45 protein-coding genes and 1 tRNA gene (2 of these 46 running past the window's edge) are annotated in these 57671 nt (G+C 70.4%); 30 read left to right on the forward strand and 16 right to left on the reverse strand.

What is annotated here, in order from left to right; translation table 11 throughout:
- Nucleotides 1-3496, forward strand: partial view of a hypothetical protein gene (locus tag MKK55_RS16395; protein WP_243936416.1) — the 3' end only. Its footprint begins 3623 nt before the window's first position; 3496 of the gene's 7119 nt are visible here — the last part of the coding sequence; its start codon lies beyond the left edge, outside the window; the stop codon is at nucleotides 3494-3496.
- Between the two features lie 55 nt (nucleotides 3497-3551).
- On the opposite strand, the gene MKK55_RS16400 is transcribed toward MKK55_RS16395, so the two are convergent.
- The 3 genes from MKK55_RS16400 to MKK55_RS16410 all read right to left on the reverse strand — a co-directional run bounded on the left by MKK55_RS16400 (nucleotide 3552) and on the right by MKK55_RS16410 (nucleotide 6059).
- Entirely contained in the window at nucleotides 3552-3992 is a 441-nt protein-coding gene (locus tag MKK55_RS16400) for a DUF1489 family protein (protein WP_243936418.1), read from the reverse strand.
- A gap of 115 nt (nucleotides 3993-4107) precedes the next feature.
- Entirely contained in the window at nucleotides 4108-4836 is a 729-nt protein-coding gene (locus MKK55_RS16405) for an AAA family ATPase (protein ID WP_243936419.1), read from the reverse strand.
- Nucleotides 4837-5033: 197 nt separating this feature from the next.
- The gene (locus tag MKK55_RS16410) at nucleotides 5034-6059 is read right to left on the reverse strand and encodes a hypothetical protein (RefSeq protein WP_147728887.1); all 1026 of its coding nucleotides are present in this window, start codon (nucleotides 6057-6059) and stop codon (nucleotides 5034-5036) included.
- Between the two features lie 151 nt (nucleotides 6060-6210).
- Between MKK55_RS16410 and MKK55_RS16415 the strand changes: the two genes are divergently transcribed.
- The 5 genes from MKK55_RS16415 to MKK55_RS16435 all read left to right on the forward strand — a co-directional run bounded on the left by MKK55_RS16415 (nucleotide 6211) and on the right by MKK55_RS16435 (nucleotide 11362).
- The gene (locus MKK55_RS16415) at nucleotides 6211-7434 is read left to right on the forward strand and encodes an MFS transporter (protein WP_243936421.1); all 1224 of its coding nucleotides are present in this window, start codon (nucleotides 6211-6213) and stop codon (nucleotides 7432-7434) included.
- A 111-nt stretch (nucleotides 7435-7545) separates the two neighbouring features.
- Nucleotides 7546-8646 carry an ABC transporter permease gene (locus MKK55_RS16420; protein WP_243936588.1) on the forward strand — a complete coding sequence of 367 codons (1101 nt, stop codon included), beginning with the start codon at nucleotides 7546-7548 and terminating at the stop codon, nucleotides 8644-8646.
- Between the two features lie 25 nt (nucleotides 8647-8671).
- Entirely contained in the window at nucleotides 8672-9481 is an 810-nt protein-coding gene (locus MKK55_RS16425; RefSeq protein WP_243936423.1) for an ABC transporter ATP-binding protein, read from the forward strand.
- Nucleotides 9482-9570: 89 nt separating this feature from the next.
- Nucleotides 9571-10653 carry an MlaD family protein gene (locus MKK55_RS16430; protein WP_147729241.1) on the forward strand — a complete coding sequence of 361 codons (1083 nt, stop codon included), beginning with the start codon at nucleotides 9571-9573 and terminating at the stop codon, nucleotides 10651-10653.
- A gap of 121 nt (nucleotides 10654-10774) precedes the next feature.
- Nucleotides 10775-11362 carry an ABC-type transport auxiliary lipoprotein family protein gene (locus tag MKK55_RS16435; protein WP_243935546.1) on the forward strand — a complete coding sequence of 196 codons (588 nt, stop codon included), beginning with the start codon at nucleotides 10775-10777 and terminating at the stop codon, nucleotides 11360-11362.
- 13 nt (nucleotides 11363-11375) lie between these two features.
- Here MKK55_RS16435 and MKK55_RS16440 read toward each other — a convergent pair whose 3' ends face one another.
- The 3 genes from MKK55_RS16440 to thiE form a co-directional block, all read right to left on the reverse strand.
- Nucleotides 11376-11999, reverse strand: a complete 624-nt coding sequence (locus MKK55_RS16440) for a helix-turn-helix domain-containing protein (protein ID WP_147729642.1) — start codon at nucleotides 11997-11999, stop codon at nucleotides 11376-11378.
- 126 nt (nucleotides 12000-12125) lie between these two features.
- Nucleotides 12126-12938 carry a bifunctional hydroxymethylpyrimidine kinase/phosphomethylpyrimidine kinase gene (gene thiD / locus MKK55_RS16445; protein ID WP_243936427.1) on the reverse strand — a complete coding sequence of 271 codons (813 nt, stop codon included), beginning with the start codon at nucleotides 12936-12938 and terminating at the stop codon, nucleotides 12126-12128.
- Nucleotides 12935-13660, reverse strand: coding sequence for a thiamine phosphate synthase (thiE, locus tag MKK55_RS16450; RefSeq protein WP_243936431.1), 726 nt, complete (start codon nucleotides 13658-13660; stop codon nucleotides 12935-12937). Before thiE ends, thiD begins: the two co-directional genes overlap by 4 nt.
- 250 nt (nucleotides 13661-13910) lie before the next feature.
- Here thiE and MKK55_RS16455 point away from each other — a divergent pair, with 250 nt between their 5' ends.
- Together MKK55_RS16455 and MKK55_RS29060 are read left to right on the forward strand one after the other, a co-directional pair.
- On the forward strand, nucleotides 13911-14891 hold the full coding sequence (locus tag MKK55_RS16455; RefSeq protein ID WP_147729042.1) for an NUDIX hydrolase: 981 nt from the start codon (nucleotides 13911-13913) through the stop codon (nucleotides 14889-14891).
- A gap of 194 nt (nucleotides 14892-15085) precedes the next feature.
- The gene (locus tag MKK55_RS29060; RefSeq protein ID WP_279596235.1) at nucleotides 15086-18352 is read left to right on the forward strand and encodes an autotransporter domain-containing protein; all 3267 of its coding nucleotides are present in this window, start codon (nucleotides 15086-15088) and stop codon (nucleotides 18350-18352) included.
- A 338-nt stretch (nucleotides 18353-18690) separates the two neighbouring features.
- Here MKK55_RS29060 and MKK55_RS16470 read toward each other — a convergent pair whose 3' ends face one another.
- Both MKK55_RS16470 and MKK55_RS16475 read right to left on the reverse strand, forming a co-directional pair.
- Nucleotides 18691-20949: a sensor histidine kinase gene (locus MKK55_RS16470; protein WP_243936433.1), complete on the reverse strand. Its 2259-nt coding sequence runs from the start codon at nucleotides 20947-20949 to the stop codon at nucleotides 18691-18693.
- A gap of 7 nt (nucleotides 20950-20956) precedes the next feature.
- A complete protein-coding gene (locus MKK55_RS16475; protein WP_147844652.1) occupies nucleotides 20957-21286 on the reverse strand; it encodes a SelT/SelW/SelH family protein in 330 nt (109 codons plus the stop codon).
- A 179-nt stretch (nucleotides 21287-21465) separates the two neighbouring features.
- Here MKK55_RS16475 and MKK55_RS16480 point away from each other — a divergent pair, with 179 nt between their 5' ends.
- From MKK55_RS16480 to MKK55_RS16490, 3 genes are read left to right on the forward strand one after another with little or no spacing between them, the layout of a single operon-like run.
- Nucleotides 21466-22101, forward strand: a complete 636-nt coding sequence (locus MKK55_RS16480) for a LemA family protein (protein WP_147859166.1) — start codon at nucleotides 21466-21468, stop codon at nucleotides 22099-22101.
- Between the two features lie 13 nt (nucleotides 22102-22114).
- A complete protein-coding gene (locus MKK55_RS16485) occupies nucleotides 22115-22897 on the forward strand; it encodes a TPM domain-containing protein (protein ID WP_147859167.1) in 783 nt (260 codons plus the stop codon).
- Nucleotides 22887-23513: a TPM domain-containing protein gene (locus MKK55_RS16490; protein WP_243936442.1), complete on the forward strand. Its 627-nt coding sequence runs from the start codon at nucleotides 22887-22889 to the stop codon at nucleotides 23511-23513. Before MKK55_RS16485 ends, MKK55_RS16490 begins: the two co-directional genes overlap by 11 nt.
- Nucleotides 23514-23656: 143 nt before the next feature.
- Here the strand turns inward: MKK55_RS16490 and moaA are convergent, their stop codons facing one another.
- On the reverse strand, nucleotides 23657-24676 hold the full coding sequence (gene moaA, locus MKK55_RS16495) for a GTP 3',8-cyclase MoaA (RefSeq protein WP_147843840.1): 1020 nt from the start codon (nucleotides 24674-24676) through the stop codon (nucleotides 23657-23659).
- A gap of 153 nt (nucleotides 24677-24829) precedes the next feature.
- Here moaA and MKK55_RS16500 point away from each other — a divergent pair, with 153 nt between their 5' ends.
- The gene (locus tag MKK55_RS16500; protein ID WP_147728341.1) at nucleotides 24830-25276 is read left to right on the forward strand and encodes a gamma-butyrobetaine hydroxylase-like domain-containing protein; all 447 of its coding nucleotides are present in this window, start codon (nucleotides 24830-24832) and stop codon (nucleotides 25274-25276) included.
- 87 nt (nucleotides 25277-25363) lie between these two features.
- Here MKK55_RS16500 and MKK55_RS16505 read toward each other — a convergent pair whose 3' ends face one another.
- The 5 genes from MKK55_RS16505 to nadA all read right to left on the reverse strand — a co-directional run bounded on the left by MKK55_RS16505 (nucleotide 25364) and on the right by nadA (nucleotide 31470).
- Nucleotides 25364-26023, reverse strand: a complete 660-nt coding sequence (locus tag MKK55_RS16505; RefSeq protein WP_147843841.1) for a L,D-transpeptidase — start codon at nucleotides 26021-26023, stop codon at nucleotides 25364-25366.
- A 516-nt stretch (nucleotides 26024-26539) separates the two neighbouring features.
- Nucleotides 26540-27937: a cytochrome P450 gene (locus MKK55_RS16510; RefSeq protein ID WP_243936444.1), complete on the reverse strand. Its 1398-nt coding sequence runs from the start codon at nucleotides 27935-27937 to the stop codon at nucleotides 26540-26542.
- A 136-nt stretch (nucleotides 27938-28073) separates the two neighbouring features.
- Complete coding sequence (nadC, locus tag MKK55_RS16515; protein ID WP_243936446.1) at nucleotides 28074-28928, reverse strand: carboxylating nicotinate-nucleotide diphosphorylase; 855 nt, start codon at nucleotides 28926-28928, stop codon at nucleotides 28074-28076.
- Entirely contained in the window at nucleotides 28925-30451 is a 1527-nt protein-coding gene (locus MKK55_RS16520; RefSeq protein ID WP_243936448.1) for an L-aspartate oxidase, read from the reverse strand. Before MKK55_RS16520 ends, nadC begins: the two co-directional genes overlap by 4 nt.
- Nucleotides 30448-31470, reverse strand: a complete 1023-nt coding sequence (gene nadA / locus MKK55_RS16525; protein ID WP_243936450.1) for a quinolinate synthase NadA — start codon at nucleotides 31468-31470, stop codon at nucleotides 30448-30450. Before nadA ends, MKK55_RS16520 begins: the two co-directional genes overlap by 4 nt.
- Before the next feature lie 396 nt (nucleotides 31471-31866).
- On the opposite strand from nadA, the gene MKK55_RS16530 reads away from it, so the two are divergent.
- The 13 genes from MKK55_RS16530 (at nucleotide 31867) to MKK55_RS16585 (ending at nucleotide 49942) form a co-directional block, all read left to right on the forward strand.
- Complete coding sequence (locus tag MKK55_RS16530) at nucleotides 31867-32619, forward strand: sigma-70 family RNA polymerase sigma factor (protein ID WP_243936452.1); 753 nt, start codon at nucleotides 31867-31869, stop codon at nucleotides 32617-32619.
- A 309-nt stretch (nucleotides 32620-32928) separates the two neighbouring features.
- The gene (paoA, locus tag MKK55_RS16535; protein ID WP_243936459.1) at nucleotides 32929-33582 is read left to right on the forward strand and encodes an aldehyde dehydrogenase iron-sulfur subunit PaoA; all 654 of its coding nucleotides are present in this window, start codon (nucleotides 32929-32931) and stop codon (nucleotides 33580-33582) included.
- A gap of 11 nt (nucleotides 33583-33593) precedes the next feature.
- Nucleotides 33594-34565 (forward strand): FAD binding domain-containing protein, encoded by a 972-nt coding sequence (locus MKK55_RS16540; RefSeq protein ID WP_243936466.1) that lies wholly within the window; start codon nucleotides 33594-33596, stop codon nucleotides 34563-34565.
- Between the two features lie 26 nt (nucleotides 34566-34591).
- Complete coding sequence (locus MKK55_RS16545) at nucleotides 34592-36817, forward strand: xanthine dehydrogenase family protein molybdopterin-binding subunit (RefSeq protein WP_243936468.1); 2226 nt, start codon at nucleotides 34592-34594, stop codon at nucleotides 36815-36817.
- Between the two features lie 71 nt (nucleotides 36818-36888).
- Nucleotides 36889-38424, forward strand: a complete 1536-nt coding sequence (locus MKK55_RS16550; RefSeq protein WP_243936470.1) for an acyl-CoA synthetase — start codon at nucleotides 36889-36891, stop codon at nucleotides 38422-38424.
- The gene (locus MKK55_RS16555; protein WP_243936472.1) at nucleotides 38421-39269 is read left to right on the forward strand and encodes a glycosyltransferase family 2 protein; all 849 of its coding nucleotides are present in this window, start codon (nucleotides 38421-38423) and stop codon (nucleotides 39267-39269) included. The genes MKK55_RS16550 and MKK55_RS16555 overlap by 4 nt, the downstream gene beginning before the upstream one ends.
- A 13-nt stretch (nucleotides 39270-39282) precedes the next feature.
- A tRNA-Ser gene (locus tag MKK55_RS16560) sits at nucleotides 39283-39374 on the forward strand.
- A gap of 1769 nt (nucleotides 39375-41143) precedes the next feature.
- Nucleotides 41144-42298, forward strand: coding sequence for a glutathione-independent formaldehyde dehydrogenase (locus MKK55_RS16565; protein ID WP_243936474.1), 1155 nt, complete (start codon nucleotides 41144-41146; stop codon nucleotides 42296-42298).
- Between the two features lie 76 nt (nucleotides 42299-42374).
- Nucleotides 42375-42701 (forward strand): FmdB family zinc ribbon protein, encoded by a 327-nt coding sequence (locus tag MKK55_RS29355; RefSeq protein WP_409566077.1) that lies wholly within the window; start codon nucleotides 42375-42377, stop codon nucleotides 42699-42701.
- 59 nt (nucleotides 42702-42760) lie between these two features.
- Entirely contained in the window at nucleotides 42761-43327 is a 567-nt protein-coding gene (locus MKK55_RS16570) for a type 1 glutamine amidotransferase domain-containing protein (protein ID WP_243936475.1), read from the forward strand.
- A 480-nt stretch (nucleotides 43328-43807) separates the two neighbouring features.
- Nucleotides 43808-44020, forward strand: a complete 213-nt coding sequence (locus tag MKK55_RS16575) for a hypothetical protein (RefSeq protein ID WP_243936477.1) — start codon at nucleotides 43808-43810, stop codon at nucleotides 44018-44020.
- A gap of 327 nt (nucleotides 44021-44347) precedes the next feature.
- On the forward strand, nucleotides 44348-47059 hold the full coding sequence (locus MKK55_RS16580; protein WP_409566078.1) for an excinuclease ABC subunit A: 2712 nt from the start codon (nucleotides 44348-44350) through the stop codon (nucleotides 47057-47059).
- A gap of 642 nt (nucleotides 47060-47701) precedes the next feature.
- Nucleotides 47702-49942: a PAS domain S-box protein gene (locus MKK55_RS16585; RefSeq protein WP_313898970.1), complete on the forward strand. Its 2241-nt coding sequence runs from the start codon at nucleotides 47702-47704 to the stop codon at nucleotides 49940-49942.
- Here the strand turns inward: MKK55_RS16585 and MKK55_RS16590 are convergent.
- A complete protein-coding gene (locus MKK55_RS16590) occupies nucleotides 49933-50802 on the reverse strand; it encodes a Crp/Fnr family transcriptional regulator (RefSeq protein WP_243936481.1) in 870 nt (289 codons plus the stop codon). The two genes, MKK55_RS16585 and MKK55_RS16590, sit on opposite strands and share 10 nt — an antisense overlap.
- Before the next feature lie 260 nt (nucleotides 50803-51062).
- Nucleotides 51063-51968, reverse strand: coding sequence for a two pore domain potassium channel family protein (locus MKK55_RS16595; RefSeq protein WP_243936483.1), 906 nt, complete (start codon nucleotides 51966-51968; stop codon nucleotides 51063-51065).
- 514 nt (nucleotides 51969-52482) lie between these two features.
- Here MKK55_RS16595 and MKK55_RS16600 point away from each other — a divergent pair.
- The 5 genes from MKK55_RS16600 to MKK55_RS16620 form a co-directional block, all read left to right on the forward strand.
- Complete coding sequence (locus tag MKK55_RS16600; RefSeq protein WP_243936484.1) at nucleotides 52483-53679, forward strand: peptidoglycan-binding protein; 1197 nt, start codon at nucleotides 52483-52485, stop codon at nucleotides 53677-53679.
- A gap of 778 nt (nucleotides 53680-54457) precedes the next feature.
- Nucleotides 54458-54841, forward strand: a complete 384-nt coding sequence (locus tag MKK55_RS16605) for a hypothetical protein (RefSeq protein WP_243936486.1) — start codon at nucleotides 54458-54460, stop codon at nucleotides 54839-54841.
- A gap of 14 nt (nucleotides 54842-54855) precedes the next feature.
- Nucleotides 54856-56025, forward strand: coding sequence for a zinc-dependent alcohol dehydrogenase (locus MKK55_RS16610; RefSeq protein WP_243936488.1), 1170 nt, complete (start codon nucleotides 54856-54858; stop codon nucleotides 56023-56025).
- 8 nt (nucleotides 56026-56033) lie between these two features.
- Complete coding sequence (locus MKK55_RS16615) at nucleotides 56034-57287, forward strand: FliI/YscN family ATPase (protein ID WP_409566079.1); 1254 nt, start codon at nucleotides 56034-56036, stop codon at nucleotides 57285-57287.
- Nucleotides 57288-57582: 295 nt separating this feature from the next.
- Nucleotides 57583-57671, forward strand: partial view of a DMT family transporter gene (locus tag MKK55_RS16620; RefSeq protein WP_243936490.1) — the beginning only. It continues 355 nt past the right edge of the window; the window shows 89 of its 444 coding nt (coding positions 1-89); its start codon is at nucleotides 57583-57585; the stop codon falls past the right edge of the window.

Here is a 57671-nt window from a genome sequence, read left to right on the forward strand (position 1 = left end):
GAACGAGCTCGACGAGAAGGGCCGCATGGTGTTCGGCGCCATCGGCGGCCGCATCACCGAGCTGGCCCGCCTGTTCGACCGCGGCGGCACCTCGCTCGGCGAGGTCATCGACCAGCGCGGCGAGAGCGTGCTGGCCAAGCTGCAGCAGACCATCGCCGACGCGGAGCGCATGCTGGGCGACGGCGAGGGGCGCCTCGGGCGCACCCTCTCGTCCCGCACCTCGGACATCAGCGGCCTGCTCGACGAGGGCGTGCGCACGGTCCACGACCTGCTCGACGCCCGCACAAACCAGATCCGCCTCCTGCTCGACGAGCACGCCACGACCCTGTCGTCGAGCCTCGACGGCCGCATGGGCCCGCTCCACGACGCCCTCGACAGCCGCGGCCGCGAGCTGGTCGAGACCATCGCGACCACGCTCGGCCACGCCACGAGCACCCTCGACGACCGGACACAGGCGATGGGAACCCTGTTCGACGAGCGCCTGCATGCGCTGGCGGACCTCGTCGACGGCCGCGGGACGCAGTTCGCCAAGACCGTGGACGCCCGGGCGCAGATGCTGCGCGCCCTGTTCGAGCAGGCGCATGCCGCCCTCGATGCGGTGGTCGAAGGCCGCGGCGATCATCTCGCCACGAACGTGGACGCCCGCGTCGCGACGCTGCGCGCGGTGTTCGACGAGGCGCCGGCCGCGCTGGCGCAGCTCGTCGACGCTCGCGAGCGCCAGCTCACCGAGGCGCTGGACGAGCGCACGTCCGCCCTGCGCACCGCCTTCGCCGAAGCGCACGACGCCCTCGAAGGCCTGGTCGAGAGCCGCGGGCGGCAGCTGGCCGAGACCGTCGACACCCGGACGCAGACCCTGCGCTCCCTGTTCGACGAGAGCGGCCACGCGCTGGGCAGCGCCGTCGAGGATCGTGCCGAGCACTTCGCCCGGATGGTCGCGGCCCGCACCGACGGCCTGCGCGCCCTCTTCGACGAGGCGACCGGCACGATCGAGCACCTGCTCGAAAGCCGCACCTCGGCCCTGGGCGGCGACGTCGAGGCCCGCACCCGGGCGATCACCGAGGCCTTCGACGCCCGGATGGCCGACCTCGCCGACCTGCTGCAAGCGCGGACCGATGCCTTCGCCAAGACCGTCGAGGCGCAGGGCACGGCCCTCACCGTCAGCGTCGACGGCCGCAGCGAGGCCTTCACCCAGCGCATCGACAGCCGGATGAAGACCTTCGCCACCCTGGTGGCCTCGCGCGGCGACGCGCTCGCCACGGCCTTCGACGACCGTCACGACGCCTTCGCCGGCCTCGTCGAGGAGCGGATGGCGTCCCTGGTGGCAGCGCTCGACGAGCGCGCCCGCAGCCACGCGGCTTTGGCCGACGCCCACACGGTGGCGCTCGGGGCGACCCTCGACGAGCGCAACGCCGCGATGGCGGCGCTGCTCGACGAGCGGACCGAGGCCCTGTCCGCCGGCTTCGAACGCCGCGCCGACGCGCTCGGCACGCTGGTGGATTCCCGCGGCGAGGCCCTGGCACGCCGCCTCGCGCAGAGCGCCGAGACCATCGTCCGCGGCATCGAGGAGGGCGGCGGCGCCCTGGTCGAGCGCGTCGACGGGACCGGCCGCACGGTCGCGGACACCATGAAGGGCCATATCGACCGCCTGCGGGCGGTGATCGACGGACCGGTGCTGCAGCTCTCCGGCGCCCTGGCCGAGCGCGGCACCGCGATCGAGCGGGCGCTCGCCGAGACCGGCGAGCCCCTGATCGAGGCGCTGCGCGAGCGCACCGAGGCGCTGACCCTGCAATCGCGCGAATCGGCCGAAGCGCTGCGCGCCGCGGTCGAGAACGGTGCGGCCCGCTCCATCGCAGGCCTGTCCGAGGTCAACGACCGCCTGCGGCGCGACCTCGGCAGCGTGGTCGCCCGGATCGAGGCGGCGAACGCGGCCCTCATGGATCTCGTCGCCGGTGCCGATGCCAATCTCGGTGCGATCGAGGGCAGCCTCGCCAACCGCGTCCAGCAGATCCAGGAGGCGCTGCAGGAGGTCGCGGCGCAGACCGGGACGGCGAGCGAGGGCGTCTCGGCCCAGGTCGAGGCCCTGCGCGGCGTCGCCGAAGGGGCCGTGCGCGAGGCCACGAGCCTGGCCGAGGCCCTCGACGGCCGCAGCCGCGCCCTGGCCGAGCAGTCCCGTACCCATGTGGCCGAGCTCGGCCGCGCCGCCGGGTCGCTCGAGGGCGTCGAGGGCCGGCTCGCCGCCAGCCTGTCGGGCCGCGAGGAAGCGATGGAGACGGCTCTGGCCGGCCTGCAGGAGCGCTCGGCTTCGTTGGAGAGCCAGACCGCGGCCTTCGCCGAGTCGATCGAGCGTTCGCTGCGCGCCGCCGAGGAGCGCGCTCGCGCCGTCGGCGAAAGCCTCACGCAGTCGGCCGGCGCCGCCGGCGCCCGTGTCTCGGAGGCCTTCGACGGCCTCCGGACCGGAGCCGACGCGGAGGGCGAGAAGACCGCCGAGTCCGTCCGCGCCGCCATCGCCGCCGCCTCGGCCGAGATGCGCACCGTTTTCGCGGAGGCACAGACCCGCTTCGGCGAATCGGTCGCCGGCATGCGCGAGATGGCAGGGGCGATCCGGACCGAGCTCGACGCCACCCGCGCCGACCTCGCCCGCGGCGTGCTGGAGCTGCCGCAGGAGACCCAGGACGCCACCGGCGAGATGCGCCGCGTGGTCTCCGATCAGATCAAGGCGCTGAACGAGCTCTCGGCCCTCGTCGCCCGCTCGAACCGTGCGGTCGACGTGGTTCAGCCGCAGGCGGCCGAGCAGCGGCGGACGGCGGAGGCCGGCGGTCGTGCCGCTCCGGCTTCCCGCCCGGCTCCGGCGCAGCCGTTGCCCGCCGCGACCTCCGCCCCGGCAGCGGCGCGGACGCCTCCCGCGGCGGCTCCCGCCCGGCCGGCGGCCCCGGCTGCCCCGGCGCGGCCCGTGGCGACGGCACGGGCCGAGACCCCGGCCGCGCGTCCCGCGTCCCCGGTCCGCCCGACGGCAAGCCCGGCCTCCGGCGACAAGCGCGGCTGGCTGTCCGATCTTCTGACGCGGGCCTCGCTCGACGACGAGGACGAAGCCGGCGCCACCGAGCCCCCCGTCCCTGCCGCTGCCACGTCGAAGGCCGCAGTGGAGACCGGTCGGATCGCCCTGGAGACGATCTCGGCCGATATCGCGCGGATGATCGACCACCGCACGGCGGTCGACCTTTGGGAGCGTTATCGTCGCGGCGAGCCGAACCTGTTCGACATCAAGATCTACACGCCGCAGGGCAAGCAGACCTTCCTGGAGATGCAGCGCCGCTACCGTGCCGACGCCGAGTTCCGCCGCACCGTCGACCGCTACGTCAGCGAGTTCGAGCGCCTGCTCGGCGACGTGGCCCGCAACGACCGCGACGCGGCCCGCGCCGACGCCTACCTGACCTCCGAGACCGGCAAGGTCTACACGATGCTCGCCCATGCGAGCGGGCGGTTCGAGGGCGCCTGACGCCTGCAAGACGCGAGAAGGGCGGCTCTATCGGGGCCGCCCTTCGTTTGTCCGATCACAGGAGCCCGAGACCGACCAGCTCGCGGCGCAGGGCCTCGGGCATGGCGGCGAGGTCGGCGGCGGCGCCGATGCCGAGGTCCCCCGGCGCATCGCGCTGGGTCAGGTAGCGCCAGCCCTGGAACGGTCGGCACGGCCGCGGCGTCACCGTGACGATCGCCGGATCGAGGACGAGGCGGCAGCGGCCGATGCCGTCGTCGCCGGTGACGAGGTCGATCGCGGTGATCGCCTGGCGGCAGCTCAGCGTGCCCTTGATCACCCAGTAGATCGAGCCTTGCCCGGCGATCTCGGCCCGCCGCTTCGGGACCATCCGCGTGGTGTGGACCGGCGCCGGATCGGCACCGAGCTGCAACGCCTCGTCGCGGAACCGGGATTGACGCGCCTCCAACTCGTCGATCGAGGCGGGGCCGACGCAGAGCTTGAGCAGGTGAAGGGCCACGATGTCGTCGGTCTCTCGCAGGCGCCGGGCGATGCGCGCAGGGTGTAACGCCGGATCATTGCGGCGAACGCGCGACCCTTCGTCCTGGCTACCGGTTCCGGCCGCGCGATCGTCGCTACGCGTCGGTCATCGCCTCGATCATGCCTTCGGGATCGCTCACGAACTGCCGCAGGATCCGAAAATGCTCGGTGTCCTGAAGGGCGACGGGCTCGAGGCCGTGCCGGCTCATCCGCAGCAGCCGTGCGCCGGGATGGGCCATGATGATCGGCGAATGCGTGACGATCAGCACCTGGGTCTGGTTGCCCGCCTCCATGCGCTTCAAGAGCTTGAGGAAGTCGAATTGTCGGTTCGGCGACATGGCGGATTCGGGCTCGTCGAAGAGGAAGATCCCGGGCTTCGCGCAGCGTTCCTCGAAGAACCGGATGAAGCCCTCGCCGTGCGAGTAGGACAGGAAATCCGCGCTGGGGCTGCCGACCTCGTCGAGGTAGCGGGCGACGGAGAAGAAGCTCTCCGCCCGGAAGAACCAGCCGCGACCGACCTTCGGCAGCCAGCTCGCCCGGAGCACGCGCGCGAGGTCGCCGCCGCTGGTCTCGGGCGCCCGGGCGTTGTCGACGGCGCGGTAGCCCGCGCCGCCACCGCTCTCGTCGAACCCGGCGAGGACCGCGATGCCCTCCAGCAGGGTGGATTTCCCGACCCCGTTCTCGCCGGCGATGATGGTCACCGGACGATCGAACGCGAGCTCGAACCCGCCCTCCCGGAACAGCGGAAGGCAGTAGGGATAGGCGTCGCGATCGTAGACCGCGTCGTCGGGCAGCCAGACCCGCTTCAGGTACGGCGGCGGCAACGACTTGTTCCGATACCTCGGCAACGCCCGGCCTCCGTCGCTTCGCCCCTCTGGCCCATAGGGGCGGCGATCTCACGGGGGCGCAAGCGGCGCGAGGCGCGATCCCGAGCTTCGGGGAACGCGTCGCCCCGCCGTGGTTCGCCGGCGCAGGCGCGGTCCCGGATCGGAGGGCGGTCTCGCGCTCGCTCGGCGGAGCCCTAGCAGAACAGCGCCAGCTTCTCCTCGACGCTGAGCGCATCGATCTCGGCGAAGCTGAGCGCACGTTCCGCGGGCGGATGCGATTCGGCGCTGATGTCGGCGGGTGCCGCGTCGGCAGCCCGGAACTCGAGGGCGTCGTCCTCGGAGGCGATCTGCGCCTCGAAATCGTCGGCCCAATCCAGCTCGGCCTCGACGTCCGACGCCTCCGCGGCCGACTCGGGCTCCGGCTCGGGCTCGGGCGCCGAGGGCAGGAACACGATGTCGTCGTGGAGCGGCACCGCACCGGGTTCGATCGCCCGGAGAGCCGCATGCGCGGCGGCGATCACCGCCGGCGCGTCCATGCCGAGATAGCGGTCGACGTCGCTCTGATCGAGGTCCTCGGGCCGCGATTCGCGGGCCGGGCGCGAGGTCGCGTAGCCCGGCGCCGGCGGGACCGGAGCGCCGGCATCGCCCCAGATCGCCATCATCGCGATCAGGCGTTCCTCGAGATAGCGCAAGGTCTGCACGATCCGGCTCGTGCGCTGCGCCGTGAGGTCCTGGAACGAGCAGGCGGTGTAGATCTGCGTCGCGTAGCGGTCGAGGGCGTCGCAGGCCGCCTCGTCGATGCCGTGCTCGCGCAGCGACCACGCGCTTTCCTGAACCTGCTCGGCGGCGGTGAGGATGTCGGTGGTCGCCCGCTCGGTCGCCTGGACGATCGCGTCCAGCGCCTCCGAGGCGATGCCGAGGCGGGTCTGGTCGTGATCGGGATCGGTGATCGCCGCGATCTCGGCCTTGGTCCGGCTGATCGCGCTCGCCATCTCCATGATGTCGCCGCGGAAATGGCTGACTGCGTCCGGGCCGTGCCCGTCCGTAACCGCGGATTCGAGCCGCGCGATCGCGTCGAGCAGCACGGTCGTGTCGGCGCTGCGGTTGCGGCGGGCATACTCGGCGAGGAACCAGCGCCCGCGGGCGCTCCCGCTCATGGTCGCCTCGATGGCCTCGTACTCGGTCGGCTCGAAGGCCGTCAGCGAGTGGGAACCGGACATGATACGCGTCCTCGAAGGCGATAGCCTCGCGCGGTGGGACGAGACCCGGCTCCGGCGCAACTCTGGCAAGAGCGCAATTTGACAGGATCGGTTTAACGGCGGCTTACGGTGGCCGCTCCCGTCCCGATCCACCCCGCATCGATCCGAGACCTTGGCCGCGTCCCCGACTCTCGAGCCCAGCCGTTTCCGCCTGTCGCTCCTCTATGCGGTGGTCTTCGTCGAGATCGGCATCGCGATGCCGTTCATGCCGGTCTGGCTCGCCGCGCTCGGCCTCGACGCCTCGGTGATCGGGCTGCTGCTCGCCCTGCCGATCGCCACGCGCATCGTCGCCACCGCACCGCTGATGAGCCTGATCGATCGCGGCGTCGGCGCCCGGGCGCTGCTGCTGACGGGCAGCCTCGCCCTGGCGGCGACCTATGCCCTGATGCCGGCCGGCGCCGGGATCGGCTGGCCGGCGCTGGCGCTCCTCGTGCTGCTCAACGCGGTCGCCGGCGCGCCGCTGGTTCCGAGCATCGACTACCTCACCCTCGCCGCCGTCCGGCGGCAGCCGCGGCTCGACTACGCGCGGATCCGGATGTCGGGCTCGGTGGCGTTCCTCATCGCCAACCTCGCCGGCGGGGCGCTGCTCACGGCGATGGGCGAAACCCTTGCGGTGCCGCTGCTGCTCACCGGGCTGGCGCTGATCGCGAGCGTGGTGGCCTTCACCAGCCGCTCGGTCGCCGCGCCGGCGCCGGAGCACGCGGAGGGGCTTCGTCCACGGCTGCCGCTGCGCCTCAAGCTCTGCGTCGCCGCCGCCGCCGCGATCCAGGCGAGCCACGCGGCGATCTACGCCTTCGGCAGCATCCACTGGACCGCGCACGGCTTCTCGACCGCGACGGTCGGCGCGCTCTGGGGCGTCGGGGTCGTCGCCGAGATCGTGCTGTTCGCCTGCGTCGCCCGCCTGCCGGCCGCGTGGCGCACGCCGTTCCGCTATCTCGCCCTCGGCGGCGGGGCGGCGCTGGTTCGCGCCGTGGGGATGTACGCCCTCGGCGACACCATGCCCGCACTCGTCGGCCTCCAGGCCCTGCACGGGCTGACCTTCGGCGCGACGCAGCTCGGGGCGATGGCCGCCGTCTCCGCCTTCGCCCCGGACGGCGCCCGCGGCCGGGCGCAGGGCACGCTCAGCGCCGCGAACGCGACGGCGGCGGCCGGCGCCACGCTGCTCAGCGGCTTCGCCTACCGGGCGGGCGGGCCTCTCGTCTTCCTGGCGATGGCGCCGCTCGCGGTCGCGGGCCTCGCCCTGACCGCGGCCGCCGCGAGCCGGGCCGCGGCCCGGGTCCCTGCCACCGGGCAGCCTCCGGTTGCGGTGCGGCACGATACGGACCGTCAACCCTAATCTGAACATATCGCGCAGGCAGACCGGCGCCGATCGAGGGACACAGGCTTCGTGCAGGCCAACGACACCACGCCGACGCATCGACTCGACCGGCAGCCCGCCGGCGCGACCATCGCGCCGGGCGACGGACACGTCGCGCTCGACGGGCGCTGGACGGCCGACCAGGGCGGCGCGGTCGAGACCGCCGCCGCGCGGATCGCCGCCGAGGCCAGGAGCCGCCCCGTGATGGTCGACCTGAGCGCCGTCGCGCGCCTCGACACCCTCGGCGCCTGGGTGCTGGAGCGGACCCGCGGCGAGATCGAGGCGGCCGGCGGGCACCTGAGCTATGCCGGCGTGCGGCCTGAGCACCGCATCCTGCTCGGCGAGATGCACCTGCGCGATCCCGAGCCGGCCGCTCCCGTCCGCCAGGGCCGGGTCTTCGCGATGCTCGACGGCCTCGGCCGCCGCGTGGTCCGCGGCGGGCACGACCTGATTACGGGGCTGGCCTTCCTCGGCGAGGTGATCGCCGCGTGCCTGCGCGTGGCGTCGCGTCCGTCGACCTTCCGCGGCCGGGCCTTCGTCAACCAGATCGAGCAGGTCGCCTTCCGCGGCGTGCCGATCATCTTCCTGATCTCGTTCCTCGTCGGCGGCATCGTCGCGCAGCAGGGCATCTTCCAGCTCCAGCGCTTCGGGGCGGCGGCCTTCGTCGTCAACCTGATCGGGCTCCTGATCCTGCGCGAGCTCGGCGTGCTGCTCACCTCGATCATGGTGGCCGGACGCTCCGGCTCGGCCTTCACCGCCGAGATCGGCTCGATGCGGATGCGCGAGGAGGTCGACGCCCTGCGCGTGATGGGGCTCGACCCGATCGAGATCCTGATCGTTCCGCGCATCCTCGCCCTCGTCGTCGGGCTGCCGATGCTGACGCTGATCGCGGCGCTCGCGGCGCTGACCGGCGGCGGCCTCACGGCGATGGCCTATGGCGGGCTCACGCTGGAGCAGTTCCTGGCGCGGCTGCAGGCGGCAGTCGGCGTCCACCACGTCCTCGTCGGGCTGATCAAGGCGCCGTTCATGGCGCTGATCATCGGCATCATCGCGACGATCGAGGGGTTCGCCGTGGAGGGCTCGGCGGAATCGCTTGGGCGCCACGTCACCGCCTCAGTCGTCAAATCCATCTTCATGGTGATCGTCCTCGACGGGTTGTTCGCGGTGTTCTTCGCGGCGATCGATTTCTGAGGATCCGGTGCGAAACCCAGACGCCATGCCCGAGACGACCGAACCCGAACCGATCATCCGCGTCCGCGACCTCGTCGTCGGCTTTCGCGACCGCACCATCCTGAAGGGCCTGAACCTCGACATCCGCCGCGGCGAGATCCTCGGCTTCGTCGGCCCGTCGGGCCAGGGCAAATCGGTCCTGACCCGCACGATCCTCGGCCTCGTCGCCAAGCGCTCGGGCACCATCGAGGTGTTCGGCCAGGACATGGACGGCCTCACCATCGCCGAGCGCCGCGGCGTCGAGCAGCGCTGGGGCGTGCTGTTCCAGCAGGGCGCGCTGTTCTCGGCGCTCACCGTGAAGCAGAACATTCAGATGCCGATGCGCGAGCACCTGAACCTGTCCGAGCGCCTGCTCGACGAGTTCGCGCGCCTCAAGATCGAGATGGTCGGCCTCAAGCCGGATGCCGCCGACAAGCTGCCTTCGGAACTGTCGGGCGGCATGATCAAGCGCGCGGCGCTGGCCCGCTCGCTCGCGCTCGACCCCGAGATCCTGTTCCTCGACGAGCCGACCTCGGGCCTCGACCCGATCGGCGCCGGCGAGTTCGACGAGCTGGTCGCGACCCTCAAGCAGACCCTGGGCCTCACCGTCTTCATGGTGACGCACGACCTCGACAGCCTCTACACCGCATGCGACCGCATCGCGGCGCTCGGCGACGGACAGATCATCGCCGCCGGCACGATCGACGAGATGCTGGCGCACGACCACCCGTGGCTGCGCTCGTACTTCCACGGCAAGCGTGCCCGGGCGATCGTCCCGGCGGCGCCGATGCGGACGGGCGTCCCCGCCCATGCGTGACCGCTCGCACCGGGGGCGGATGCCGGCGCGCCGCGCGGGTGCGCCCGCGCACCGCACGAATGCCACAGCTTGGCGGAAGGCCTGAGATCATGGAGACCCGTGCGAACTTCGCCCTCATCGGCGCCTTCACCCTCGGGGTGATCCTGGTCGGCTTCGGCTTCGTGCTGTGGCTATCGGGCGGCTCGTCGCGGCAGGTAAGCCAAGCGGTGCGCGTCGTGTTCTCGGGCAGCGTCGGCGGGCTGTCGCGCGGGTCGAGCGTGACCTTCAACGGCATCAAGGTCGGCGAGGTGACGGACGTCCACCTGCTGCCGCAGGATCCGCGCCGGGTCATCGCCGAAATCAAGGTGGCCCCCTCGACGCCCCTGCGCGCCGACACCCGCGCGCGCCTCGATTCGGCGATGCTGACCGGCGTCTCGGTGATCGCGCTGAACGGCGGCAACGCCGACGCGCCGGCGCTGGCGCCGGGCACGAACGGCGAGATGCCGACGATCTTCGCCGACTCGTCCGACATTCAGGACATGATGGCCGCCGCCAAGCAGATCGCGCAGCGGGCCGACGACGTGCTCCAGCGCCTCGACAAGCTGGTCGCCGGCAACGAGGGCGCGATCACCCGCACGCTCGCCAACGTCGAGAGCTTCTCGAAGACGCTGGCCGAGGCCGGGCCCGCCGTCTCGAGCCTGGTGAAGGCGGTGGACGGCAGCAAGCTCAACCGCGTGATCGACAACGCCGACCGGTTCTCGAGCGCGCTCGCGACGTCGAGCCCGGACATCGAGGCCGGCCTGCACGACGCCCGGTCGCTGGCGGGCAAGCTTAACGCCTCGGCCGACCGGATCGACGCCGTGCTGAAGGGCGCCGAGGGCTTCCTCGGATCCGCCTCGGGCGAGGCCGGCGCCAGCACCTTCACGCAGGTGCGCGAGGCCGCGATCTCGGTGCGCGACGCCGGCAAGGCGTTCCGGACCCTGTCCGAGAACCTCGACAAGCGCACCGCCAACATCGCCACGAGCTTCGGGCGGCTCAGCGGCACCGGCCGACGCGAGGTCGAGGCCCTGTCGACCGACGGGCAACGCACGCTCAACACCCTGAACCGCACGGTCCGGACGCTGGAGCGGGATCCCTCGCAGGTGATCTTCGGCGGCAAGCCGTCGTTGCCGGAATACAACGGTGGCCGCTGAAGTCGCGCCGTTCCGGGTCGATGTGTCTCGCCGCACGGCACATTTCATGCGGCCGAATAGTTTGAACGGCACAGCTTCATCCGTTCCCGGCCACCCGGCCGGGAACGTTCAGGTATCGCGTATGCTCCGTCCCGTTACCGGTCTGGCCCTGGTCGCCTCGCTCGTCGCCCCGATCCTCGGCGGCTGCGGCGGGGGCGCCGCGCCGCTGACCTTCGACCTCATGGCGCTGCCGGCCGCCGGCCGCCCGGCCGCGAGTGCGCGCGCGATCGTGGTCGCGGAGCCGGTGGGCATCCAGCCGTTCGAGGCCGATCGGATCATCGTGCGCGAGGCCGGCGGCTCGCTCTCGTTCCTCGGCGGCGGCCAATGGGCCGATCGCCTGCCGCGCCTGATCCAGACCCGGATCATCCAGAGCCTGGAGAATGCCGGCCGCCTGCGCTCGGTCTCGCGCCCCGGCGACAAGGTCGTGGCCGACTACCAGCTCATCTCCGAGATCCGCGCCTTCGACATCGCGGCCGGCACCGGCGAGGCGGTGGTGGACATCTCGGCCAAGCTGGTCGCCGACGGCACCGGAAAGGTGGTCGCGGCCCGGATCTTCACGGCGCGCGTGCCCGTCACCGCGGTCGATGCCGGCAACGGCGCGCGGGCGCTCGACCAGGCGCTCGGCACCGTGCTCGCGGACCTGGTGCGCTGGGTGAACGGCGGGCGCTGAGCGCCCGGGCCGCTCACTCCATCACCGCCGCCTTCATGATCACCACCATCGTCGCGCGGCCCGGCACGTCGCCGGTGCAGCGGACGACGTGCTGGCGGTCGCAGCGGTAGCGAAGGGTCTCGCCGGCGCGCGCGCGCTGAACGACGCCGCCGATGTCGACCTCGAAGCAGCCCTCCGAGACCGAGAGCGATTCGACCGAGCCGCGCTGGTGCGGATCGGAATCGAGCACCCCGCCCGGGTCGGCCGAGACCTCGTACCATTGCAGCCACTCGATGGTCTTGACCCAGCCGATGATCGCCAGCCGCACCTTGCCGTCCTCGGAGACGAGGATCGGCGTGTCGGCGCGCGAGGACTTCTCGATGAAGGGCTCCTCGTCGTTGGCCGCCAGCACCCGCTCGATCGAGACGTCGAGCGCCTGCGACAGGCGCCAGATCGTCGCCAGCGTCGGGTTGGTCTCGTTGCGCTCGATCTGGCTAATGATCGACTTGGCGACGCCGGATTGCTCGGCGAGCTCCGACAGCGAAAGGTTGTAGGCCTTGCGCAGGCGCTGGATCGTCTTGCCGAGCTGTCCCGACAGCACGGCCGCTCCGCTCAGCATGTCCCGGCCCCGACCCGGCCGTTCCGCCTGTTCCTGCATCGCCGAAGCCATCCGCATTCCGCCATCGCGTTCCGTTTATCGGAACGAACGTGCGCTACTACAAACGCAATCCCCCCGCGGATGCAAGGCGACCGGCGCGGATGCCGCAGCGTGCCGGTTCGGCGTTCAGGCCCAGATCGCGAAGAAGTGGTGGACCGGCCCATGCCCCTCGCCGATCGCGAGGTCGTCGGCGGCGGCAATCGCGGCGGCGACGTAGGCCTTGGCGGCGCGGACCGCCGCCTCGAGGCCGAGGCCCTTCGCGAGGCCGGCGGCGACGGCGGCCGACAGGGTGCAGCCGGTGCCGTGGGTGTTGCGCGTCGGGTGGCGTGCGCCCGAGAAGCGCCGCATCAGCCCCTCCGAGGTCAGCAGATGGTCGACGCTCTCGTCGCCCGCGGCATGGCCGCCCTTGATCAGCACGCCGTGGGCGCCCGCCGCGACGAGGCGCCTGGCCTGCGCGGCCGCGCCGTTCTCGTCGGCGGCCGGTGCCTCGTCGAGAAGGCTCGCCGCCTCGGGCAGGTTCGGGGTGATCAGGTCGGCGAGCGGCATCAGGCGGCTGCGGAGCAGCATCACCGCGTCGTCCGAGATCAACCGGTCGCCGCTGGTGGCGACCATCACCGGATCGAGCACCACCGGGATGCGCCGCGGGATCGCGTGGCGCTCGAGCGCCGCGGCCACGGCCTCGATCACCGCCGGCTGCGACAGCATCCCGATCTTCACCGCCGTCACGGCGAGGTCGGAGAAGACGCTGTCGATCTGCGCGGCGACGAAGTCGGCGGGCACGTCGTGGATGCCCTGGACGCCGCGCGTGTTCTGCGCGGTCAGCGCCGTGATCGCGCTGGCGCCGTAGACGCCGAGCGCGGAGAAGGTCTTGAGATCGGCCTGGATCCCGGCGCCGCCGCCCGAATCCGATCCTGCGATGGTCAGCGCGATCGGCGTCATCGGGCGGCTCCCCGTTCGGCCAGCGCCGCGTCGACCCGCGCCCGCAGGTCGCGCGCCCGGCCCTCGACGGCCTCCGCCCCGAACAGGGCCGAGATCACCGCGATCCCGTCGGCGCCGGCGGCGATCACCGCGGCGGCGTTGCTCGCGTCGATGCCGGCGATCGCGCCGACCGGCACCGCGGTGCCGCGGGCGAGCCTGGCGCGGAACGCGATCCGCGCGAACCCGTCGAGGCCGACCGGTGGATCCGGGTTGTCCTTGCTGGTCGTGGAGAAGACGCCGCCGATGCAGGCGTAATCCACCGGCAGCCGATAGAGCTCGTCGGCCTGCGCGCCGGTCTTCAGCGTCAACCCGACGATCGCCCGGTCGCCGAGCAGCCGGCGGGCATCGGCCGGGTGCAGATCCGACTGGCCGAGATGCACGCCCTCGCAACCCGCGGCCAGCGCGAGGTCGACCCGGTCGTTGACCAGCAGCGGCGCGCGGCCGGCGAGGGCCGCATGGATCGCGCGGATGCGGGCAAGCGCCGCGCGGGCGTCGGCGTTGTCCTTCTCGCGATACTGGAACAGGGTGCAGCCCCCGGCGACCGCCGCCGCCGCCATGTCGGCGAGGCGAGGCCCGTCGTCGCCGCAGACGCCGACGTCGAGGAGGCCGTAGAGGCGCAGGTCGACCGTCGGACCGGACGCGCGGCCGGTCGTCGCGTTTCCGAGGCTGCCGCCCGCCTGCATCGCCCGCCTCCTCACGACCGGCTGTCGTCCCGGCGCGTTCGGCCCTGTCTGGCCACCGCAGAGCCGCTTAGCAAGCGCTTTCGGCCTCGGAGGCAAGAGGGCGCCATCCCCGCCGGAATGTCGGCGCCGCGTTGACGGATTGCGGCCGTTTGCGGCTTAAGCAACGACAGGTCGATGCGCGGCCGCTCCATCAACGACCGCTCGGCCTTGGGCGGCGGGTCATGCGATGGACAGGGCGACGGGAAAGACGATGTCGGCGGACTTGCGCGCGGCCGGGACGGTGCCCAGCCCCTCCTCCGTGGGGCTCGCCGCGGCGATCATCGCCGCCACCGAGGGCGAGCCGCGGGCGCTGACGGTCCAGGTGGCCGACCAGGCCGCGGGACGCGGCGACGGGCTGCCGGCCGGGCCGCTCGTGTCGGAGCATGCCACCCTGGAGCGCGGCCTGCGCGCCTGGGTCGAGCGCCAGACCCACCAGCGCCTGGGCTACGTCGAGCAGCTCTACACCTTCGGCGACCGCGACCGGCAGGCCGACGCCAGGGCAGGCGTCCACACCCTGTCGGTGGCCTACCTCGCCCTCGTGCGCGAGGAGCGCCCGGCGGGCCTGGCCGAGGCGGCCTGGCGCAACTGGTACCGCTACCTGCCCTACGAGGATTTCCGGAAGGGCCGGCCGCCCGAGCTCGACGCGATCGAGGCCGAGCTGCTGGCCTGGGCCGGCGCGCCGACCGATGCTAAGCTCCGGCGCTCGCGCGCGGACCGCCTCGGCCTCACCTTCGGCCTCAACGGCGCGACCTGGAACGAGGAGCGCGTGCTGGAACGCTACGAGCTGCTGTTCGAGGCGGGGCTGATCCCGGAAGCCGCCGGCAATGCCGGGCCCGCGCGCCCCGGCGACCCGACGGGAGTGCCGATGGCGTTCGACCATCGTCGGGTGCTCGCCACCGCGATCGGACGCCTGCGCGGCAAGATCAAGTATCGCCCGGTGGTGTTCGAGCTGATGCCGCCGCACTTCACGCTGCTCCAGCTTCAGCGCACCGTCGAGGCCCTGTCGGGAACGCAGCTCCACAAGCAGAACTTCCGCCGGCTGGTGGCGCAGCAGGGGCTGGTGGAGGAGACCGAGGGCGTCACCAGCGGCACCGCCGGGCGGCCGGCGCGCCTGGTCCGCTTCCGCCGTGAGGTCCTGCTTGAGCGCCCCGCCCCCGGCCTGCGCCTGACGCCGTCGCGCCGGTCGCAGTGATGCGAGCCGGCAAAGTCATCCTCGAGACGCCTTGTTTCGGGCCAAGGTATTTAGCCAGCACATGATAATACTTGTTGCTTTTCAGCAACCCCACGTACTTCTCAATATTATGACTGGATTATGACGAAGACTCCGACGTAGACTTCGCTAGTCCTGCTCTCCGAACGCCGAAGATCGGCACGAGGGGACGAATCATGGACTTCAAGCAGGGTGTCTCGATCGCCGCGGTGGTCGTTGCGGCCTATGGGCCGGCAGCCGTCCAGGCGCAGACCGCGAACACGACGCCGGCCAACGTCAACGTGCTGAACCTGCTCGCGCCGTTCCTCTCGCTGAACGGAACGGCGATCGGGCAGCAGACGCTGCAGCTCAACCTCTCGCAGGCCATCGCCCAGAACCAGGGCGCCTCGGTCGCCGACCAGCAGCGGGCGATCAGCGACAAGGCGCTGCCCGGAAGCGCCGCCTTCGCGACGACGATCACCCTCCTCGACGGGACGCGGGTCAATCTCGGGCCGGGCGACAATCTCGCGGGCGGGCTGCCGCTGCAGGCGGCGCAGAGCCCGGGCGGCCTCAACCCCTACCAGCCCGTGGGCGGGCTCGGGCCGCAGCTCGGCGCGATCTACCAGACCGGCATCCGGGCGAGCACCGCGACGAGCGGGCCGCTCACCAACACCTTCAACCTCCTGAATCAGGCCTACACGGTGCTCAGCGCCAACCTCGGCGTGGCGAAGAGCTACTTCGCGAACGGGGCAGCGAACAACCCAAGCACCGCGCCCTCCGGCAACGCGCCGCCGATCCCGGCGGTGGCGCCGGCCGGCTACACCCTGCCCACCGGTCTTTACACGATCCCCGCCGGCTCGCCCGCCGGGGCGGCCGGGACGACCGGCACGCTGCCCAACCGCTTCGACAGCGTCCTCGACCTCGCCTACGGCGTCCGCAACACGCAAGCGGGCCAGGACGTCTACGGCTCCTCGCGGCCGATCCAGGTCGCCGCGAGCCGCTACAACGTGTTCGACCCGACAGCGCTGAGCGGCATCGCCACCAACCCGTCCTTCCCGAGCGGGCACACCCAGTACGCCTATACCGACGGCTACCTGCTCGCGATGCTGGTGCCGCAGCAGTACCAGAACATGCTGCTGCGCGCCTCGGACTACGCCAACGACCGCATCGTGCTCGGCGTGCATTATCCGCTCGACATCATCGCCTCGCGCGCCTTCTCGGCCTACGACCTCGCCCAGACCTTCACCAACCCGGCCTACATCAACAACGCCGCGACGACGGGCACGGCGATCAACATGCCGGGCCTGTTCACCCGGGCCGCGGCGGAGCTGCAGGCCTACGAGGCGGCACAGTGCGGGAACACCGTCGCTGCGTGCGCGGCGAGTGCCGCCAACACCGCGAGCAACCCGTACGTGCCCTCCGCCGCCAACCAGGCGCTGTACCAGTCCCGCCTGACCTACGGCCTGCCGACCCTGACCTTCGCCCAGGCGCCGCGCGAGACGGCGCCCGTCAACGGCCCCGACGCCTCGATCCTGCTGGCGCCGCTCTACGGCGGCAGCACGACCGCCGCCAGGACGATCGCGCCGAACGGCGGCCTCTACGGCGACCTGCAGACCGGCACGATCAACCAGATCCTCGTCAACACCGAGACCAACGCGCTCGCCGCCTTCTACGGCACGGCGCTGAGCTACTGGAGCCGTCTCGACCTGTACTCGGCCGCCGGCTACTTCGGGAACGTCACCGGCACCCTGCGGATGGATGCCGCCGACGCGCTGGCGACGAACGTCGCGGTCGGCAACGGCGGCGCGCTCTACGCCAACGGCACGATCGCCGGCCTCGCCACGGTCAACGACGGCGGCCTGCTCGGCGGCACCGGCACGGTCGGCGGCATCAGCGCGCTTTCGGGCGGCACGGTGGCGCCGGGCAACTCCATCGGCACGCTCACCGTCGCGGGCAACGCCGCGTTCGCGGCCGGCTCGGTGTTTCAGGTCGAGGCCAACGCCGCCGGCCAGTCCGACCGGCTCGCGGTCGCCGGCACGGCGACGCTCGCCGGCGGCACCGTGCAGGTGCTCGCGGCGGTCGGCACCTACGATCCGCGCACGCAGTACGCGATCCTCACCGCCGGCGGCGGCGTGGCCGGGCAGTTCGCGGGCGTGACCGCGAACTTCGCCTTCCTCACCCCGACGCTGCGCTACCAGGCCAACGAGGTCGACCTCACGCTGACCCGGAACGACATCGCGTTCGCGACGATTGCGCAGACTCGCAACCAGGGCGCGGTCGCCAACGCGATCCAGGCCGGGGGCCCCGGCACCGGCGCCTACGACCGCACCATCGGGCTGACGACGCCCGAGGCGGTCGGAGCCTTCCGGGCGCTGACCGGGGACATCCATGCCAGCGCGATCTCGGCCGAGTTCGAGACCGCGTTCTTCGTCCGCGAGGCGATCCTGGACCGGATGCGCTGGGGCGCCACCCCCGGCTTCGCGGAGGGCGCCGATTACGGCCGCCTGCCGGCCGCCTACGCCGCCGACCTGCCCGGTCGCCGCGCCGCGCCGGTGCCGGTGGCCGTCCGCACCCTCGACCCGCGGGTGTTCGGGCTCTGGGGACAGGGCTTCGGCAGCTTCGGGCAGGCCCGCAGCGACGGCAACGCGGCGAGCCTGTCGCGCCAGACCTCGGGCTTCGTGCTCGGCGCCGATGTCCGCGTCGAGGGCGGCTTCCGCCTCGGCGTGGCCGGCGGCTACACCGCGACCAGCCTCGACACGGCCGGGCGCCTGCAATCGGGCTCGATCGAGAGCGGCTTCGGCGGCCTCTACGGCGGCTACGAGCGCGGGCCGGTCTCGCTGCGGCTGGGCGCCGTCTACGCCGACAACGCGGCGCGCCTGACCCGGACGGTGGCGTTCGCCGGCTTCGCCGACACGCCGAGCGCCCGCACCGGCGGCTCGACGATCCAGGGCTTCGGCGAGATCGGCTACAAGCTCTTCCTGGGCGGCGCCGCGCCGCCCGTCGGCCAGGACGCCGCCCCGGTCCCGGTGACGACGCTCTCCTACATCGAGCCCTTCGTCGGCGGCGCCGTCGTCGCGATCGGCCGCGACCGCTTCACCGAGACCGGCGGGATCGCCGCGCTGACCGGGTTCGCCCGCGACTACGACCTCGGGGCGGCGACCGCCGACGTACGGGCGCAGACGAGCTTCGATCTCGGCCTCGGCGCGCCGGTCTCGGCCCACGGCCTGCTCGGCTACCGCCGGGCCTTCGGCGACGTGGTGCCGACGGCGCTGCTGGCCTTCGGCGCCACCGGCCCGGCCTTCCTCACCGCGGGCATCCCGATCGACCGCGACGCCCTCGTGGCGGAAGCCGGCCTCGACCTGCGGGTCTCGGCCGCCGCCACCCTGGGCATCGCCTACACCGGGCAGGTCGGTGCCCGCGCCGAGGACCACGCCGTCAAGGGAAACTTCACCTACCGGTTCTGAGCTGTTTCGGACCCATCACGATCGGGCCAAATTCCCACCGCCGCGACCCTCGGGTCGCGGCGGTTTTGCGTCTCACGCGATGTCTCTGCGCGCCGACCCAACCCCTCATCTCGATCCTGAACGCTTCCGAGAACCGGTAGCCTCGAAGGAGCCCGCCGGCTGGCGTCGCAATGGCAGGAGGGCTCCTTCGAGGCTGCCGAGGCAACACCTCAGGATGAGGGCCTGGGTGGGATGGACGAGATTCTTCCCCGTCCGGCTTTCCGGTGCGCGCTATCAGCGGAACGCCGGCAGGCTCCTCAGTGCAGTCTGCGTCGAGCCATCCCGAAACACCCGCCCCATCAGCCGAATCGCGGCAGCGGCGCGATCCGGGGCACGTCGGTGCCGCCCTTGCGCTCGAGCAGGCCGGGCGGCGGAACCGGCGCCACGATCGTGCAGACGACGCCTGCGGGATCGAAGGCGAGATTGACCTCGCCGGCGAGCTCGCGGGCGAGGCTGCGCTCGATCAGCCGCGAGCCGAACCCGGTGCGCGTCGGCTTCGCCACCGGCGGGCCGCCGCTCTCGACCCATCGCAGGGTGAGGCTGACCTCGTCGTCGCGCCGGAGCGTCCAGGCGATGTCGATGCGGCCGCCTTCGCGCGAGAGCGCACCGTACTTGACCGCGTTGGTGCCGAGCTCGTGCAGCGCCATGGCGATCGACAACGCGATCCGCGGCGGCAGCCGCAACGGCGGCCCGGAGACACGGAAGCGCGAGACCTCCGGGGAATCGAGCGGGCGGATCGCGTCGGCGACGACCGTGGCGATCTCGGCCCCCTCCCAGCTCTCGCGGGTGAGCACGTCGTGGACGCGGGCGAGCGCCAGGAGCCGCGCCTCGAAGGCGCCGCGGGCCGCATCGGCCTCGGCCCCGTCGAGGCTGCGCAGGGACTGGTTGGCGATCGACTGGACGGTGGCCAGCGTGTTCTTCACCCGGTGGTTCAGCTCGTGGATCAGGAGCAGCAGGTGCTCCTCGGCGGACTTCGCATCGGTGATGTCGACGTTGCAGCCGGTGTAGCCGAGGAAGGTGCCGCCGTCGTCGAGGCGCGGCACGCCCTCGCAGCGGAGCCAGCGCACCGCCCCATCGCGATCGATGACCCGGACCTCGGTGCGGAAGGGCTTCCGCGCGTCGAAGGCGTCGGTGAAGGTGGCCGAGAAGCCGGCGAGGTCGTCGGGATGGACGATCTTGTGCCAGCCCTCGTTGGCCAGCGCCGTCGCCGGCATTCCGAAGATGTGCTCGAAATGCATGTTGACGAAGCTGACCGTCGCGGCCTCGTCCGTCATCCAGATCAGTGCCGGCGCGGAATCGGCCATGTGGCGGAAGCGCGCCTCGCTCTCCCGCAGAGCCGAGAGCCCGCGGCGGGTGTCGGCCAGCGCGCGGTCGCGCTCGCCCTCGCGGGTCTTCAACCGGAGCGAGGCGTCGGTGAGCACGTCGCCGAGGCGGCGGATCTCGTGCACCGGCGAGGCGATGCGCGGGATCGCCTCGCCGCGCGACAGGGCCGGGCCGGAGGCCGCGAGCTGGCGCAGCGGACGCGACACCCGCGACCACAGCACGACGGCGAGCGCCGACGACGTCGCCAGGACGAGAAGGCCGAACCCGCCGAAGGCCCAGACCCAGCGGCGCAGCCGCGCGTCGACGAGGGTCTGCGGGATGCTGGTGCCGACCGTCCACCCGGTGAGGCGCGAGCGCGCCTCCACCACGACGACCGGGCGGTGCTGCCGGTCCTTGCCCTGCCAGACGCCGGGCGTCTCGGTCTGGATCTGCCGCAGGCTGGCGAGGCGCGGGCGTCCGACGATCGCGCCCGGGTCGGGCAGGCGGGCGAGGACCAGCGCCTGCCGGTCGGAGATGCCGGTGGTCCAGCCCTCGACGACCTCGCGGGCGAGGATCGCCTGCAGGCGGCTCACGGGCGCGCTGAAACTGAGGATGTAGGCGACGTTCGGGCCGACCATCACCGGCACGGCGACACCGTAGGTGGCATCGCCCGGCATCGGCCCGGGAAGGTAGCCGGTCACCATCGCCCGCTGGGTGCCCGAGGCGATCTCCTTGTCGAACGGCAGCACGGTGATCGGCAGCATGCCGCCGCGCTTGATCCCGGTGTTGACGATCTGCTGCCCGTCGGGACGGCGCAGCATGATGTCGAGGTCGATCGCCTCGCGGACGAGACGGGCCTGCGCGTCGAAGGCCTCGAACTCGCCATCCTTCAGGCGCGGCGAGGTGGCGAGGGTCTGCAGCACCGAGACCAGGCCGGCGGTGTCGCGATCGATCGACAGGGCGATGCCGCGCACGTTCTCGCGGGCATCCTGCTCGAAGCGCGCACGCTCGACGGAGGCGTAGCGGGCGAGCAGGATCGCGGTGAAGATCAGGCCCGGCCCGATCAGCGCGATCACCAGCGCGACGAGGTAGACCTGCGTCGAGGCGCCGTTCCGCTCGAGCCGCTCGATGCGACGGCGGAGCCAGCTCGGATGCGGGCCGCGGCGGCCGCGGGCGGCGGGCAGCTCGCTCGGGCTCACCGCAGCATCCGGATCGCGGGCGGGCGCGGCGTCATCGGGGGCGTAGTCCTGCAGCATCGCGCCATCACGGGTCGGACTTCGGCCGATCGGAGCTCGGCCGGTCGATATGGCCGAGATCGCGCGCCGGATCGAGCCGGTCGCGCACGCGCTGCTTCAGGGCCTTCACGTCGGGGAAGCCGCCGTCGCGGGTCCGCTCCCAGACCGTGTCGGGGCCGACGGTGATCGAGAAGGCGCCGCCGCTCGCCGGGATCAGCGCGACCTCGCCGAGGTCGTCGCGGAAGGTCGAGAGCAGTTCCTGCGCCATCCAGGCGGCCCGCAGGAGCCAGTTGCACTGGGTACAATAGGTGATGGCAACGCGCGGCTTGTCCGCCGCAGCTTGAGGCGTGTCATCCATGGGGCGCACAGCGCACCGCGGCGATGGGCTTGTCAACCTCGACCGACTCCGCCCGGACGAACGCGCGACGCATCGCGAACGCGCGGCGCGGCCCTTCTCCCGGCGGGTGCGGCACCCTATCTCACGTCGGCGTGATTACGGCCAAGCTGGGCCGGACGAGGCAGGCAGGAGTGGTGGACATGTCGTCGAGTGCGGACTTCGCAACGCCGCGGACGAGCCCGATCATCGCCCGCATCGCCGGTGCGCTGATCGCGATGCTGTTCGCGTCCTGCCTCTCCGGTTGCGGCGCGATCAACCGCGTTCCCACGCTGGAGGAGCAGGCGAAATCCTCCTGGAGCGAGGTGCAGAACCAGTACCAGCGCCGGGCCGACCTGATCCCGAACCTCGTCGAGACGGTGAAGGGCTACGCCAAGCAGGAGCAGGACACCCTGACCAAGGTGACCGAGGCCCGCGCCAACGCCACCAGCGTCAAGGTCGACGCCTCGACGATCACCGACCCGGCCAAGTTCAAGCAGTTCCAGGACGCGCAGAACCAGCTCAGCGGTGCGCTCGGGCGCCTGCTGGCCACGGTCGAAGCCTACCCCGACCTGAAGTCGAACCAGAACTTCCTGGCGCTGCAGTCGCAGCTCGAGGGCACCGAGAACCGGATCGCGGTGGCGCGGCGCGACTACATCGGCACGGTCCAGGCCTACAACACCGAGATCCGCACCATTCCCGGCCGCTGGATCGCGGCGTGGTTCTACCCGGAATCGAAGCCGATGGAGACCTTCACGGCAACGCCCAATTCCGAGCGGGCGCCGAACGTGAAGTTCTAGGGATTTCCCGCGCATGCGGCGCGGAGCGCTCAGGGCCTTCCCCCTCGTCCTCGCCCTCGTGGCCTGCGCCGGGCTGTGGACGGCTGCGGCGGCTGCGGAGCTGACCTTTCCGAAGCTGACCGGGCGCGTCGTCGACGCCGCCGGGATCCTCACCCCCGAGCAGCGCGGGACCCTGGAGGCCAAGCTCAAGGCCTACGAGGACAAGACCTCCGATCAGGTCGTCGTCGCGACGGTGCCGAACCTTCAGGGCACCACGATCGAGGATTACGCCAACCGCCTGTTCCGGGAGTGGAAGATCGGTCAGGCGAAGACCAACAACGGCGCCCTGCTGATCGTGGCGCCGACCGAGCGCAAGGTCCGCATCGAGGTCGGCTACGGCCTCGAAGGCGCCCTCACCGACGCCCTGTCCCGCGTCATCATCGCGAGCGCGATCACGCCGCGCTTCAAGGACGGCGACTTCGCCGGCGGGATCACCGCCGGCGTCGACGGCATGCTCTCGATCCTCTCGGGCGACGCCGAGGTCTGGCAGCGCAAGCCGAAGGTCCGGTCCGACGAGGTCGATCCGGCGCAGGTCGCGATCTTCATCGGCCTGTTCCTCCTCGTCCTGTTCGTGGCGTGGCGGATGAACCGCGGCGGCCGCGGGCGCGGCGGCGGCATCGTTTTTCTTCCCGGGCCGGGGACCGGCGGTTGGAGCGGCGGCACCTCGGGCGGGTTCGGCGGCGGCTTCTCCGATGGGGGCGGGTTCTCGGGCGGCGGCGGCTCGTCCGGCGGCGGAGGAGCCTCGGGTGATTGGTAGCCCCCTGCTCACGCCGGATGCCTGCGCACGGATCGAGCGAGCCGTCGGCCGCGCGGAGGCCGGCACCGCCGGCGAGATCGTGGTGATGGTGGCGGCCCGTGCCGGGCAGTACCGCTCGGTCGCCCACGTCGCGGCCCTCGTCGCCGGCCTGATCCTGCCCTGGCCGCTGCTGGTGCTGACCAGCTGGAGCACCGGAGCGATCCTGCTCGCGCAGGCCGCCCTCGTGGCGGCCCTCCTCGCGGCGGCCCTGTCGGAGCGGCTGCGCGTCGCCCTGACGCCGCGTCGTGTCCGGCGCTCGCGGGCCCGCGACGCCGCCCGCCGGGCGTTCTGGTCACGCGGGCTGGGACGCACCCGCGGACGGACCGGGATCCTGCTCTACCTGTCGCTGGCCGAGCATCATGCCGAGATCGTCGCCGACCAGGGCATCCTGGATCGCGTCGGCTCGGAGCACTGGACCGCGACGCTCGCCGACCTCACTGCCGCCCTGCGCAAGGGCGAGGCGGAAGCCGGGCTTCTGCGCGCGGTCGAACGCATGGGAGCGGAGCTTGCGCGTCACGTGCCGGCCGGCCGCGGCGACCCGGACGAGCTGCCGAACCACGTCATCGTCGTGGAATAGGACCGCAGCGGTCCGGACGGTGGCGGGAAACGCTCCCCGCACCGCGACGGAGGCGACCGCCCGGCCGGATACCGGAAGCGGATATCCGCTCACCCCCTCACCGTGAGAGTTGTGGGGATGAGAATCGATAGCTCGGGCCGGTCCTAGCCGCCGGTGACGCTCATGTGGCGCGGCACCGCGGCCGGGCGCTGGCGCTCGATGACGAAGTCGTGTCCCTTCGGCTTGCGCGAGATCGCCTCGACCACGGCCGCCGTCACGAGCGCGTCGTCGGGCGAGGCACGCAGCGCCGCGCGGAGGTCCGCGGCGTCCTCCTGGCCGAGGCACATGTAGAGCTTGCCGGTGCAGGTCAGGCGCACGCGGTTGCAGCTCTCGCAGAAATTGTGGGTCAGCGGCGTGATGAAGCCGAGCCGCCCGCCGGTCTCCTCGACGCGGACGTAGCGGGCCGGGCCGCCGGTGCGGTCGGGCAGCGGCGTCATCGTGTAGCGGTGCTCGAGACGCGCGCGGGCGACCGAGAGCGGCAGGAACTGGTCGGTGCGGTCGCCGTCGACCTCGCCCAGCGGCATCACCTCGATCAGCGTCATGTCCATGCCGAGGCCGTGGGCCCAGGCGATCATGTCGGCGATCTCGTCCTCGTTGACGCCCTTCAGCGCCACCGCGTTGATCTTCACCTTGATGCCGGCGGCCCGCGCCGCCGCGATGCCGTCGAGCACCACGGGCAGGTCGCCGCGGCGGGTGATCGCGCGGAACTTCTCCGGGTCGAGGGTATCGAGCGAGACGTTGACCCGGCGGATGCCGAGCTCGGCGAGCTCGGCCGCGAAGCGCCCGAGCTGGGTGCCGTTGGTGGTGAGCGTCAGCTCGTCCAGCGCACCGGTGCCGAGATGGCGGGACAGGCGGCGGAACAGGTGCATGATGTCGCGACGCACCAGCGGCTCGCCGCCGGTGATCCGCAGCTTGCGCACGCCGCGATCGATGAACACCCCGCAGAGCCGGTCGAGCTCTTCCAGCGTGAGCAGGTCGCGCTTGGGCAGGAAATTCATCTCCTCCGACATGCAGTAGACGCAGCGCAGGTCGCAGCGGTCGGTCACGGAGATGCGCAGGTAGGTGATCGCCCGCTGGAACGGGTCGATCAGCGGCGCCGGCTGAACGTGGCTTTGATGGCCCATGCGGGACTCTGAAGGCGGCGATGCAGTTTCCGCGCGGCGATCGGATGACGAACCTAGCATGGATGCGCATATGATGGGACGCAGGCCCGTGGGCAAGCGCGTGCAGGGACGCAGACGCGCCGCCGGCCTCAGAAGTTGCAAGGGAGTTCGACCGTGACCGAGGAACGCTGGCCGACCGAGATCCGGCTTTCGGGAGACAAGCGCGTGCTCAACATCGCCTTCGACGATGGTGGGCGCTACGCGCTGCCGGCGGAGTATCTGCGGGTGTCGAGCCCGTCGGCCGAGGTGCAGGGCCACTCGCCGGCCGAGCGCAAGGTGATCGGCGGCAAGCGCGCGGTCGCGATCCTCGAGATCCAGCCGGTCGGAAACTACGCGGTCAAGCTCGGCTTCGACGACATGCACGACACCGGCATCTTCGGCTGGGGCTACCTGCACGAGCTCGGCCGCGAGTACGACGCCCGCTGGTCGACCTACCTCAGCGAGCTGGCCGAGCGCGGCCTGGACCGGGAGACCGCGAAGGTCGCCCCGATCAAGGGGGGCTCCCCCAAGGACGCCGGCGCGAAGGGCGGATGCGGCGGCGGCGGGTGCGGCTGCCATTGAAACCCGCCAGCGAAACGAGAAAGGCCGGCGTCTCCGCCGGCCTTTCTCGTTCTGCAACCGTCCCGTTCCGGACCGGCGATCGGCCGATCAGCGCTGGACGATGACCTTCGTGCCGACCTTGGCGCGGGTGTAGAGGTCGATCACGTCCTCGTTGGCCATGCGGATGCAGCCCGAGGACACGGCGGTGCCGATGGTCTCCGGCTCGTTCGAGCCGTGGATGCGGTAGATCGAGCCGCCGAGATACATCGCGCGGGCGCCGAGCGGGTTCTCGATGCCGCCCTTCATGAAGCGCGGCAGGTCGGGGCGGCGGCGCAGCATGGTCGCCGGCGGGCGCCAATCCGGCCATTCCTTCTTCATCGTGATGTTCTGCACGCCGCCCCAGGTGAAGCCGGGACGGCCGACGCCGACGCCGTAGCGCAGAGCCTCGCCGTTGCCGAGGATGTAGTACAGGCGGCGCTCGGCCGTGGAGACGACGATGGTGCCGGCCGAGTACGGGCCGTTATAGGCCACGGTCTCGCGCGGAACCGCCGACATCTGCGGCACGGCGGAGGCCATCGGGTCGGCTGCGTTGAGCGAAGCGTTGGCCGTCGGGACCGCCACGGCCTGGACCGCCTGCGGGCGCACGCGCACCGACAGCGCGTTGTCCAGCGGCTGACGGGTCAACGGGTCGATCTCGTAGGCGAGTGCAGGCGCCGCCCAGGCGGCAGCCGCACAGACGAGCCCGATCAGGGCGAAGTTACGACGCATCAAGGCCTCTCAAAAGGCAGGCGAAAGTTGTGGAGAACGCGGTGGACGACGCTTCGGCACGATGCCGTGCCAAGTCTCGCCAAGGGGTAAACGAGCGCGGCCCAAAGCCAAGCCTGAAACCGCGCCGCACTATGGTTCGCGTCGCGCCGTGACACGGTGGCAACACTGTGGCAGCTTTGCCGTATCGGAGCGAGAACGTGGCCGGGTCGCGCGCTGTGGATAACGAACGCTGACACATCTTTTGCCGGCAGCTGCCGAATACGGCGACGGTGCGGCGGGATCGAGATGAGGACCTGCCGCGACGTGACGCGAACCGATCGTCATCCGGTCGAGCGCTGTCCTGGCCGCGACATCGCGCGGGCTTTGTAGTCTATTCGGCGCCATGCCCCGATACGGATGCCTGTCGCACCGGATAGGAGATCTTCGCCCGTATCCTGAGACCACGGGCCACCTTCCGAAGCGCGTTCCTCAAGATCGAGGACGCGCTTTTTCCTTTTCGGGAGGTCGATGCTTGGCTCAGCGCGGCTCGACCAGCACCGGCAGGCCGCCCTTCGGCTGCAGGCTGATTGCGCCGAACGGCACCACCGGCGCGTCGGAGGCGAGGCGGAAGCGGAAGCGGCGCCCGAGCACGGCGATCACGACCAGCATCTGCGTCAGCGCGAAGGATGCCCCGACGCAGACCCGCGGGCCGGTCGCGAACGGCAGGTAGGCGAGCCGCGGGCGGCCGACGCCGTTGCCTTCCGTGAAGCGCTCGGGATCGAACAGGTCGGGATCGCGCCAGAGCTTTCGGTGCCGGTGCACGATCCACGGCATCACGGCGATGATCGCGCCGCGCCGGACCCGGTGGCCGCCGACGATGTCGCGAGCCGCGGCCTGCCGCAGGATGGCGGGGATCGGCGGATACAGCCGCATCACCTCGTCGAGCACGCGGCGGGTATAGGGCAGCTTGTCCAAGGCGTCGGGGGTCGCGACGCCGTCGGGCATCGCCGCGTCGAGCTCGGCATGGAAGCGCGCCTCGACGGTGGGATGCAGGGCGAGGAGGTACCAGATCCAGGTCAGCGCTCGCACGGAGGCCGCGCCGCCGGCGATCAGGCTCGCGGCCTCGTCGCGCACCTCCGCATCCGGCAGGCCTTCGCCGGTCTGCCGGTCGCGCCCGTGGGCGAGGCGCCACAACAGGTCGTGCGGGCCGGCGTAGTCCGGCCCTCGCCGTGCGGCGATCATCGCGTGCAGGTCGGCGTCGAGCAGCGGCAGGGCCGGGTCGCGGCGGCGGTGGACGAGGCGGTCCGCGAGCCAAGGCGGCTTCGGGATCAGGTCGATCAGCCGCGGCTTGTGCGGCACCTTCGAAAGCCAGCGCAGGATCGGCAACCCGGCAGGATCGCCGCCGGTGACCACTTGGTTCCACAGCAGCGTCGAGAGGCTTCCGACCGAGCGCTCGATATCGACCGGCGCGGTCGAGCCCTCGGCCTCGACCGCGTCGGCGATGCGGCCGGCCAGTTCCAGCATCGCCGGGATGTCGGGACGGATCGAGCGCGGATCGATCGTCGGCGTCGCGACGCGGCGGTGCCGCCGCCAGACCTCGCCCTCGCTCGCCAGGGTGCCGGTGCGCAGATCGGTCTCGAACAGGCGGCGGATCGAGGTCACGCGGGGATAGTTGTCGAACCGGTCGATCAGCACGTGACGGATCGCGTCAGGATCGCTGACGAAGAGGACCTGCTGGCTCCAGTAGTTGCGCGGGACGATCAGGCGCTCGAACAGCTCGGCGTCGCAGGCCGCGAGCGAGTTGGTCGCGGCGGTCCTCAGGAAGGTCCAGGTCGGCAGCCGCCGAGCCGGACGCGGCGGCATGCCGGGAATCGGCGGATCGCCGGCCGCCGAAGCCGCCCGTTCCGCCACGTCGTCCGATACGCTGACCGCCATGGAACCCCAACCCGATTTCCGGGCCGGATGCTGCCGGACCGCCTCGCCTCGCCCCGAGACGGACCTCCCATGCCGATCCGACAGTCGCGGCACAAGGCCTGATGCCGCGAGGCACCTACCGGTCCGGGTGTTCCGGTCAGGCGGCGTCGAGGCCGAGATCGATGATCGCGGCGCTGTGGGTGATCCAGCCGCAGGAGATCAGGTCGACCCCCGACGCCGCCACCGCGCCGACGGTCGCCGCGGTGATCCGGCCCGAGGCTTCCGCCAGCGCACGCCCGTCGATCATCGCCACCGCCCGGGTGAGCTGCTCCGGATTCATGTTGTCGAGGAGCACCGCGTCGGCGCCGACCGAAAGCGCCTCCTGCAGCTGGTCGAGCGTGTCGACCTCGACCTCGATCTTGACGAGGTGCCCCGCCCGGGCGTGCGCCCGCTCGATCGCCGGGACGATGCCGCCGGCCACCGCCACGTGGTTGTCCTTGATCAACACCGCGTCGTCGAGGCCGAAGCGGTGATTCGAGCCGCCGCCGGCGCGCACCGCGTGCTTCTCCAGCGCGCGCAGGCCCGGCGTGGTCTTGCGGGTACAGACGATCGAGGCCTTGCCGTGCGGCCGCGCCGCCTCGACGAGCCCTGCCGTGGCGGTCGCGACGCCCGACATCCGGCAGAGCAGGTTCAGCGCGACGCGCTCGGCGGTGAGGATCGCGCGGGCCGGCCCCGACAGCCGGATCACCACGTCGCCGGGCGCGACGCGGGCGCCGTCGCCGCGCTCGACCACGGCCCGCACCGCCGGATCGATCAGGGCGAAGGCGATCACCGCGGCGTCGACGCCGGAGATCACGCCGTCCTGGCGGGCGGCGATGACGCCGTCCAGGCGTGCGTCCGGCGGCACGATCGCATCGGTGGTGATGTCGCCGGCGCGGCCGAGATCCTCGAGCAGCGCGGCGCGGACGATCGGCTCCACGAGGAGCCGCGGCAGGGGCAGGATATCGCTCATCGGGCCAACGCCTCGTCGGTGCGCGCGGGTTCGGATGGGGCCGCGCCGGGGCTGCGCAGCGTCGCCTCGGTGTGCCGGGCCGGCGCGGCGTGCGGATGGTCGCTGCGCCAGTGGCCGCCGCGGCTCTCGCAGCGCCCGAGTGCCGCCTGCGCCATCATCCGGGCGGTGAGCGCGGCGTCGCAGCCCGTTTCGGCCAAGCGCGACAGGCCGTCGACGGCGATCTGCAGGCCGGCCGCGTCGCGGACCACGCCGACATGGCGCTCCATGATCGCCCGGATCGCCGGCAGGTCGCTCGATGCGCGCGCGGTGCGGATCTCGGGCAGGACGGCCGCCGGCGGCATCGCGTCGAAGGCGTCGGCGATGAAGCCGGAGAAGGCCAGCGCCTCGAGCAGCGAGTTGCTGGCGAGCCGGTTCGCGCCGTGCAGGCCGGTCGAGGCGACCTCGCCGTTGGCGTAGAGGCCGGGAACGCTCGACGCGCCGGTGCCGTCCACCCGGATGCCGCCCATGTGGTAGTGCGCGGCCGGCCGCACCGGGATCGCCTGCCGCGCCGGATCGACGCCGGCCGTCGCGCACAGGCCCGCGACGGTGGGGAAGCGCGTCGGCATCGCCGCGCCGAGCGTCCCGCGGGTGTCGAGGTAGACCGTGCGGCCCCGCGCCAGGGCCTGGAAGATGCCGCGGGCGACGACGTCGCGCGGCGCGAGGTCGCCGCCGGCGATGCCGGCCATCACGGCGGCGCCGGTCTCGTCGACGAGCCGGGCGCCCTCCCCCCGCAGCGCCTCGGTGGCGAGCGGCATCGGGTCGGCGCCGACGGCGATCGCCGTCGGGTGGAACTGCACGAATTCGAGGTCGCGCATCACCGCGCCGGCCCGGGCCGCCAGCGCGAGGCCGCGGCCGGTGGCGCCGCGCGGGTTCGTGGTCGAGGCGTAGAGCGCGCCGACCCCGCCCGTGGCGAGCACGACGGCGCGGGCACGAATGCGGAAGCGCGCGCCGTCGCGCTCGCACACGACGCCGGCCGCCGCCCCGTTCTCGTCCTGAAGCAGGTCGTGGACCGAGGCGGTCACCACCTCGATGGAGGGCGTCGCGAACACCGCACGCACCAAGGTCTCGAGGACGCGCGCGCCGGTGGAGTCGCCGCCCGCCCGCACGATCCGGCGGCGGCCGTGAGCCGCCTCCAGGCCGAGCGCCAGAGCACCGTCGGCGTCGCGGTCGAACGGCGCGCCGAGCGAGACCAGCCAGTCGATCAGCCGCGGACCTGCCGCGGCCACCCGAAGGGCGACCGCAGGATCGGTGAGGCCGGCACCTGCAGCCTCGGTGTCGGCGGCATGGAGCGACGGGGCGTCGTCGGCGCCGATCGCGGCGGCGATGCCGCCCTGCGCCCAGCCGGTGGCGGTGCCGAGCCCGAGCGGCGCAGCGCTGACCAGCGTCACCGGCCGCGGCGCGAGCCGCAGGGCGACGCTCAGGCCGGCAACGCCGGCGCCGACGACGACGACGCGGTCGGCGGGGTTGCGGGAGAACGCGTTCATCGCGCACCCACCGCGAGCATGCGCTCCACCGCGGCGCGCGCCCGGTCGGCCAAGGCCGGGTCGACGACGACCTCGTGGGTCAGGGTCTCCAGGGCGTGCCGGATGTTCGACAGGCTCATCCGCTTCATGTGCGGGCACATGTTGCACGGCTTGATGAACTCGATGTCCGGGTTCGCGGCCGCGATGTTGTCAGCCATCGAGCACTCGGTCACGAGCACCACCTGCGCCGGGCGCTTCTCGGTGACGAAGTTCATCATCATCGCGGTCGAGCCCGAGAAGTCGGATTCGGCGACGACGTCCGGCGGGCATTCCGGGTGGGCGATGACGGTGACGCCGGGATAGCTCTCGCGCACCTCGCGGATGTCGGCGGGCGTGAAGCGCTCGTGTACCTCGCAATGCCCGGCCCAGGTGAGGATCTCGATCTCGGGCAGGACCGCCTGGACGTTCTGCGCCAGGAACTCGTCCGGGATCATCAGCACGCGCTTCACACCGAGCGAGCGGATCACCTCGACGGCGTTGCCGGAGGTGCAGCACAGGTCGGACTCGGCCTTCACCGCCGCGGAGGTGTTGACATAGGTCACGATCGGCACGCCGGGATACTTGGCGCGCAGGCCGCGCACGTCGGCGGCGGTGATCGAGTCGGCGAGCGAGCAGCCGGCGCCGAGGTCCGGGATCAGGACGGTCTTGCCCGGGTTCAGCAGCTTGGCCGTCTCGGCCATGAAGTGCACGCCGGCGAGCACGATCACGTCGGCCTTCACCGTCACCGCCTCGCGGGCGAGCGCCAGGCTGTCGCCGACGATGTCGGCCACCGTGTGGAAGATCTCCGGCGCCTGATAGTTGTGCGCCAGGATCACGGCGTTGTGCTCGCGCTTGAGGCGGAGGATCGCCTCGATGTCGGGGGCGAGCGCCGGCCATTCGATCGCCGGGATGTGGCGGCTGACCCGGGCGTAGATCTCGGGCAGCGGCATCCCTGCCGGAACGGCGCGGGGGGCGGAGACGGGAAACGCGGTCGACGCCATGGCGCCCTCCATTATGCTCAGTTTGAGCATTGTGCCGCCTAAGTTAGGCGCGCCGGATCGCCGTGTCTAGATATGCTGAGACTGAGCATAACGGTTTTGCGACGCACCCTGCGCGATGCGTCGCACAACGCCGTCGCCCCGGTCCGAGGCTCGCGCGCTTCCGGCGTGATGGGCTCGTTCAGGACAGGTTGGTCGTCCTGTCCGGGATGCGGAATTTTTGACCAGGACACGGGCCGTGGGAGGACCGACGCCTCGCCGCGATGAGGCAGCAATGCCTAGATCGCCGCAGGCCGAAACCGCTCAAAGATAACCTATGTTGCTGCGGCACCCGATCGATTGCGCGACATCGCGAGCCGGTGCCGAGGCGCCATCGGAACTCCAGCTGCGCGGGGCACGATGCTCATCACCACGGAAGACAGCAATGGCTCCTCGGACTCCCTGTCCGTCGCGGCGCCGAAACTGTCCGATGCGATCCGCATCCATCTCGGTGAGCATCTTCGAACCACGTATGCCGCCTCGATGCAGGCCCCGCCGCCGTCCCATCTCGGCGATCTGCTGGCGCGCCTCGAAGTTGTTCTTGCCGACGCGCAGGGGCGCGACGACGCGGCGTTCAAGGCCGGCCTGCTCGAAGCCGCCACCAGCCTGCACAGCTTCGCCATCTCGCTGACCCGCAACCCCTCGGCGGCCGACGACCTCGTGCAGGACACGATGCTGCGCGCCTGGCGCAGCCGCGGCAGCTTCAAGGTCGGGACCAACCTCGGCGCCTGGCTGTTCACCATCATGCGCAACGCCTTCTACAGCGTCCACCGCAAGCACGCCCGCGAGATCGCCGACAGCGACGGCGATCACGCCGCGCGCCTGACGAGCCTGCCCGAGCAGGGCGGCCACCTCGATCTTCAGGACGTGCAGGCCGCGCTCGGGCGCCTGTCGCCGCCGATGCGCGAGGCGCTGATCCTCGTCGCCGTCGAGAACGTGTCGTACGAAGAGGCGGCGACGATCCTCAAGTGCCGGATCGGCACCGTGAAGAGCCGCGTGTGGCGCGCCCGCGACCAACTCGCGCACATGCTCGGCTATACCGGTGCCGAGGTCGGCGCCGACCACCTCACGCTCTCGGCGATCGGCGAAGGCGGCCTCGCCGCCGGCGCCTGAGCGGACCGTCCCTTCGCGGGCGCGACCTGCCCCTTCGCAGGCGCGACCTGCGTCGTCGAGCGCGAGCGGCAGCCCTAAGGTCGAGAGCGATCCCTGAAGCCGGCAGCGCGCTGCGTCCGGGTCGTCGAACCATGCCGCCGCACGGCGCGCCGATCGCGATCACATTCTTTATCCTACCGCGCCGATCCGGCGCAGTCTGGAACGGATCGAATCAATCCGTCTGGCGTTCCCGTTGCGATACCGCCCTGCGGGCACGCACTTCGCCCGCACCACAGCCGCCGGCACCACCGGTCGCACGGGACAGCGAGCATGACGGACAAGACACGAGACGGCGCCTTCGCGCTGACGCGGCGGACGCTGATGGAGAGCTGCGCCGTCGCGGCGGCCGCCACCGGCTTCGGCCTGCCGGCAAAGCCGGCCTTCGCGGACGCACCGGGCGATCCGGCGCCGCAGATGCTCCCGGTCCGCCTGACGGTGAACGGCACGGAGCACGACCTCACCCTCGACACGCGCACCACCCTGCTCGACGCGCTGCGTGAGCATCTCGACCTCAACGGCTCGAAGAAGGGCTGCGACCACGGCCAATGCGGCGCGTGCACGGTGCTGGTGGATGGGCGCCGGATCAATTCCTGCCTGACGCTCGCCGCGATGCACGATGGCGACGCGATCACCACGATCGAAGGCTTGGGCACCGAGGAGCAGCTCCACCCGATCCAGGCGGCGTTCCTCCAGCATGACGGGTTCCAATGCGGCTACTGCACGCCGGGCCAGATCTGCTCCAGCGTCGGCATGCTGGCGGAGGTCAAGGCGGGCTGGCCAAGCCACGTCACCGAGGACCTCGTCGGCAAGGCGGCGTTCACCGATGCCGAGATCCGCGAGCGGATGAGCGGCAACCTGTGCCGCTGCAGCGCCTACCCGAACATCGTCGCGGCGATCCGCGACGTCGCCGGCATCGAACTCTAGAGGCGCGCGCGATGAAAGCCTTCACCTACGAGCGGCCTTCCACCGTCCGCGACGCGGCGCGGCTCGCGGCTGACCGGCCGAATGCCAAGTTCATCGCCGGCGGCACCAACCTGCTCGACCTGATGAAGCTCCAGGTCGAGACGCCGGCGACCCTGATCGACGTCAACCGGCTGCCCCTCGACAAGGTCGAGGCCACGCCGGAGGGCGGCCTGCGCATCGGCGCGCTCGTGCGCAACTCCGATCTCGCCGCCGACCCGCGGGTGCGGAAGGATTACGCGGTGCTGTGCAAGGCCCTGCTCGCGGGCGCTTCGGGGCAGCTGCGCAACAAGGCCACGACCGCTGGAAACCTGCTCCAGCGCACGCGGTGCTACTATTTCTACGACACGTCGAAACCCTGCAACAAGCGCGAGCCCGGCTCGGGCTGCTCGGCGATCGGCGGGTTCAACCGCATCATGGCGGTGCTCGGCACCAGCGATGCCTGCATCGCCACCAACCCCTCCGACATGAATGTCGCGATGCGGGTCCTCGATGCCAGCGTCGAGACGCTGTCGCCGAACGGCGCGACCCGCGCGATCCCGATGGCACAGTTCCACCGCCTGCCGGGCGACACCCCGCAGATCGAGACCGCCCTGCAGCCGGGCGAGATCATCACGGCCGTGACGCTGCCGAAGCCCGTCGAGGGCCTGCACGTGTATCGCAAGGTGCGCGACCGCGCCTCCTACGCCTTCGCCACGGTCTCGATCGCGGCCGTCATCGGCAAGGCGGACGGCAAGATCACGCAGGCGCGGATGGCCTTTGGCGGCCTCGCGCACAAGCCGTGGCGGGTCGAGGCGGCCGAGGCCGTGCTCGCCAAGGGCGGCAGCGCCGACGACGCCGCGGATGCGGTCCTGGACGGCGCCCGCGGCTACGGCACCAACGACTTCAAGATCCCGCTGACCCGGCGGACGCTCCGCGCGGTGGTGACTGACGCCACCCGGACCTGACCGTCCACGCTTTCAGGATGAATGCCATGGAGATGAATCAACCGGTCGGGAAGACGCCGCTCGATGACAGGCCCGACGGCCTCGTCGGACGGCCGATCGACCGCATTGACGGCCGCCTCAAGGTGATGGGCCGCGCGCCCTATGCCTACGAGACCCGAGAGGTGAAGAACCCGGCCTACGGCTTCATCGTCGGCGCGACGATCGCCGCCGGCACGATCCGCTCGACCGATACCGCCGCCGCCGCGAAGGCACCCGGCGTCATCCATGTGATGACCCACGAGAACGTGCCCGAGCAAGGGGAGAAGAAGGAGCAGGTCTGGCCGCAGCTCGCCGGGACGAACATCGGGTTCTTCGATCAGCCGGTGGCCTTCGTCGTGGCCGAGACCTTCGAGCAGGCGCGCGCCGCGGCCAAGCTGGTGAAGGTCGCCTACGACGTCCGGGCCCCGAAAGCCTCGCTGCGGGCGGCGCTGCCCCAGGCGGTCGAGCCGAAGAAGCAGCAGACCAACCCGGATTCGAAGCTCGGCGACTTCGACGGCACCTTCGCCGCGGCCCCGGTCAAGCTCGACGTCGAGTACACGACGCCGACGCAAATCCACGCGCAGATGGAGCCGCACGCGACGATCGCCTCGTGGGAGGGCGACAAGGTCGTGCTCTACACCGCCAACCAGATGCTGAACCGCGGGCAGAAGTCGCTCGCTTCGGTGCTGAAGCTGCCGGTCGAGAACGTGCGTCTGGTGAGCCATTACATCGGCGGCGGCTTCGGCTCGAAGCTGCAGCCGATGCCGGAGGCGACGCTCGCCGCGCTGGCTTCCAAGGCGATCCAGCGCCCCGTGAAGGTGGCCCTGACCCGGCAGCAGGAATTCCACGTCGCGACCCACCGCACCGATACGATCCAGCGCATCCGGCTGGCCTCCGACCGCGACGGAAGGCTGACGGCCCTGTCCCACGAATCCTGGTCCGACACGGCACAGGGCGACGAGTTCTACGAGACCTCGGCCAACGTCACGCGCTCGCTCTACGCCGCGCCGAACCGCATCACGCGCCATCGCCTGGCCAAGCTCGACCTGCCGATCGCGTCCTCGATGCGTGCGCCCGGCGAGGCCGTCGGCATGCTCGCCTTCGAATGCGCCATGGACGAGCTCGCCGAGCAGATCGGCCTCGACCCGATCGAGCTGCGAATCCGCAACGAGCCGACGCAGGACCCGGAGAAGCAGGTGCCGTTCACCGTGCGCCAGCTCGTGCCGTGCATGCGCGAGGGTGCCAAGCTGTTCGGATGGGACCGCCGCAAGGCGGCCGGCACGGTGCGCGACGGCAATTGGATGGTCGGCATGGGCATGTCGGCGGCGGCCCGCCTCAACCCGCTGATGCCGTCCTCGGCGTCGGTGAAGCTCGGCGCCGACGGATACCTGACCGTGCGGATGGCGATGACCGACATCGGCACCGGCACCTACACCATCCTCGCCCAGATCGCCGGCGAGATGATGGGGCTCCCGGTCGAGCGCATCCGCGTCGAGATCGGCGACACCGCCTATCCGGCGGCGGCCGGCTCCGGCGGATCGTTCGGCGCGGGCTCGGCCGGCTCGGCCCTCTACGTCGCCTGCGACAACCTGCGCAACAAGCTCGTGGCGGCGACCGACCTCAACCCGGACGGCGTCGTCTTCGCGGACGGGCGCGTCACCTCGGGCAACCGCTCCGAAGCCCTGATCGACCTCGCCGGGTCGAGCGGCGTCGCGGCGGAGGGCGAGATCAAGCCCGGCGCGCTGAAGGAGAAGTTCTCGCACTACTCGTTCGGTGCGCACTTCGCCGAGGTCGGCGTCGACCGCGACACCGGCGAGATCCGACTGAGGCGGATGCTCGGCGTCTTCACCGGCGGCCGCATCCTCAACGCCAAGACCGCCCGCAGCCAGGCGATCGGCGGGATGACCTTCGGCGTCGGCGCGGCGCTGATGGAGGATGCGGTGATCGACCCGCGCACCGCCACCTACGTCAACCACGATCTCGCCGAGTATCACGTGCCGGTCCACGCCGACATTCCTGCTATGGACGCGGTGTTCCTGCCCGAGCGCGACGACAAGGCCAACCCGCTCAAGAGCAAGGGGCTGGGCGAGCTCGGCATCTGCGGCGCCGGCGCGGCTTTGGCCAACGCCGTCTACAACGCCACCGGCATCCGCATCCGCGACTATCCGCTGACGCTGGACAAGGTGCTGAAGGGCTTCGAGGAGCAGGAAGGCCGCGCGCCGCGCCGGGCATGACGCCAGGGAGTGGTTGACGGCGGCCTCGCCCATGGACATCCCGCGATGTGCCAACATCCGGGAGCCACGCCATGGTGTCCGCCGACCGCCATCCCCCGAGCCGCTTCAACGCGGCGCGCTACTGCCTCGGCGAGAACGTGCGGGCACGGCCGGACAAGACCGCGCTGATCCTCGTCGGCGCGGGCGAGGCGGTCGAGACCCTCACCTTCGCCGAGGCCGACCGCGCCGTCCGCGGAATCGCGGCCGGGCTCCTGGCCCGCGGATTGCGCCGCGGCGACCGGGTGATGATCCGCATGGGCAACGAGGCCGACTACGTCCTCGTCTACTTGGCCGCGCTCGCCGCCGGCCTCGTCGCCCTTCCCTCGTCGCCGCAGCTGACGCCGGCCGAGGCAGCCTTCCTGATGGAGAACTCGGGTGCGGCGGCGGTCGCCATCGGCGGCGGCTGCGTGGTCGATCCGGCGGCTCTCGGCGACCGCATCCTTCTCGATGCAGCGGCCATCGCCGCGATGAAGACCGAAGCGCCGCTCGCCGACTACGCGGACACCTCCGCCGACGACCCGGCGACCCTGGTCTACACCTCCGGCACCACCAGTCGACCGAAGGGCGTGCTGCACGCCCACCGCGCGGTCTACGGCCGCCGGCCGATGCTCGAGCACTGGCTCGGCCTTTCGGAATCCGACACGATGCTGCACGCCGGCACGATGAACTGGACCTACACGCTCGGCGTCGGCATCACCGACCCGTGGTCCGTCGGCGCGACCGCCGTGCTGTACAACGGGCCGCGCGACCCGTCCGTCTGGCCCCGGCTGATCGCGCGCCATCGCGCCACGATCTTCGCCGCCGTGCCGAGCCTGTATCGCCAGATCCTCAAGTACGGCGACCCGGGCAGCCACGACCTGTCGAGCCTGCGCCACGGCTGCACCGCCGGCGAGGCGCTTCCCGCGGACGTGCTCGACGCCTGGACCGAAGCGACGGGAAAGCCGCTCTACGAGGCGCTCGGCATGAGCGAGATCTCGACCTACGTCTCGACCGGGCCGACGATCGCGCAGCGCCGCGGCTCGCCGGGCAAGCCCCAGCCGGGACGGCGCGTGGCGATCCTGCCGGTCGAGGGCGCACCCGAGCCGGTGCCGGGCGGCGAGACCGGCCTGCTCGCGGTCCACCGCTCCGAGCCCGGCCTGATGCTCGGCTACTGGAACAGGCCCGACGAGGAGGCGCAGGTGCTGCGCGGCGACTGGTTCGCCGGCGGCGACCTCGCCCGGCTCGATGCCGACGGCTATCTCTGGTTCGAGGGTCGCAACGACGACCTGATGAACGCGATGGGCTACCGCGTCTCCCCGAACGAGGTCGAGGGCGCGCTGATCGCGCATCCGTCCGTCGCCGAAGCCGGGGTCGCCGAGCTGGCCGTGCGCGCCGACGTCTCGGTGATCTGCGGCTTCGTCGTGCTGCAGCCCGGCGCCGAGCCCGACGCGGACGCGCTGATCGCGTGGTGCGGCGAGCGCCTCGCGGCCTACAAGCGCCCGCGGGAGATCCGCTTCCTCGACGCCCTCCCCCGCACCGCCAACGGCAAGGTCCAGCGCAAGCGGCTCGCCGCGGCGGCCGGGGCTTGAGCCGCGTGTCCGCGATCCCGCCGAACGGCACGAGCACCCTGCCGATCTCCGTCTTCATCATCGCCCGCAACGAGGCGGACCGCATCGGCGCGACGATCCGTGCGGTGCGCGACCTGACCGACGACCTGGTGGTGGTCGATTCCGGCTCGACCGACGGGACGCAGGCGCTGGCGGCCTCCCTCGGCGCGCGGGTGATCCACAACGACTGGCCGGGCTACGGCCCGCAGAAGCGCTTCGCCGAGGACCAGTGCCGCCACGCCTGGCTCCTGAACCTCGACGCCGACGAGGTGGTACCGCCCGACCTCGCTGCCAACATCCGCGCCTTGTTCGCCGCCGGCGAGCCCGAAACGCCCGCCTGGCGCATCGCCATCGCCGAGATCTTCCCCGGCGAGAGCCGGCCGCATCGCTGGGCCTACGCCCTGACGCCGGTGCGGCTCTACCGCAAGGATCGCGGGCGCTACTCGCCCTCCCCGGTCCACGACCGCGTGGCGCTTGAGCCTGGCGTCGAGCCCGGACGGCTCAAGGGGGTGATCCATCACTTCTCGGTGCGCTCGCTCGGCGACCAGCTCGACAAGCTCAACCGCTACTCCGACCAGCAGGCCGACGACCTCGAAGCCCGCGGCGTCGCGATCCCGAGTTGGCGCGTGTTCGTGGAGCTGCCCGGCAACTTCCTGAAGGCCTATTTCGGCCGCCGCCACTGCGTCCGCGGCGTCTACGGCTTCCTCACGGCGATGAACTACGCGATCTCGCGCCACCTGCGCATCGCCAAGCACTACGAACGCCGAAGGGCCTCCGCCACGCGCCAAGCCCGCGACCCGCTTGACCGCCCCGGCCCGACCTCTTAGAGCCGACGACGCTGGAGACGTGGCCGAGCGGCTGAAGGCACTCGTTTGCTAAATGAGCATACCCAGAAATGGGTATCGAGGGTTCGAATCCCTCCGTCTCCGCCATTTACCTGCGTAGATCGGTGGTGTGTGGTTTTCCGGGTTGTCGGACCCGTTGAGGTCGCTTCGTGTGTCCAGCCGACGTGGTCATTTGGGGGTCGGTAAGGACCGCCAAGGACACGCGTCGTGCTGGGGCATCCCCTTGGGCACACTGATGCCCGGGCTGGACTTTGCCCGCGATCCACATACCCACCGGCAAGCAGGTCACGACCCTGCCCCGCGGCCTGCACGGTGAACGGGCGAACCTGTACCTCGCGGTGCGCCCCGGTCGAACCTTGCCGCGAGCACATGGGGGTGCACGTGACCACCCAGGGCCTTCGCGCGGCCTTTGGACTTGGGCCGGCTCAGCCACGTTCCACAGGTGGAGTCGGCCGGGGAGGCCTTGGGTCATCTGGTCGACGACGCGACCGAGCGCGCCTACGATCGTAAGCCCTAGCTTGAAAACCGCGCCGGCTGAGGGCGGATTGGGTGGACCATCTCGCCGGCTTGCTCACGCCGCTAAAGAACCCCTTGGTCATTCAGGACGCCGCAGTCCCGCAGCAGGTGGTTGAGGAGATGCGGTCCTGCTGGGCGCGCTGTTGAGGCTGAGGAGACCCGCCGCGCAGGGTACGACGGGGGCAGGCCTTCTGGACGTTCCACCCGTCGAGACGCCGGGTCATCCCGGCGAAGCTTGGCAGCACGATGCTGCGGTCTACCCATGCTCAAAGAAAACGATAAATATCGACAGCGATCGAGCCACGTTGACCAATCGCGCCGCGTGCTGCCAAGCATCAGATCCTCGCGAACCGCGCCGCTTGGAGGCGCATCAGCCCTAGATCGGCCACAAGGTCGAAGCTGTCGGCGCGGTCGGAGCAACTCAGGCTCCGGGAGGATCTGTCGCTGAAGCAACGGAGCATTCCTTCATCTCGGCATGCCTAGCAACAGTGATCGTTCACTCGGTAAAATCTCTTCCCGGGTCTGTGCGCTCGGCAGGAACTACAGACCCAGCACTTCAAGGCGCCGCATGACAATGACGTCCGCGCTCGCCGATGAAAAAGCAGGGGGTTTGGTACAAAGGCGCGCGCCGACGATCGAGCCCGAGACGGACCGTCGGGCTGATCGGTAAGTTGCTTCCGCGAGATTGCTGCTTGGCCACAAGGCCGAGGCGGCGGATCAATTGTCCCAGGATCGAAGCCCGCACACCAGGACCGTTACCCCACGGATCCTGCGATGATCAGGGACAGCGTGAGCTGATCCGTCGGATCGTCGGTGAAAGCTCTGGCCACCGCCGGACCGATCAAGGCGCAGCCGGCACCGCAGACGATCGCGACTGTCTTTGAGGTCATCGCGCACCTCCTCGGAGGCCGATCGCATGTCGCGATCACTGATCCTGTCGTCCACGCCCGCCCAGAAACGGGGGAGAACCTGAGCATGGGGGCGTGGACGGTCGATCCTCGGACCGACACAAAGGTAAGCCGGGGAGAGGTCTTTCGTTCAGCCCGGCGATCAGATGCCGCGGCCTCTCGGATCGTCAGTCATCTGAAGATAGACCGAGGCTGACTGCTACCGCCTTTGCCACCCGACTCCAGCGGTGGCCAGCGGCAGCGCCGACCGGGTGATTGTGCCGGGGACGCACGCGTCGTCGGGAGCGGCGGCGACTGTGTTCAACGGTGCGCCTCCGAGATCGAGGCTCATGCCGCGCTAGGGAGAACACCGTAGGCATCAACCGGATAGTCCGGTGGCCGGCAGCAGCTACTGTTCCTCCCGTGCCGAAAGACTCAGGTCAGGAGATCGCGATGCGAGCAGTCGTTTATAATGGCCCGCGCGATGTTGCCGTGCAGAACGTTCCTGACGCGCAGGTCGAGCGGCCGACCGACGTGCTGGTGCGGATCACGAGCACCAACATCTGCGGCTCCGATCTGCACATGTATGAGGGCCGGACTGACTTTCCACGCGGCGGCGTGTTCGGGCACGAGAACCTCGGTCAGGTGGCGGAGGTGGGGGGCGCCGTCGATCGGGTGAAGGTCGGGGACTGGGTCGCCATCCCGTTCAACATCGGCTGCGGCTTCTGCAAGAACTGCGAACGCGGCTTGAGCGCGTTTTGCCTGACCACGGCGGATCGAAGCGTCGTACCGAACATGGCCGGCGCTGCGTACGGCTTCGCCGACATGGGCCCCTATCGCGGCGGGCAAGCCGACCTCCTGCGCGTTCCCTACGGCGACTACAATTGCCTCAAGCTGCCGCCGGACGCCGAGGAGCGGCAGAACGATTACGTGATGCTGGCCGACATCTTCCCGACCGGCTGGCATGCCACCGAGCTCGCCGGGCTCCGTCCGGGCGAGTCGATCGTCATCTACGGGGCCGGGCCGGTCGGCCTCATGGCGGCCCACGCGGCGATGATTAAGGGCGCCTGCATGGTCATGGTCGTCGATCGCCATCCCGACCGCCTGCGCCTCGCAGGCTCGATCGGCGCTCTGCCCATCGACGATTCCAAGGGCTCCGCGGTCGACCAGGTCCTTCAGTTGACGAACGGCATCGGCGCCGACCGGGGCTGCGAGTGCGTCGGCTATCAAGCGCACGACCCGGAGGGCCACGAGCACCCCAACATGACGATGAACGACCTCGTGAGGTCGGTGAAGTTCACCGGCGGCATCGGCGTGGTCGGTGTCTTTGTGCCCCAGGATCCGGCCCCTCAGGACCCGCTCTACAAGCAGGGCGAGATCGTTTTCGACCACGGCCTGTTCTGGTTCAAAGGACAGACGATCGGGACCGGCCAATGCAACGTGAAAGCCTATAACCGGCAACTGCGCGACCTGATCTCGACCGGTCGCGCGAAGCCGTCCTTCATCATCTCGCATGAGCTGCCGCTGGGTGAGGCACCGAACGCCTATCAGCACTTCGACGCTCGCGACGACGGCTGGACCAAGGTGGTCCTCAAGCCGGCCGCGTGATCCGCCGGGGCGGGCGGGCAGCGGCTCGCCCGGCTAATCCGCCGTCTCGCCGGACGGGCTCGAGCGTGAGGACGCCATGCCGATCTACGAATACGCGTGCGAGATATGCGGGCCGTTCACCGCGATGCGGCCCATGGCGCAGTTCCTGGACGCATGCCCGTGCCCGGAATGCGGCGCCGGGACGACACGGGCATTCCTCAGCGCACCGGCCATCGCCAGCAGCAGCCCGGGTGGCCGGGTCCCCTACGCGGCCACCGAGCCGGGCGCGGCCTCCCCGCGCCGGGCGTCGGCTGCCCATCCGGTCGGCTGCGGCTGTTGCGTCCGCCGCATGCCAATGCCGGCCGCCCTGTCCACGGGCGGACGGGTCTTCACGGCGCATGGGTCGATCCGGCGGAGCCGGTAGTCGCTCCCGCACGAGGCTGCACCCATCGCGCGCAAACCCGATCCGACGGAGGTACGAACATGGCTTCTGACACACTCGATGGCCTGAAGGTCGCGATCCTGATCACGGACGGCTTCGAGCAGGTCGAGATGACCGAGCCGCGCCGGGCGCTCGACCAAGCCGGTGCCGAGACCCAGATCGTCTCGCCCAAGGACGGCCAGGTGAAGGCCTGGAAGTTCACGGAGTGGGGCGACGAGTTCCCGGTCGGAATGTCCCTGAACGGCGCCCGGCCCGACGATTACGACGCGCTGCTGCTGCCGGGCGGCGTCATCAACCCCGACACGCTCCGGGCGATCCCCGCGGCAGTCGCGTTCGCGAAGGCCTTCTTCGACGGGGGCAAGCCCGTGGCCTCGATCTGTCACGGCCCATGGACCATCATCGAGGCGGGTGCTGCGCGCGGGCGGCGCCTGACCTCCTGGCCCTCGCTCCGAACCGATCTCAGGAACGCAGGCGCGGACTGGGTGGATGAGCAGGTCGTGGTGGACGGCAACCTGGTCACCAGCCGGAAACCCGACGACATCCCGGCGTTCAGCCGCGCGGTGATCGAGCTGTTCGCGAGCGCATGCGGGAACGCACGAGCCGCGTGAGCGGAGACGAGAACCTTCAGCGGCTCGCTTCGGCGTTCCCGCATGGCCGGCGGCCGAAGTGGGCCGAGGCGCGTGCGTGACCAGGAACTGTCGCGCTGGCCGGGCTCGCCGGACACAAAGACCATCGCGCTGCCCCGGGGAGACTGCCGACGCGATGCCGCGAGTTAACGGCGTGGACCAGTCCCACTCTGAGCTCGCCGCTGCCGCAGACGGACGCCGCAGCTTCGGACCAACGCCAGGCCCAACGCGCATTGTCGCGACATCCTGGCGGAGGTCGTTCGTGAAAGCTCCAGGGACGCGACCGGATTGCGATGGCCGCACCGAACGTATCCTTCTGAATCCGTGATCGCGGAGGAACTCATGCGCACCACCTCAGGCCGAGAGCCTTCGACAAAGCGAAACCTTCGGGCCGCGAGCGGTCCTGAGAGCGGACAGATACCCCTCGGCCCGGCGGTCTTCACCCCTGACATGGTCCAGGCCATGAGCGAGGCCTTCGATCAGGCCTGGACCGTGATGCTCGCCACGGACGGTCAGGGCACGAGGAACCATGTCGCAGCCGATACGCGGCGTCGACTCGCCCTGGCGATCGTGCACGCCGCCCGACGGGGCATGCGAGACCGCGATCAGCTGATCGAAAGCGCGCTCGGAAACCCTTTCCTTCTGGGATGGACGGGGAGGTCGGCGATCCACTGAGCGAGGATGAGGCTATGGAAACCCGCAGGAGAGACAAGCCGCTCCCCCATCGATCGGGTATCGAAGGCCGCGGGCGCGCGATCCCCGTGAGAGCTTCGGAGGTTCAGTAACGCGCCGGCTGCTCCGCAGGAGCCCTGCATCGAGGGAATCGGTTCCGGCACGGAAGCGTGCGAGTCCATCAGGACCAGGACGCCCCTGAAGCGCGGCAGGGGCCGAGCTGGTTCGGATCCTCCGTGAGAGCCCCCATATCCGCCTGACGCGTTGTCCGACCCCAGACTTCAGGCCTGTCTAAGGGACGGCGGCTCTGGAACCGCGAGGAGAATCACTGTGCCGACGGACGCCACCGCGCGAAGTCTGGGCTCTTCGTCGAAAACGTCGGATCCTGCGCCCGACGCATCGGCGAATCCGACATTTCGCGAGGCACCGCAAAGTCCGTCCCCGTTCGTCTCCGTCCGCGGCGCGCGCGAGCACAACCTCAAGGACGTCGACGTCGACATCCCACGCGATGCGCTTGTGGTGTGCACCGGGGTGTCGGGGTCCGGCAAGTCGTCGTTGGCCTTCGGCACGATCTACGCCGAGGCCCAGCGACGCTACTTCGAATCGGTCGCTCCCTACGCCCGGCGACTGATCGACCAAGTCGGCGTACCGGACGTGGACGCCATCGAGGGCCTGCCGCCCGCCGTCGCGCTCCAGCAGCAGAGGGGCACGCCGAACTCGCGATCCTCGGTCGGCAGCGTGACCACGCTGTCGAGCTTCGTGCGCATGCTCTACTCGCGCGCGGGCAGCTACCCGCCCGGCCAGCCGATGCTCTACGCCGAAGACTTCTCGCCCAACACCCCGCAAGGCGCCTGCCCGCGCTGCCACGGGCTCGGCCGCCTCTACGATGCCACCGAGGCGACGATGGTGCCGGACCCCTCGCTGACGATCCGCGAGCGAGCGGTCGCGGCCTGGCCCCAGGCGTGGGGCGGCCAGAACCTGAGGGACATCCTGGTGACGCTGGGTTACGACGTCGACGTGCCCTGGCGCGACCTGTCTCGCGCGGACCGTGACTGGATCCTGTTCACCGACGACCATCCCACGGTGCCCGTCTACGCTGGCCTGAGCCCGGAGGAGACGCGGCAGGCCCTGAAGCGCAAGCGGGAGCCGGACTATCAAGGCACCTTCACCGGCGCTCGACGACACGTCCTGCACACCTTCGCCAACTCTCAGAGCGCGCTCATGCGCCGAAGAGCGGCGCAGTATCTGGTCAGCGAGCCGTGCCCGACCTGTGAGGGGAAGCGCCTCAAGCGCGAGGCCTTGTCCGTCACGGTGGCGGGGCACGACATCGGTGTCCTCGCGGCGATGCCGATCACACGGCTCGCCGATGTTCTCTACCCCCTCTCCATTGGGACGATCCCCGAGGAGGCTGGCTGCACCGGCCATAGGCTGGGACGCTCCACCGTCCGAGCGGCGGCAGCGGAGCGGGTGGCGGCAGGCGGCTCGGCGCATGCCGGTGCGCCGGACGTGCGAGGCACGCCGAACCTGTCGATCGAGAAGCGTCTGGCCGCGCAACGTCTCATCGCCGACCTCCTCGACCGAATTGGCGTGCTGACCCGGCTCGGGCTCGGCTACCTGTCGCTGGACCGCATCACCACGACACTGTCGTCGGGCGAGCTGCAGCGGCTGCGCCTCGCCACTCAGTTGCGCTCGCAGCTCTTCGGGGTCGTCTACGTGCTCGACGAGCCGTCGGCCGGCCTCCACCCCGCGGACGGCGCGGCATTGGTCGAGGCACTGGACGACCTCAAAGCCGCGGGCAACTCGCTGTTCGTCGTCGAGCACGACCTGGAGACGATGCGGCGCGCCGACTGGCTGGTGGACGTCGGTCCCGACGCGGGCGAGCATGGCGGCGAGATCCTCTATAGCGGTCCGCCGGCCGGCCTGGCCTCTGTGATGGCGTCGCGAACGAGGCTGCACTTGTTCGCCGGCCACACGCCCCTCGCTCGGCCGCGGAGGGCCGCCTCGGCGTGGCTGCGCCTCGAGGGCGTGACGCGCAATACCGTGCATGATCTCGACGCCGCCTTCCCGCTCGGCTGCTTCACCGCCGTGACCGGCCTCTCGGGCTCGGGAAAGTCGAGTCTGGTCAGTCAAGCACTGATCGAACTGGTCGGCGAGCGGCTTGAGCAGGCGATGACGGCCGAAGACGCGGACGCGTCGGCGATCGAGGACATGCCGGCCCGGACGAACGGGCGCGTCGCGACGGGGATGGAGGCGGTTCACCGGCTCGTCAAAGTCGACCAACGGCCGATCGGCCGCACGCCGCGCTCGAACCTCGCCACCTATACCGGCCTGTTCGATCATGTGCGCCGGCTGTTCGCGGCGACGCCCGAGGCGCGCCGCCGTCGCTATGACGCGGGGCGCTTCTCCTTCAACGTCGCCAGGGGCCGATGTCGCACCTGCGAGGGCGAAGGCTTCGTCAGCGTGGAGCTCATGTTCATGCCGAGCGTCTACGCGCCGTGCCCGACATGTCATGGGGCGCGGTACGCGCCCAAGACCCTCGAGGTGCGGTGGCATGGCCTCTCCATCGCCGACGTGCTGGGGCTGACCGTGGCCCGGGCATGCGAGGTCTTCGCAGAGGAGGCGCCGGTCCTGCGGTCCCTGACGGTGCTGGACGACATCGGTCTGGGCTACCTGCGTCTCGGCCAGCCGGCGACGGAGCTTTCGGGAGGCGAAGCCCAGCGCATCAAACTGGCCACCGAGCTTCAGCGCGGCCAGCGTGGCGCCACGCTCTATGTGCTCGACGAGCCGACGACCGGCCTGCACCCGACCGACGTAGACCGCCTGCTGGGTCAGCTGAACGCGCTCGTCGACGGGGGCAACACCGTCGTGGTGGTCGAGCACGACATGCGCGTGGTCGCACAGGCGGATTGGGTGATCGATCTGGGACCTGGCGCGGGCGCCGACGGCGGCATGATCGTGGCGAGCGGGCCGCCCGAGGTTGTGGCAGCGAACGAGGCGAGTCGAACCGGGCCTTATCTACAGCGCGAGCTTGACGTGCGATGAGCATGCCCGATGCACCTGCACTCCGGTCGTCGCTTCCAGTCCTCAGCCGACCGGCGGTCTCGAAGCCACGGATCGTGGTCGATCGATCTGACGTCAATCGAGCCCGCACGCTGGCCTGAAGCGCCACGAAAGGACGCAGCACCGGCATCGGGCGGCGGACGGTTGGTGCGCCCGGATTTCCCATTGCGACGTTTCGGACCCACGCTTGCCTCGCAGGTACGGCGCAGGAACCCAGACGAACGCGCATTCAGAAAGCTGCGAAACCTCGCTCGATGACAGCCCCGGTTCCCGACGCCGGAGCCGACAAGCCCGATCCGCTACGGCTGTTGCGCCGGTGGACGGGATGAACGGGATCGGCGCAAAGGCAAGAAGGCGATCGAAGGTTACGCGAGGACAGAGACAAATATCGAGACATTCTATCCTAAATAACATAAGTTAAATTCTTCGCATTCGATCACTCGAGAGTGCATTTAAGTTGCGCGCAAGGAATTTGCACTCAAGATTGAGTAGTGTTTTTTCTTTACTGGAGGATGAATATACCCTAGAAACCGCGCAGATGGAGAGCTGCCCGGCGTGGCTTTCGGGGATTGCGGAAAGTCCCTCGCCCTTTGGCCCGCCGGCCTCGAAAAGGCTGACGCGAGGGTGGCCCAGCAGAAGCTAGATAGAGCAACCGGCGAGCCGACTGCGCACCCGACGGGTGCTGATGGATACCTGGACCGTCCGGGGGGGGCACCGCGGCTCGATACTTTGTTCGCCGCGCTCGTCCGGCAGTCGCGCATGTTCATCGGCATCGCCGACACGGACCTGAAGCTGACCTTTCTCAACGAAGCCGCTCGCGAGATGGTCGGCCTTCGACCCGACAGCGACGTTTCGAACATCGCGATTCCCGACCTGTTCCATCCGCTCGACCAAGCCGTGATCCGAGACGTGGCGCTGCCGATGCTGGCGCGGGACGGAGATTGGGAGGGGGAGGTTCGGTCTCGCCCTTTCAGCGACGACGTCGGAACGACGATTCAATGCCGTGCCTTCGCGCTCTACGACGAGCGCGGGATCTTCATCGGTGCGGCGGTGACCGGCCTGGATATCTCCGCCCGGAAGCTGACCGAAGCGCGCCTGCGCGCCAGCGAAACACGGCTTCAGTCCGCCATCGACCTCGTCGAGCTCTCGCCCTACTCTTGGGATCCACGAACCGGAGCGCTCGATTGGGATGCGCGCCTCAAGGCGGTGTGGGGACTGCCGCCGGATGCGCCTGTCGATGAGGAGATCTGGCTCTCCGCCATCCACCCGGACGATCGCCTGAACGTCGAGGCGGCGGTGGCGCGCTGCACGGACCCGACCGGCGACGGTGTCTACCACATCAAGTATCGCGTCATCGGCATCCGCGACGGCGTCGAGTGCTGGGTCTCGACGCATGGCCGGACCGGGTTCGAGCACGGTCGGCCGGTGTCGTTCATTGGTACGATCGTCGACATCACGGATCAGATGCGTGCCGAGGCGGCACTCCTGGAAAGCGAGCACCGGCTTTCGGCGACGCTGGCGCAACTGCCGATCGGGGTCGGCCTCGTGAAGCAGGACGGCAGCATCATGTTGGCGAACCGCGCACTCGGGCGCTACGCGCTCGAATGGATACCCTCCGCGGATCCCAAATCGAGCGAGCGTTGGCGGGCCTACGCACCGGATGGACGACGGATGACGCCGGCGGAATATCCGGGGAGCCGAGCCCTGCGCGGTGAGACCGTCGTTCCCGGACTCGATTTCATCTACACGGCTCCGGATGGTCGGGAGTGCTGGACGCGTGTCAGCGCAGCGCCGTTCAACGATGTCGATGACGCGATCAACGGCGCCATCGTCGTGGTGCAGGACGTCGATCGCGAGAAGCGCGCAGAGACAGATCTGCGGATCAGCGAGGAACGGTTCCGGCGCTTCGCCGAGCACTCGACGAACGTGCTCTGGCTCGCCGATCTCGAAAGCGGGCAGCTCGACTACCTCAGCCCGGCTTTCTCGCAAGTTTGGGGCATGCCCATCGAGAGCATGAAGGATGTCGCGAGCTGGCTCGCCAGCGTTCATCCCGAGGATCGCGACGGAACAGCACGGGGATTGGAGCGTGCCAGCGGTGGGGAGATGACGGTCCTGAAGTACCGCATCGTGCGCGCCTCGGACCACGCCGTCCGGCGCATCCGTGATACCTTCTTCCCCATACCGAACATCGACGGGCACATACGGTTTGCAGGCGGCATCGCCCAGGACATCACGGCCGACGTCGGTTCGCGCGTCTACGTGATTGCACCCAAGGACCACACGCGACACGATCTTGTCGGCACTTTGCAAGCCGATGGATACGAGGTCCGGGCCTTTGCGAACGGCGAAGCCTTCCTCAGCGTAGCGGGCGCTCTCCTGCCGGGCTGCGTCGTGATCGACCTGACGGATGTCGACGATCTGGCCGTAGCGAACGCGCTCAGATCCTCGCGTTCGCACCTGCCCATCGTGGCGATCGGCCGGAGTGGTGGAGACATCGGCCTGGGGGTGCGCGTCATGAAGGCGGGTGCCGTCGATTTCCTCGAAGTGCCCTGGGTGCCGGAGGCGCTCTCGTTCGCGGTCAGGACGGCACTGGCCGGAATCCGCGTCACGGAGGAACGCACGGATGCGCGCGACGAAGCGCGGGCCCGCATCGCAGCGCTGTCGCGACGAGAGCATGCCGTGCTCGAGGGCTTGCTTGCGGGCGGCACCAACAAAACCATCGCCCGCTCCATGGGCTTGAGCCCGCGGACGGTGGAGATCTATCGCGCCCGGGTCATGGAGGCGTTGGGCGCGCGCACCTTGCCGGAAGCGGTTCTCATCGCATCGGCCGCCGGCGTGCAGCCCGCCGACAAGCCTCACGAATAAGCTCGATGGCCCGGCTCGTATGGAGCGACCGGGCCACCGGTGGGCAGGCCGGTGCCGAGCGGCGAATGCGAAAGGTACGCGGCTTCGAACTCCGCGAGCTCATACAGCCGTCGGGGTGCAAGGATCTGCAGATGACGCCTGTTCAGCGCGATCAGTCCATCCCGGCGTAAATACTGGATCGAACGGTTGACGTGCACGCTCGACAGACCGAGAGCGTCCGCGAGATCGACCTGTGTCAGCGGCAGGTCGTAGTGGCCGTCCGATGCCTGCCCGATCGATCCGAGCCGCTCCATCAACTCGCACAGGAGATGCGCCATGCGCTCGATGCTCGAGCGCATGCCGAGACTGGCGATCCACTCGCGCGCCATCGCCTCCTCGACAAGCTTCGCGCGCTGCAGCGCGAGTGCCAGCCGGGGATGCTGCCCGAGCAGGTCGAGATACGTCGCGCGCGGGATCTTGGCGACACGGCATTGGGTGAGGGTCTCGATGGCGTGGTCGAGCGGATAGGCGTGGACGGCACCGCGATCGCAGTGATCGCCGGGGAGGAGAAAGGAGACGATTTGGCGGCGGCCGGACATGCGGCGCTTGTGACGGCATGCGAACCCGTCGAGGATGACGAGCGCGTGGTCAGCGACGCATCCCTGATCGAGCAGCATCGTGTGCCGTTCCACCGGCCGGGCATAACCGATCAGCCCGTCGATCGCCGCCAGATCCTGCAGCGTGAGGGGGATGAGACCCGCGAGCCTGCTGGCGAAGGTGCAGGGGCCGCCGTCATGTTCCTCCTCGCGCGAATGCCGCGGCACACGAGCCGCCGGAGTTACGACGGGATCGAACGAGGTGATTTGGGCGAGGATATTCATCGGGCTTCCTTCGGAACGGCCGGCCCTACCCTCCCGCTGCCTCGGCGAAGGCACATCCGGCCACACCCTTAGGGCGTTTCCTATCCGTGTGCCGCGATGTCCGTGGGGCGGTAGGCCATCGCAAGGGCGAGCCGCGCGATGTGCGGGGACCATCGTGCGCGCAGTTCGAGGTAGGCGTTAGCGGCCGTCTCGTCCCGAACGACCGCGATGCCTTCTCTGGCGAGCCGGGCGGCCGACCTCTCCCAATCGCCACGCCACCGTCAACGCTCGACGCTGCTTGCCGGGATCGCCTCGGGGAGATCGCTTGCAAGAAAGGCTGTCTCGAGGGTGACAGCTAACATCCGGGCGACCCGCCACAGCGCCTCGACCGCCGCAGCCTCCTTCAGCCAAGATGCGTTCTCGTCCGCGAGCGTGCTCCGGATCAACGATACCGCGTCCAGCACGAGATGGGCCTGGGCCGAGATCGAGTAGTACGGCTGCCGGAACCGGAAGTAGAACAGCACCGGATAGAAGTGGTGCGCCTCCTTCATCGCGCCCATCGCCCCGCCGAGCGCGACAAGATGGCTGTAGCCGGCGCTGAACTGCCCGCACGGCCCGAGCCGCGCCAGCATCTCGCCCGCGTCGGACGTCTCCCCCAACAGGAGGTGAAGCTGCAGCCCGAGCGCGTTGCGCTCTCGAAGGGCACCGTAGACCTGCATGACGTAGGTCAGGACCAGCGAGGTCACCGACATCCCGACCAGGGAGTTCGCCAGATAGACGAGGCGATAGGCGTCGGTCGTCGGCCGGAAGTCGCTGGCGCCGACGATCGCGATGCTGCTGCCCCCCGCATAGAGCGCGGCCACGAGGTTCGTCGGCGTCGGGCCGCTGCTCGCCTGGACTCCAGTGCCGAGCCCAGGGTGGATGATGAGGCCCGCACCGAGGGTCAGGCCGCCGGCCCAGAGCAGGACGTAGAGGACGAGGATGGTCGGCCCACAGAAGGACAGCACGATGCCGCGTTGCGGGCCGGCCGCCTCCGCGACGCGGCGCAGGACGCGCCACGCGAGATGCGCAGCCCGCTCGGCGAGCAGCCCGGTGCCGATGCGGGCGTAGAGAACGGTTAGGAAGACGTCGAGGAGGACGATCCCCATCACGACGGCGCCGGCCGTGCCTTCGAGGACGGGGAGCATACGCGAACCTTTCGGGCCGCCCTGCGTGGCGAGGACGCCGTTCCCATCGCGAACCGGGGGCTGCCGACGTCGTTCCGCGGATATGTCCTTAGGACGATGCCTATCGCGGCTGCGTCGGCGCCCGGAGATCGGGGCTCGGGCTTGCGGGTGCCCCCTGCCGAGGGCCGGACGGGGCTTCCCGCCGATAGTGCCTGTCGACGGCGGTCCAGAAGGCGATCTTCAGCTCGGGACACCGCCGCTCGAGCACACCCTCGATGGCCGCCCGAGCCTCGCGTGCGCAGGCATCCGTGTCGGCTTGGAAATGCCCGTCGCTCACGTCGATCCTCCGCGTCGAGGGCGGCGGGGCCACCCCTGCAGCCGTCAGTGTGACGTGCCCCGCCTCGCAGGACGATCCGGGCACTCCCTTAGGGACCTTTCGGACCCGGCCCTCGCGTGCCCCGCCGTCGTACCCCTCCATCCCGGGAAACCTGCCAGCATCGGAGGTTCCCTAGGGGATCGTCCGCAGGAACGGGGCGTGGTCGCCCTGGTTCGTCCCTACGTCCATGAAAGGAGGTTCATCATGGTGCTGAAGCATCTCTTTCTCACGACGACTGTCCTCGCCGCCGTGGCGGGCGGCTATGCTCAGGCTCAACAATCCGCGGTCAGCAACCAGCGCGTGGCCCAGGACCAGCCGGATGGTCAGGGCACGCAGATCTACGTCAGCTCGGCGGGCGTGCGGCAGGTCCAGCAGGCGTTGACCCAGAAGGGCTACAGCACGGGCACCGTGGATGGCCGTTGGAACCCGCAGACCGCCTCGGCAGCGCGCAGCTTCCAGCAGGCGCAGAACATGGAGCCGACCGGGTCCCTTACCATCCCGCTCGTCTATGGTCTCGGCCTGGAGCAGGACATCATCCTCGGCAACGCCGGTGGACGCAACGGCCAGGGCGGCCAGGCCGGCGACCAGGGAACCAAGCAGGTCGACAATCAGCGCATCGTGGTCGAGCGCGCCGACAGCCGCGGGACGCCGCTCCATGTCAGCCCGGCCGGCGTCAGGCAGATCCAGCAGGCGCTGAACCAGCAGGGCTGGAACACCGGGCAGGTGGACGGCCGATGGGGGCCGGCGACCGTGCAGGCCGCGCGCAGCTACCAGCAGTCGCAAGGGCTGGAGCCGACGGGACGGCTCGAAGTCGGCCTGATCGCCGCCCTCGGCCTGACCGACCCGATCTTCTCGGCCGGGCATGGCACGGGCCCGCAGGCCGCCGGCGTGGCGCGCCCGCAGCCGAGCCAGGCGTCCGGGCCGGGAGGTGATCGGCAGGTCGACAACCAGCGCATCGCCCTGGAGCGTGCGGACAGCGCCGGCGAGCCGCTCTGGATGAATTCCGACGGCGTGCGCCAGATCCAGCAGGTGCTGAACCTGCGCGGCTACGCGGCCGGCCACCTCGACGGCAACTGGAACAACGACACGACCATCGCCGCGACCCACTTCCAGCAGGCGCAGGGGCTCGAGCCGACCGGCACGCTGACCACGAACCTGCTCGCCTCGGTCGGGATGCCGAACTGGCAGCGCGGCGAGTTCCTGGGCGGCATGACGGCCAACGCGAACGCCCCGGGTAATCCCAACCCGCAGACGACCGGATCAACCTCTCAGGCAGGGGGCGCCGGAACTCCGACGCGGGCCAATTCTGCCGGGCAGGGCAGCGGCCAAACGCAAGACGCGTCGGGCACGCGCTAGCGTAGCTCTGCCATAAGGTTCCCTCCGATCACCGTCGATCACCGGCCCGGAATTCAGACCGGGCCGGTGCTCCCGAGAAACTTGGGAGCGTGCCGCCTCAACGTCGATCTCGGGCGTGATGTGGCCTCAACCCCTCACGGGCCAAGGCGCTTCGCCCGACCCGCCGTCCGCATCGCGATCGCGGTGCGACATGGTTCGGGATGGGGCGCTCGGAAGCAGAGACGAGTGGCCGGAACCGTCTCCGCTGCGTAGGGCCGCAAGTTTTCTCGTAGCGGGCACCACGATCGTTCCGCCCAATATTCGATCCATCTTCAACATGTCCCGGTTCGACAAGATTTGATCGAGATAAACAACGCGTTTCTGCGACCCAGCAACGTTTCGACCCGCGATATGGGGTCGTTCCCCGCTTTCGAGGTGCGCCATGACCTATGGGCAGGATGGATTCTCCCGACGGGAGCGGGGCGAGCGGGCAGCGCGTACGCACGCGGCGGAGGACCCGTGGTTGGGACCCGGCCGTCGGCAAGGCCGACAGGACGCGTCCGGCGGTCTTTCCACCCCGGGCCTCATCGGGCTTGCCCTCGCGGCCGCGGCCGGCGTCGCCGCGATCGGCGTGCTCGGTGCGCAGCGGAGCGCGTCCGGGGGACGAACCGGAGGCGATCCGAACCGAGGGTCCGCAGCTTGGCGAAAACCGGAGATCGAGCGCTCGATCACGATCGAGGATGTTCCCGCCGATGAATTGTACCGCCGTTTGCGCGAGCCCGAGACCTTGCAGCGGATCATGGCGCCCTTTGCGGCGGTCGAGACCACGGGCGACGGACAGACGCGGTGGAGCGTTGGGCACGATCTCGGCTCCTGGGACATGCGCCTGACGGACGACCGGCCCGGCGAAGCCCTCCGCTGGGAGGCACAAGGCGACGATGCCCTGATCCGGGACGTGTCGGTGCGCTTCCGCGCCGCCGGCAGCCGCGGCACGGTGGTGGCTCTGCACGTCAGCCTCGATCCGCCCGGCGGCATGCTCGGCCGGATCGCCACCCAGATGCTCGGCGACACCCTTCCGGCGTCGCTGGCGAGCAAGTCGCTCCACTACTTCAAAGCCCTCGTCCAGACCGGCGAGATCCCGACCACCGAGCGTCAGCCCGCGGCTCGACCCGACCCTCGCTGACCAGGAGCCTTTTCATGCGCGCACTCATCTGGAACGGCGTCAACGACCTGCGTGTGGAGACCGTCAAGGATCCCGAGATCGTCAATCCGCACGACTGCATCCTGCGGGTCACCATGTCGACCACCTGCGGCTCCGACCTGCATTTCATCGACGGCTACATCCCGACCATGAAAGCCGGCGACGTGATCGGTCACGAGTTCATGGGCGTGGTCGAGGAGATCGGACCCGAGGTGAAGAAGGTCAAGAAGGGCGACCGGGTCGTGGTACCGTCGTTCATCACCTGCGGCCAATGCTGGTATTGCAAGAACAAGCTTTCTTCGTTGTGCGACAACACCCATCCCAAACCGGAACTGCAGGAGCCCGTCTTCGGGTACCCGACCGCGGGCATCTACGGCTACACGCACGCATTCGGCGGCTATGCCGGGGCGCACGCCCAGTACGTGCGCGTCCCCTTCGCCGACAACGACTGCTTCAAGGCGCCGGATGGCCTCCCGGACGAGCAGGTGCTGTTCCTCTCCGATGCCGCTCCGACCGGCTACATGGGAGCGGATTTCTGCAACATCCAGCGCGGCGACGTGGTGGCGGTCTGGGGCTGTGGCGGCGTCGGGCTGATGGCGCAGAGGAGCGCCTTCCTGATGGGGGCCGAACGGGTGATCGGGATCGACCGTCTGCCTGAGCGGCTCCGGATGGCGCGCGAGCATGTCGGCTCCGAGACCATCAACTACGAGGACGTCGACAGCGTCCTGGATGTGCTCAGGGAGATGACCGGAGGCAGCGGACCCGATGCCTGCATCGACGCCGTCGGCATGGAGGCGCACGGGACCGGCCTGCAATACGCCTACGACCGCGCCAAGCAACTCACCCACATGCACACGGATCGCGGCCAGGCGCTGCGGGAGGCGATCCTGGCCTGCCGGAAAGGCGGAACCCTCTCGATCCTGGGGGTCTACGGGGTGATGGACAAGTTCCCGGTCGGCGCGATCATGAACAAGGGTCTCACGGTTCGCACGGCCCAGCAGCACGGGCAGGCCTACATGGATCGTCTGCTTGCCCACGCCCAAAAGGGCGAGCTGAACCCGTCGTTCCTGGCGACGCACCACTTCTCGCTCGAAGATGCGCCGCGCGGCTACGCCATGTTCAAGCACAAGAAGGACGGCTGCGTCCGCTCCGTGTTCGTTCCCTGACGGCGCCTTTGCTGCACATCAGACCTCGAAACCTTAACATTTGCACGGGAGCGAACCATGCGAGCCCTCGTCTGGCACGGGATCGCATGCAGGTCTCGGCGGACGATCGGCCCCAGCAGGGCGAGGTGATCCGCATCGACCGCGACGGCGTGCTGCTCAAGCTCTTCGACGCGAAGGTGGAGGTCGGCCTGGACATGCTGGCCTACCGGGTCGGCGCCCGCGACCCTCGCCCCTGCGAGGCGTGGAAGGGCCGGGTCGTCGACGCCCTCGGGCAGCCCGTCGACGGGCTGGGCGACCTGCCCGCCGGCGAGCATCCGATGCCGCTCGACGCCGACCCGCCGCCCGCGATGCAGCGGTCGCGGGTCGAGCGCCCGCTCAGGACCGGGGTACGGGCCGTCGACCTGTTCACGCCGCTCTGCGCGGCGCAGCGCATCGGCATCTTCGCCGGATCGGGCGTGGGGAAATCGACCCTGCTCGCGATGCTTGCCCGGTGCGAGGGGTTCGACACCGTCGTGGTCGCCCTGGTCGGCGAGCGCGGACGCGAGGTGCGCGAGTTTCTCGAAGGCCCGATCCAGGCGAGCCGCGCGCGATCCGTCGTCGTCGTCGCGACCGGGGACGAGAGCCCGATGATGCGTCGTCAGGCGCCGAAGACGGCCATGGCGGTCGCGGAATACTTTCGCGACCGCGGGCAATCGGTTCTGCTGATCGTGGATTCCGTCACCCGCTTCGCCCATGCCGCGCGGGACGTGGCCTTGGCGGCGGGCGAGCCCCCCGTGGCGCGCGGCTATCCGCCCAGCGTGTTCGGCGATCTGCCGCGGCTCCTCGAACGGGCCGGGCCGGGCATCGAGGGCGGCGGGACGATCTCGGGCATCTTCTCGGTCCTGGTCGATGGCGACGACCACAACGACCCGGTGGCCGACAGCATCCGCGGCACGCTCGACGGCCATATCGTGCTCGACCGGGCGATCGCCGACCAGGGCCGCTATCCGGCGATCAGCCTGCTCGGCTCGATCTCCCGGCTTGCCGACCTGGTCTGGACACGGGAGCAGAGGGACCTCGTCCGCGCCCTGAAGAACCTGATCATGCGCTACGAGGACACCCGCGACCTGCGCGTGATGGGCGGCTATCACGCCGGCTCGGACCCGGAGCTCGACCAGGCCATGATCGTCATTCCGAGGATCTACGCGGCCTTGCGGCAAGACCCCTGGCAACCCGCGAGCACCGACGCCTTCGCCGAGCTCGCAGCGGCACTTCGCGATTAGCGCCGTTCCCGTTCGATCCGCTTCCGAACCTGCGACGGCGAAGGCCTCCGCGCACGCGTCGGCGGCGACGTCGATGACGAGGCGGCCTTTCGCAGCGGCGAATCCTCGTCGGCCGGTGCCGTTGATGCGTCGCGTCGCAGGCCTATGAAGCTCGCGCGTCTAAAATATCTTCGGCGTTTCCCGCCCGTCGAATTGTGCACGAGAGGCGCGAAGGACGAGATGTCGCCGGTCCTATCGATCCGCATCTGAGCTCGGCGCCCTATGTCGACAAATCTCATCATGCGAGATCGCGACCATGTGGTATCTCTACGGCTTCGTGCTTCTCGCCGGCGTCGCCAACGCCGTCCAGGCCGGGCAGAACGGCGCGCTGTCGAAGGGCTTGGA

Origin of the sequence: Methylobacterium sp. J-059, from assembly GCF_022829485.1 — a bacterium.
Taxonomy (GTDB): Bacteria; Pseudomonadota; Alphaproteobacteria; order Rhizobiales; family Beijerinckiaceae; genus Methylobacterium.

Excerpts from the sequence above, each read along its gene's own strand:
- MKK55_RS16590 (WP_243936481.1), bottom strand. The coding sequence starts at position 50,802 with ATGAATATCCTCGCCCAAATCACCTCGTTCGATCCCGTCGTAACTCCG.
- MKK55_RS16510 (WP_243936444.1), bottom strand. The coding sequence starts at position 27,937 with ATGGCGGTCAGCGTATCGGACGACGTGGCGGAACGGGCGGCTTCGGCG.
- MKK55_RS16605 (WP_243936486.1), top strand. The coding sequence starts at position 54,458 with ATGGCGCCCTTTGCGGCGGTCGAGACCACGGGCGACGGACAGACGCGG.
- MKK55_RS16520 (WP_243936448.1), bottom strand. The coding sequence starts at position 30,451 with ATGAACGCGTTCTCCCGCAACCCCGCCGACCGCGTCGTCGTCGTCGGC.
- thiE (WP_243936431.1), bottom strand. The coding sequence starts at position 13,660 with ATGCAGGCGGGCGGCAGCCTCGGAAACGCGACGACCGGCCGCGCGTCC.
- MKK55_RS16485 (WP_147859167.1), top strand. The coding sequence starts at position 22,115 with ATGCGGCGCGGAGCGCTCAGGGCCTTCCCCCTCGTCCTCGCCCTCGTG.
- MKK55_RS16545 (WP_243936468.1), top strand. The coding sequence starts at position 34,592 with ATGGAGATGAATCAACCGGTCGGGAAGACGCCGCTCGATGACAGGCCC.
- MKK55_RS16410 (WP_147728887.1), bottom strand. The coding sequence starts at position 6,059 with ATGTCCGGTTCCCACTCGCTGACGGCCTTCGAGCCGACCGAGTACGAG.
- thiD (WP_243936427.1), bottom strand. The coding sequence starts at position 12,938 with ATGACGCCGATCGCGCTGACCATCGCAGGATCGGATTCGGGCGGCGGC.
- paoA (WP_243936459.1), top strand. The coding sequence starts at position 32,929 with ATGACGGACAAGACACGAGACGGCGCCTTCGCGCTGACGCGGCGGACG.
- MKK55_RS16540 (WP_243936466.1), top strand. The coding sequence starts at position 33,594 with ATGAAAGCCTTCACCTACGAGCGGCCTTCCACCGTCCGCGACGCGGCG.
- MKK55_RS16610 (WP_243936488.1), top strand. The coding sequence starts at position 54,856 with ATGCGCGCACTCATCTGGAACGGCGTCAACGACCTGCGTGTGGAGACC.
- MKK55_RS29060 (WP_279596235.1), top strand. The coding sequence starts at position 15,086 with ATGGACTTCAAGCAGGGTGTCTCGATCGCCGCGGTGGTCGTTGCGGCC.
- MKK55_RS16570 (WP_243936475.1), top strand. The coding sequence starts at position 42,761 with ATGGCTTCTGACACACTCGATGGCCTGAAGGTCGCGATCCTGATCACG.
- MKK55_RS16505 (WP_147843841.1), bottom strand. The coding sequence starts at position 26,023 with ATGCGTCGTAACTTCGCCCTGATCGGGCTCGTCTGTGCGGCTGCCGCC.
- MKK55_RS16480 (WP_147859166.1), top strand. The coding sequence starts at position 21,466 with ATGTCGTCGAGTGCGGACTTCGCAACGCCGCGGACGAGCCCGATCATC.
- moaA (WP_147843840.1), bottom strand. The coding sequence starts at position 24,676 with ATGGGCCATCAAAGCCACGTTCAGCCGGCGCCGCTGATCGACCCGTTC.
- MKK55_RS16595 (WP_243936483.1), bottom strand. The coding sequence starts at position 51,968 with ATGCTCCCCGTCCTCGAAGGCACGGCCGGCGCCGTCGTGATGGGGATC.
- MKK55_RS16455 (WP_147729042.1), top strand. The coding sequence starts at position 13,911 with ATGTCGGCGGACTTGCGCGCGGCCGGGACGGTGCCCAGCCCCTCCTCC.
- MKK55_RS16435 (WP_243935546.1), top strand. The coding sequence starts at position 10,775 with ATGCTCCGTCCCGTTACCGGTCTGGCCCTGGTCGCCTCGCTCGTCGCC.
- MKK55_RS16425 (WP_243936423.1), top strand. The coding sequence starts at position 8,672 with ATGCCCGAGACGACCGAACCCGAACCGATCATCCGCGTCCGCGACCTC.
- nadA (WP_243936450.1), bottom strand. The coding sequence starts at position 31,470 with ATGGCGTCGACCGCGTTTCCCGTCTCCGCCCCCCGCGCCGTTCCGGCA.
- MKK55_RS16575 (WP_243936477.1), top strand. The coding sequence starts at position 43,808 with ATGAGCGAGGCCTTCGATCAGGCCTGGACCGTGATGCTCGCCACGGAC.
- MKK55_RS16475 (WP_147844652.1), bottom strand. The coding sequence starts at position 21,286 with ATGGATGACACGCCTCAAGCTGCGGCGGACAAGCCGCGCGTTGCCATC.
- nadC (WP_243936446.1), bottom strand. The coding sequence starts at position 28,928 with ATGAGCGATATCCTGCCCCTGCCGCGGCTCCTCGTGGAGCCGATCGTC.
- MKK55_RS16565 (WP_243936474.1), top strand. The coding sequence starts at position 41,144 with ATGCGAGCAGTCGTTTATAATGGCCCGCGCGATGTTGCCGTGCAGAAC.
- MKK55_RS29355 (WP_409566077.1), top strand. The coding sequence starts at position 42,375 with ATGCCGATCTACGAATACGCGTGCGAGATATGCGGGCCGTTCACCGCG.
- MKK55_RS16550 (WP_243936470.1), top strand. The coding sequence starts at position 36,889 with ATGGTGTCCGCCGACCGCCATCCCCCGAGCCGCTTCAACGCGGCGCGC.
- MKK55_RS16530 (WP_243936452.1), top strand. The coding sequence starts at position 31,867 with ATGCTCATCACCACGGAAGACAGCAATGGCTCCTCGGACTCCCTGTCC.
- MKK55_RS16470 (WP_243936433.1), bottom strand. The coding sequence starts at position 20,949 with ATGCTGCAGGACTACGCCCCCGATGACGCCGCGCCCGCCCGCGATCCG.
- MKK55_RS16430 (WP_147729241.1), top strand. The coding sequence starts at position 9,571 with ATGGAGACCCGTGCGAACTTCGCCCTCATCGGCGCCTTCACCCTCGGG.
- MKK55_RS16440 (WP_147729642.1), bottom strand. The coding sequence starts at position 11,999 with ATGCAGGAACAGGCGGAACGGCCGGGTCGGGGCCGGGACATGCTGAGC.